Annotated in this window: 57 protein-coding genes and 1 riboswitch (2 of these 58 running past the window's edge); of the genes, 22 read left to right on the forward strand and 35 right to left on the reverse strand. The window is 72.2% G+C overall.

What is annotated here, in order from left to right:
• Positions 1-561, forward strand: the 3' portion of a protein-coding gene (locus DEJ02_RS03600; RefSeq protein WP_111032018.1) for a deoxyribodipyrimidine photo-lyase. 789 nt of this gene lie to the left of the window's left edge; 561 of the gene's 1,350 nt are visible here — the last part of the coding sequence; the start codon falls outside the window, past its left edge; the stop codon is at positions 559-561.
• Positions 558-2,030: a serine hydrolase gene (locus DEJ02_RS03605; protein ID WP_181440263.1), complete on the forward strand. Its 1,473-nt coding sequence runs from the start codon at positions 558-560 to the stop codon at positions 2,028-2,030. The genes DEJ02_RS03600 and DEJ02_RS03605 overlap by 4 nt, the downstream gene beginning before the upstream one ends.
• 56 nt (positions 2,031-2,086) lie before the next feature.
• Here DEJ02_RS03605 and DEJ02_RS03610 read toward each other — a convergent pair whose 3' ends face one another.
• Positions 2,087-3,058, reverse strand: a complete 972-nt coding sequence (locus DEJ02_RS03610) for a carbohydrate kinase family protein (protein ID WP_111032020.1) — start codon at positions 3,056-3,058, stop codon at positions 2,087-2,089.
• A 158-nt stretch (positions 3,059-3,216) separates the two neighbouring features.
• Here DEJ02_RS03610 and DEJ02_RS03615 point away from each other — a divergent pair, with 158 nt between their 5' ends.
• Positions 3,217-3,798, forward strand: a complete 582-nt coding sequence (locus DEJ02_RS03615; RefSeq protein WP_071406286.1) for a TetR/AcrR family transcriptional regulator — start codon at positions 3,217-3,219, stop codon at positions 3,796-3,798.
• Between the two features lie 179 nt (positions 3,799-3,977).
• Here DEJ02_RS03615 and DEJ02_RS03620 read toward each other — a convergent pair whose 3' ends face one another.
• From DEJ02_RS03620 to DEJ02_RS03640, 5 genes are all read right to left on the reverse strand, one after another.
• The gene (locus DEJ02_RS03620) at positions 3,978-4,592 is read right to left on the reverse strand and encodes a superoxide dismutase (protein ID WP_027466323.1); all 615 of its coding nucleotides are present in this window, start codon (positions 4,590-4,592) and stop codon (positions 3,978-3,980) included.
• A 44-nt stretch (positions 4,593-4,636) separates the two neighbouring features.
• Positions 4,637-5,146, reverse strand: a complete 510-nt coding sequence (locus tag DEJ02_RS03625) for a flavin reductase family protein (protein ID WP_027466322.1) — start codon at positions 5,144-5,146, stop codon at positions 4,637-4,639.
• A 236-nt stretch (positions 5,147-5,382) separates the two neighbouring features.
• Positions 5,383-6,906: an MFS transporter gene (locus DEJ02_RS03630; RefSeq protein WP_111022220.1), complete on the reverse strand. Its 1,524-nt coding sequence runs from the start codon at positions 6,904-6,906 to the stop codon at positions 5,383-5,385.
• Between the two features lie 213 nt (positions 6,907-7,119).
• Positions 7,120-8,127, reverse strand: a complete 1,008-nt coding sequence (locus DEJ02_RS03635; RefSeq protein WP_111032021.1) for a LacI family DNA-binding transcriptional regulator — start codon at positions 8,125-8,127, stop codon at positions 7,120-7,122.
• Positions 8,106-10,142: an aldo/keto reductase gene (locus DEJ02_RS03640; RefSeq protein ID WP_111032022.1), complete on the reverse strand. Its 2,037-nt coding sequence runs from the start codon at positions 10,140-10,142 to the stop codon at positions 8,106-8,108. The genes DEJ02_RS03635 and DEJ02_RS03640 overlap by 22 nt, the downstream gene beginning before the upstream one ends.
• A 155-nt stretch (positions 10,143-10,297) precedes the next feature.
• Here DEJ02_RS03640 and DEJ02_RS03645 point away from each other — a divergent pair, with 155 nt between their 5' ends.
• Complete coding sequence (locus tag DEJ02_RS03645) at positions 10,298-10,846, forward strand: TetR/AcrR family transcriptional regulator (protein WP_027466318.1); 549 nt, start codon at positions 10,298-10,300, stop codon at positions 10,844-10,846.
• 66 nt (positions 10,847-10,912) lie between these two features.
• Positions 10,913-11,083: a hypothetical protein gene (locus DEJ02_RS18405; protein WP_017888559.1), complete on the forward strand. Its 171-nt coding sequence runs from the start codon at positions 10,913-10,915 to the stop codon at positions 11,081-11,083.
• A 115-nt stretch (positions 11,084-11,198) separates the two neighbouring features.
• Here the strand turns inward: DEJ02_RS18405 and ribH are convergent, their stop codons facing one another.
• From ribH to DEJ02_RS03670, 5 genes are all read right to left on the reverse strand, one after another.
• Positions 11,199-11,678, reverse strand: coding sequence for a 6,7-dimethyl-8-ribityllumazine synthase (gene ribH, locus DEJ02_RS03650; protein WP_071406282.1), 480 nt, complete (start codon positions 11,676-11,678; stop codon positions 11,199-11,201).
• Positions 11,675-12,364: a 3,4-dihydroxy-2-butanone-4-phosphate synthase gene (gene ribB / locus DEJ02_RS03655; protein ID WP_084741376.1), complete on the reverse strand. Its 690-nt coding sequence runs from the start codon at positions 12,362-12,364 to the stop codon at positions 11,675-11,677. Before ribB ends, ribH begins: the two co-directional genes overlap by 4 nt.
• A complete protein-coding gene (locus DEJ02_RS03660) occupies positions 12,364-13,017 on the reverse strand; it encodes a riboflavin synthase (protein WP_111032023.1) in 654 nt (217 codons plus the stop codon). Before DEJ02_RS03660 ends, ribB begins: the two co-directional genes overlap by 1 nt.
• A gap of 94 nt (positions 13,018-13,111) precedes the next feature.
• A riboswitch (FMN riboswitch) is annotated at positions 13,112-13,246 on the reverse strand.
• A 300-nt stretch (positions 13,247-13,546) separates the two neighbouring features.
• A complete protein-coding gene (locus DEJ02_RS03665) occupies positions 13,547-15,412 on the reverse strand; it encodes a hypothetical protein (RefSeq protein ID WP_111032024.1) in 1,866 nt (621 codons plus the stop codon).
• Between the two features lie 87 nt (positions 15,413-15,499).
• The gene (locus DEJ02_RS03670; RefSeq protein ID WP_111032025.1) at positions 15,500-16,834 is read right to left on the reverse strand and encodes a hypothetical protein; all 1,335 of its coding nucleotides are present in this window, start codon (positions 16,832-16,834) and stop codon (positions 15,500-15,502) included.
• Between the two features lie 111 nt (positions 16,835-16,945).
• On the opposite strand from DEJ02_RS03670, the gene DEJ02_RS03675 reads away from it, so the two are divergent.
• On the forward strand, positions 16,946-17,377 hold the full coding sequence (locus DEJ02_RS03675) for a GNAT family N-acetyltransferase (protein WP_111032026.1): 432 nt from the start codon (positions 16,946-16,948) through the stop codon (positions 17,375-17,377).
• A gap of 15 nt (positions 17,378-17,392) precedes the next feature.
• Here the strand turns inward: DEJ02_RS03675 and DEJ02_RS03680 are convergent, their stop codons facing one another.
• Together DEJ02_RS03680 and DEJ02_RS03685 are read right to left on the reverse strand one after the other, a co-directional pair.
• The gene (locus DEJ02_RS03680) at positions 17,393-17,920 is read right to left on the reverse strand and encodes an Lrp/AsnC family transcriptional regulator (protein WP_027466312.1); all 528 of its coding nucleotides are present in this window, start codon (positions 17,918-17,920) and stop codon (positions 17,393-17,395) included.
• Between the two features lie 9 nt (positions 17,921-17,929).
• Positions 17,930-18,496 (reverse strand): TetR/AcrR family transcriptional regulator, encoded by a 567-nt coding sequence (locus DEJ02_RS03685; protein WP_111032027.1) that lies wholly within the window; start codon positions 18,494-18,496, stop codon positions 17,930-17,932.
• 119 nt (positions 18,497-18,615) lie between these two features.
• Here DEJ02_RS03685 and DEJ02_RS03690 point away from each other — a divergent pair, with 119 nt between their 5' ends.
• Together DEJ02_RS03690 and DEJ02_RS03695 are read left to right on the forward strand one after the other, a co-directional pair.
• Positions 18,616-20,091, forward strand: coding sequence for an MFS transporter (locus tag DEJ02_RS03690; protein ID WP_111032028.1), 1,476 nt, complete (start codon positions 18,616-18,618; stop codon positions 20,089-20,091).
• A 174-nt stretch (positions 20,092-20,265) separates the two neighbouring features.
• Complete coding sequence (locus tag DEJ02_RS03695; RefSeq protein ID WP_111032029.1) at positions 20,266-20,715, forward strand: phage holin family protein; 450 nt, start codon at positions 20,266-20,268, stop codon at positions 20,713-20,715.
• A 46-nt stretch (positions 20,716-20,761) separates the two neighbouring features.
• On the opposite strand, the gene DEJ02_RS03700 is transcribed toward DEJ02_RS03695, so the two are convergent.
• Positions 20,762-21,268 carry a hypothetical protein gene (locus tag DEJ02_RS03700; RefSeq protein ID WP_017888550.1) on the reverse strand — a complete coding sequence of 169 codons (507 nt, stop codon included), beginning with the start codon at positions 21,266-21,268 and terminating at the stop codon, positions 20,762-20,764.
• A gap of 40 nt (positions 21,269-21,308) precedes the next feature.
• Positions 21,309-21,698, reverse strand: coding sequence for a DUF5997 family protein (locus DEJ02_RS03705; protein WP_017888549.1), 390 nt, complete (start codon positions 21,696-21,698; stop codon positions 21,309-21,311).
• A 33-nt stretch (positions 21,699-21,731) separates the two neighbouring features.
• On the opposite strand from DEJ02_RS03705, the gene DEJ02_RS03710 reads away from it, so the two are divergent.
• A complete protein-coding gene (locus DEJ02_RS03710; RefSeq protein ID WP_220038359.1) occupies positions 21,732-22,553 on the forward strand; it encodes a LysR family transcriptional regulator substrate-binding protein in 822 nt (273 codons plus the stop codon).
• Positions 22,550-23,020 carry a GNAT family N-acetyltransferase gene (locus DEJ02_RS03715; protein ID WP_111032031.1) on the forward strand — a complete coding sequence of 157 codons (471 nt, stop codon included), beginning with the start codon at positions 22,550-22,552 and terminating at the stop codon, positions 23,018-23,020. Before DEJ02_RS03710 ends, DEJ02_RS03715 begins: the two co-directional genes overlap by 4 nt.
• 159 nt (positions 23,021-23,179) lie before the next feature.
• Here DEJ02_RS03715 and DEJ02_RS03720 read toward each other — a convergent pair whose 3' ends face one another.
• From DEJ02_RS03720 to DEJ02_RS03740, 5 genes are all read right to left on the reverse strand, one after another.
• Entirely contained in the window at positions 23,180-23,860 is a 681-nt protein-coding gene (locus DEJ02_RS03720) for a DJ-1/PfpI family protein (RefSeq protein WP_111032032.1), read from the reverse strand.
• A gap of 81 nt (positions 23,861-23,941) precedes the next feature.
• Positions 23,942-24,562, reverse strand: a complete 621-nt coding sequence (locus DEJ02_RS03725; protein ID WP_111032033.1) for a DNA-3-methyladenine glycosylase I — start codon at positions 24,560-24,562, stop codon at positions 23,942-23,944.
• A gap of 37 nt (positions 24,563-24,599) precedes the next feature.
• The gene (locus tag DEJ02_RS03730) at positions 24,600-25,016 is read right to left on the reverse strand and encodes a VOC family protein (RefSeq protein WP_111032034.1); all 417 of its coding nucleotides are present in this window, start codon (positions 25,014-25,016) and stop codon (positions 24,600-24,602) included.
• A gap of 389 nt (positions 25,017-25,405) precedes the next feature.
• Positions 25,406-25,741: a hypothetical protein gene (locus tag DEJ02_RS03735; protein ID WP_027466303.1), complete on the reverse strand. Its 336-nt coding sequence runs from the start codon at positions 25,739-25,741 to the stop codon at positions 25,406-25,408.
• A 22-nt stretch (positions 25,742-25,763) separates the two neighbouring features.
• The gene (locus DEJ02_RS03740; protein WP_071405106.1) at positions 25,764-27,434 is read right to left on the reverse strand and encodes a sodium:solute symporter family protein; all 1,671 of its coding nucleotides are present in this window, start codon (positions 27,432-27,434) and stop codon (positions 25,764-25,766) included.
• Positions 27,435-27,577: 143 nt separating this feature from the next.
• Here DEJ02_RS03740 and aroQ point away from each other — a divergent pair, with 143 nt between their 5' ends.
• A complete protein-coding gene (aroQ, locus tag DEJ02_RS03745; RefSeq protein ID WP_027466301.1) occupies positions 27,578-28,021 on the forward strand; it encodes a type II 3-dehydroquinate dehydratase in 444 nt (147 codons plus the stop codon).
• Between the two features lie 198 nt (positions 28,022-28,219).
• Here the strand turns inward: aroQ and DEJ02_RS03750 are convergent, their stop codons facing one another.
• A complete protein-coding gene (locus tag DEJ02_RS03750) occupies positions 28,220-28,816 on the reverse strand; it encodes an NAD(P)H-dependent oxidoreductase (RefSeq protein WP_042538253.1) in 597 nt (198 codons plus the stop codon).
• An 88-nt stretch (positions 28,817-28,904) separates the two neighbouring features.
• Between DEJ02_RS03750 and DEJ02_RS03755 the strand changes: the two genes are divergently transcribed.
• Complete coding sequence (locus tag DEJ02_RS03755; protein ID WP_111032035.1) at positions 28,905-29,372, forward strand: MSMEG_6728 family protein; 468 nt, start codon at positions 28,905-28,907, stop codon at positions 29,370-29,372.
• A gap of 22 nt (positions 29,373-29,394) precedes the next feature.
• On the opposite strand, the gene DEJ02_RS03760 is transcribed toward DEJ02_RS03755, so the two are convergent.
• From DEJ02_RS03760 to DEJ02_RS03790, 7 genes are all read right to left on the reverse strand, one after another.
• Positions 29,395-29,685 carry a hypothetical protein gene (locus DEJ02_RS03760; protein WP_110863438.1) on the reverse strand — a complete coding sequence of 97 codons (291 nt, stop codon included), beginning with the start codon at positions 29,683-29,685 and terminating at the stop codon, positions 29,395-29,397.
• A gap of 218 nt (positions 29,686-29,903) precedes the next feature.
• Positions 29,904-30,170 (reverse strand): hypothetical protein, encoded by a 267-nt coding sequence (locus DEJ02_RS03765; RefSeq protein ID WP_111233264.1) that lies wholly within the window; start codon positions 30,168-30,170, stop codon positions 29,904-29,906.
• A gap of 79 nt (positions 30,171-30,249) precedes the next feature.
• On the reverse strand, positions 30,250-31,389 hold the full coding sequence (locus DEJ02_RS03770; RefSeq protein WP_111032036.1) for a cysteine desulfurase family protein: 1,140 nt from the start codon (positions 31,387-31,389) through the stop codon (positions 30,250-30,252).
• A gap of 2 nt (positions 31,390-31,391) precedes the next feature.
• Complete coding sequence (nadC, locus tag DEJ02_RS03775; RefSeq protein ID WP_111032037.1) at positions 31,392-32,315, reverse strand: carboxylating nicotinate-nucleotide diphosphorylase; 924 nt, start codon at positions 32,313-32,315, stop codon at positions 31,392-31,394.
• Entirely contained in the window at positions 32,312-33,979 is a 1,668-nt protein-coding gene (nadB, locus tag DEJ02_RS03780; protein WP_111032038.1) for an L-aspartate oxidase, read from the reverse strand. Before nadB ends, nadC begins: the two co-directional genes overlap by 4 nt.
• A 32-nt stretch (positions 33,980-34,011) precedes the next feature.
• Positions 34,012-35,283, reverse strand: a complete 1,272-nt coding sequence (gene nadA / locus DEJ02_RS03785; RefSeq protein WP_111032039.1) for a quinolinate synthase NadA — start codon at positions 35,281-35,283, stop codon at positions 34,012-34,014.
• Between the two features lie 8 nt (positions 35,284-35,291).
• Positions 35,292-35,999, reverse strand: coding sequence for an NUDIX domain-containing protein (locus tag DEJ02_RS03790; RefSeq protein ID WP_035808830.1), 708 nt, complete (start codon positions 35,997-35,999; stop codon positions 35,292-35,294).
• Positions 36,000-36,143: 144 nt separating this feature from the next.
• Here DEJ02_RS03790 and DEJ02_RS03795 point away from each other — a divergent pair, with 144 nt between their 5' ends.
• The 3 genes from DEJ02_RS03795 (at position 36,144) to DEJ02_RS03805 (ending at position 39,430) form a co-directional block, all read left to right on the forward strand.
• Positions 36,144-36,425 (forward strand): acylphosphatase, encoded by a 282-nt coding sequence (locus DEJ02_RS03795; RefSeq protein ID WP_071247546.1) that lies wholly within the window; start codon positions 36,144-36,146, stop codon positions 36,423-36,425.
• A 167-nt stretch (positions 36,426-36,592) separates the two neighbouring features.
• Positions 36,593-38,074, forward strand: coding sequence for an MDR family MFS transporter (locus DEJ02_RS03800; protein ID WP_027466292.1), 1,482 nt, complete (start codon positions 36,593-36,595; stop codon positions 38,072-38,074).
• Between the two features lie 108 nt (positions 38,075-38,182).
• Positions 38,183-39,430 carry a D-arabinono-1,4-lactone oxidase gene (locus tag DEJ02_RS03805; RefSeq protein ID WP_111032040.1) on the forward strand — a complete coding sequence of 416 codons (1,248 nt, stop codon included), beginning with the start codon at positions 38,183-38,185 and terminating at the stop codon, positions 39,428-39,430.
• Positions 39,431-39,580: 150 nt separating this feature from the next.
• On the opposite strand, the gene DEJ02_RS03810 is transcribed toward DEJ02_RS03805, so the two are convergent.
• Positions 39,581-40,090, reverse strand: a complete 510-nt coding sequence (locus DEJ02_RS03810; RefSeq protein WP_111032041.1) for a 2'-5' RNA ligase family protein — start codon at positions 40,088-40,090, stop codon at positions 39,581-39,583.
• Positions 40,091-40,267: 177 nt separating this feature from the next.
• Here DEJ02_RS03810 and DEJ02_RS03815 point away from each other — a divergent pair, with 177 nt between their 5' ends.
• From DEJ02_RS03815 to DEJ02_RS03825, 3 genes are read left to right on the forward strand one after another with little or no spacing between them, the layout of a single operon-like run.
• A complete protein-coding gene (locus DEJ02_RS03815) occupies positions 40,268-41,218 on the forward strand; it encodes a MetQ/NlpA family ABC transporter substrate-binding protein (protein ID WP_111032042.1) in 951 nt (316 codons plus the stop codon).
• Positions 41,218-42,264, forward strand: a complete 1,047-nt coding sequence (locus tag DEJ02_RS03820) for a methionine ABC transporter ATP-binding protein (RefSeq protein ID WP_111032043.1) — start codon at positions 41,218-41,220, stop codon at positions 42,262-42,264. Before DEJ02_RS03815 ends, DEJ02_RS03820 begins: the two co-directional genes overlap by 1 nt.
• On the forward strand, positions 42,261-42,935 hold the full coding sequence (locus tag DEJ02_RS03825; protein WP_017888525.1) for a methionine ABC transporter permease: 675 nt from the start codon (positions 42,261-42,263) through the stop codon (positions 42,933-42,935). Before DEJ02_RS03820 ends, DEJ02_RS03825 begins: the two co-directional genes overlap by 4 nt.
• 835 nt (positions 42,936-43,770) lie before the next feature.
• On the opposite strand, the gene DEJ02_RS03830 is transcribed toward DEJ02_RS03825, so the two are convergent.
• Together DEJ02_RS03830 and DEJ02_RS03835 are read right to left on the reverse strand one after the other, a co-directional pair.
• Positions 43,771-44,547 carry an endonuclease/exonuclease/phosphatase family protein gene (locus DEJ02_RS03830; RefSeq protein ID WP_071405095.1) on the reverse strand — a complete coding sequence of 259 codons (777 nt, stop codon included), beginning with the start codon at positions 44,545-44,547 and terminating at the stop codon, positions 43,771-43,773.
• A gap of 133 nt (positions 44,548-44,680) precedes the next feature.
• The gene (locus DEJ02_RS03835; RefSeq protein WP_111032044.1) at positions 44,681-46,090 is read right to left on the reverse strand and encodes an MFS transporter; all 1,410 of its coding nucleotides are present in this window, start codon (positions 46,088-46,090) and stop codon (positions 44,681-44,683) included.
• Positions 46,091-46,327: 237 nt separating this feature from the next.
• On the opposite strand from DEJ02_RS03835, the gene DEJ02_RS03840 reads away from it, so the two are divergent.
• A complete protein-coding gene (locus DEJ02_RS03840) occupies positions 46,328-47,575 on the forward strand; it encodes a hypothetical protein (RefSeq protein ID WP_111032045.1) in 1,248 nt (415 codons plus the stop codon).
• A gap of 102 nt (positions 47,576-47,677) precedes the next feature.
• Here the strand turns inward: DEJ02_RS03840 and DEJ02_RS03845 are convergent, their stop codons facing one another.
• The 3 genes from DEJ02_RS03845 to DEJ02_RS03855 form a co-directional block, all read right to left on the reverse strand.
• Positions 47,678-48,169: a pyridoxamine 5'-phosphate oxidase family protein gene (locus tag DEJ02_RS03845; RefSeq protein WP_071405093.1), complete on the reverse strand. Its 492-nt coding sequence runs from the start codon at positions 48,167-48,169 to the stop codon at positions 47,678-47,680.
• A gap of 295 nt (positions 48,170-48,464) precedes the next feature.
• On the reverse strand, positions 48,465-49,127 hold the full coding sequence (locus tag DEJ02_RS03850) for a hypothetical protein (RefSeq protein WP_111032047.1): 663 nt from the start codon (positions 49,125-49,127) through the stop codon (positions 48,465-48,467).
• Positions 49,128-49,335: 208 nt separating this feature from the next.
• Positions 49,336-50,445, reverse strand: coding sequence for an LLM class flavin-dependent oxidoreductase (locus DEJ02_RS03855; RefSeq protein WP_111233255.1), 1,110 nt, complete (start codon positions 50,443-50,445; stop codon positions 49,336-49,338).
• Between the two features lie 145 nt (positions 50,446-50,590).
• On the opposite strand from DEJ02_RS03855, the gene DEJ02_RS03860 reads away from it, so the two are divergent.
• The gene (locus DEJ02_RS03860; RefSeq protein WP_111032048.1) at positions 50,591-51,529 is read left to right on the forward strand and encodes an SDR family oxidoreductase; all 939 of its coding nucleotides are present in this window, start codon (positions 50,591-50,593) and stop codon (positions 51,527-51,529) included.
• 184 nt (positions 51,530-51,713) lie between these two features.
• Here the strand turns inward: DEJ02_RS03860 and DEJ02_RS03865 are convergent, their stop codons facing one another.
• Positions 51,714-52,505, reverse strand: coding sequence for an NRDE family protein (locus DEJ02_RS03865; RefSeq protein ID WP_181440264.1), 792 nt, complete (start codon positions 52,503-52,505; stop codon positions 51,714-51,716).
• Between the two features lie 64 nt (positions 52,506-52,569).
• Between DEJ02_RS03865 and DEJ02_RS03870 the strand changes: the two genes are divergently transcribed.
• Positions 52,570-53,838: a phosphopantothenate--cysteine ligase family flavoprotein gene (locus tag DEJ02_RS03870; RefSeq protein ID WP_111032120.1), complete on the forward strand. Its 1,269-nt coding sequence runs from the start codon at positions 52,570-52,572 to the stop codon at positions 53,836-53,838.
• Between the two features lie 79 nt (positions 53,839-53,917).
• On the forward strand, positions 53,918-54,193 hold the 5' portion of the coding sequence (locus DEJ02_RS03875; protein WP_152376630.1) for a hypothetical protein. It continues 123 nt past the right edge of the window; the window shows 276 of its 399 coding nt (coding positions 1-276); its start codon is at positions 53,918-53,920; its stop codon lies beyond the right edge, outside the window.

The raw sequence follows: 54,193 nt of genomic DNA on the forward strand, positions 1-54,193 counted from the left end.
CAGCGCCAGAACGCCGCCGCGTTCCTCCGGCAGCTGGCGTGGCGCGAGTTCAACTGGAACGAGTACTTCCACTGCGACGACATCGCCACCGTCAACGTCCGTCGGAACTTCGACGCGTTCCCGTGGCGTGACCCGGAAGCAGCTGAGGTCAACCGCTGGCGGCAGGGTCTCACCGGCTTCGACCTGGTCGACGCGGGCATGCGCGAGCTCTGGCACAGCGGGGCCATGCACAACCGGGTGCGGCTGGCCGCCGGCAGCTTCCTCGTGAAGAACCTGCTCGTCGACTGGCGCGTCGGGGAGCAGTGGTTCTGGGACACCCTGGTCGACGCCGACCCCGCCAACAACGCGGCGAACTGGCAGTGGGTCGCGGGCTCCGGCTTCGACGCCGCCCCGTACTTCCGCGTCTTCAACCCCGATCGGCAACTCGAGCGCTTCGACCCGCACCGCGAGTACGTCCACCGCTGGGTCCCCGCCGACGAGCTGCGGCCCGAGCCGATGGTCGACCTGAAGGCGTCACGGCAGCGGGCGCTCGACGCCTACGAACGGATGCGGCGCTCGTGACCGGGTCGCACCCCGCGATCGCTGCGGTCGTCGACCAGGTCGACGAGCTGTTCCGTGCTCGCGTCGAACAGGGCATCGCGCCGAGCAGCGTGTGGGGCGTGTTCGACCGCTCCGGCCTCGTCGCGTCCGGCGGGCACGGCGACCGCGGTGACGGCCGGAGCCCGGACGCCGACACCGTGTACCGCATCGCCTCCTGCACCAAGAGCGTCACCGCCGCGACCCTGCTGACCCTCGTCGCCCGGGGTGCACTCGACCTCGACGCGCCGATCACCGACTTCGTGCCGGCCTTCGGCGCCGTCACCCTGCCGACCCCGGACTCCCCGGTCCCCACGGTGCGGATGCTGCTGACGATGTCGGCCGGGTTCCCCACCGACGACCCCTGGGCCGACCGGCAGGAGTCGATCTCGGACGCCGAGCTCGACGAGGTCCTGCGCGGCAGCCTGCTGTTCGACTCGCTGCCCGGCACCCGCTTCGCCTACTCGAACCTCGGCTACGCGCTGCTCGGCCGGGTCGTCGCCGCCGTGACGGGGCAGCCCTTCACCGCCGCCGCCAGTGAGATCGTGCTCCGTCCCCTCGGCCTCACCGACACGGTGTTCAGCGCCGCCGAGTCGACCGGCTTCGTGGTCACCGGTGTCCGCGGACACGAGGGCGACTGGGAACCCCTGCCGATGACCGGCCCCGGCGCCTTCTCGTCGATCGGCGGGCTCTTCTCGACCGTGCGTGACCTGGCGCGCTGGGCGACACACCTCGGTTCGGCGTTCTCCGCCGCACCGGAGCCCGGCCCGGTCTCCCCCGCAGACCGCCGCCTCATGCAGCAGGCGATGCGGGTCGTCCCGTCGTCAGTCGTCCCGGGTTCGGCCCGCGCGACGGCGTACGGCTTCGGGCTGTTCGTCGAGCAGGACGACCGTTTCGGCGAGCTCGTCTCGCACTCCGGCGGCTACCCGGGCTTCTCCGCGCACATGCGGTGGTCCGTGCGCGACGGTCTCGGGGTCGTCGCGTTCGAGAACGCCACGCAGGCCAAGGTCTCCGCGGCCGCGCAGCAGGCGCACGACCTCGTGCTCGACGCGGCGCTGACGGCTCGGACACCCGACCCGGCGGAAGCCGGCACCGACGTGGCCGGAGCGAGCACCGGGGTGGCCGCGACCACCCGCGCGACGCGAGCCGCCCAGGCCGCCGTGACGCGCCTCCTGGCCGGCTGGCGGGACGACCTGGCGGACGCGATCTGCACGCCCAACGTGGCGATGGACGTGCCGTACGACCGACGGCGCCGGGCGGTGGCGCAGGCCGTCGCGGACGTCGGTGCCGACCTCCGTGCCGCACCGGTGTCCGAGTACTCGGCGGCACCGTCGCACCTGCGCTGGTGGCTCCCCGGCACCTGCGGGCGACTGCGCGTCGAGATCCGGCTCGCGCCCGCCGCCGCGGGGCGCGTCCAGACCCTGAACGTCGTGGCCGAACCGTCGGAGCGCTGACCGAGCGCTGACCCGACGGAGCGCCGACCCGGGGGTCCGACCGAGAACCCGTCGGATCAGACCGGCGGTCGACCGCCCACGAAGCCGAGTGCCCGCGCGGCGACCCGGGTGCCCTCGCGGGCTGCCGCACCGACTCGGACCGGATCCGTCGCCCACGCACGGACGAACCCGGCGACGAAGGCGTCCCCCGCCCCGATGGTGTCGACGACGGTCGCCGGTGTCGCGGGCACCCGGTGGACGCTGCGGCCCCGGCGCCCGATGAGCGCGCCGTCGGCTCCGGCCGTGACGACGACCAGCGGGACGTGCTCGGTCAGCCGCCGCACCGCGGCGTCGAGGTCGTCACCCCCGGCGAGGGCGAGCGCCTCGTGCTGGTCGGGGAAGAGCACGTCGACGCCCCGCAGGGCTTCGAGGAACCGGTCGGCACCGATCGTCTCGATCACCGCCACCGACGAGGGGTCCACCGCCACGCGCGCCGGGCCGGTCCGGGCGCACGCCACGAGGTCGGCGAGCCGGTCGGCACCGCCGCCGAGCATGGCCGCGCCGGTCAGGTGCACGATGTCGGCGCGGGCGACCACCGACGGCGGGACGTCGGCGGCACTGATCTTCCCGCTCGCGGCGGGGTCGGACATCGCGGTGCGACCGTGGTCGTTGCGGACCGAGACGACGACCCCGGTGGACGTCATCGCGTCGTAGCGCAGGTGGGCGCGGACCCCGGCGTCCTCGAGCGCGCGCTCGTGGCGGTACACGTCGTCGACCCCGACCCGGGCGACGACGTCGACCTCGGCCCCGAGCCAGCCGAGCCACGTGGCCGTGTTGCCACCGGCACCGGTCGGCCGGTGGCGGATCTCCGCAGCGGGGTCGTGCACCCCGATCCGGTGTGCGGTGGTGTGCACGAGGACGCCGTCCAGGACGTCGCCGACGACCAGGAAGCGTTTTCCGGCGCCGCGACGACGGCCCGCGACCACCCGTCCGGCGCGGGTCCCCTCGGGCCGTGACGGCGGCAGAGCGCCCTCGTACGGCATGGACATCCGCAACAGTCTACCCGGAGCCGAGTTTTTCTCCGTTTCTATCGGTGAAAACGGAGGTTTCGCGGAGAGATCGCACACAACGACCAATGGTGTCACTGATATACCGGCTGCTAGTATGTGGGCGGTCGCGCGACCACCGCCCCGACGACGGAGATGCCATGCCCAGGAAGCCCGACCCCACCCGCAAACCCGCGATCCTCGAGAAGGTCGTCGACCACTTCGTCGAGACCAAGATCGAGGACGTCACGGTCCGGGGCCTCGGCCGCGTACTCGGCACGAGCGCCTATCCGGTCGTCTACCACTTCGGCTCCCGCGACGCCCTGATCGACTCCGTCGTCGAGCACCTCGCGACCTCGCACCGAGCGCCCGCACTCGACCCGGCCGCCGACACCGACGCCCTCGCCGACCACCTGGTCGCGACCTTCGGCGGGCTCGACGACCCGCACCGTGCGCTGGCCGCACGGCTCACCTTCGAACTCGGGTCGGTCGAGTCCCTCGACGGGCGTGACCGGCAGCGCCGCGCGCACCGCTGCCAGGTCGCCGCCGTCCGGGCCTGGTGCCGAGCACACGGCGCCGACCCCGTCCTCGCCGAACGCGCGGCCCAGCACACGGTCATGGCCGCCCGCGGAGCCCAGTGGGGCGCGCTCGTCGACGGCGCGCACACCGACGCCGACGCTGCACTGCGTCGCATCGCCCACGACCTGGCAGCCAGCACGGCCGCCGCAGACCGCGTGCGCTGAGCACACGCACCCACGCGATCGCGGACCGCTCGCGTACCCGGCGACGGGACACGGCGACGGGACACGGCGACCGCGCACGGCCCGGAACGGAACCCGGACCACGAACGGGAGGCACGGTGCCAGCTGGCACCGTGCCTCCCGTTCGTCAGGTGGTCACCGTGGTGACGCGCCGACGCGGATCAGAGCGTGACGAACCGCTGCGACTTCGCGTTCTCGAAACGAGCGGCGACGTTCTCCCAGTCGACGATGTTCCAGACAGCCTTGACGTAGTCCGCCTTGACGTTCAGGTAGTCGAGGTAGAAGGCGTGCTCCCACATGTCGAGCATGAAGATCGGGACGAGGCCGAACGGGATGTTGCCCTGCTGGTCGAAGAGCTGGAACGTGGTGAGCTTCTGGCCCACGGTGTCCCAGGCCAGCACGGACCAGCCGGAGCCCTGGATGCCGTTCGCGACGGCGGCGAACTGCGCCTGGAACTTCTCGAACGAACCGAAGAACTCGTCGATCGCCGCGGCGAGCTCGCCCTCGGGGACCTTCGTGTCCGGGCCGAGGTTGGTCCAGAAGATCGAGTGGTTCACGTGACCACCGAGGTGGAACGCGAGGTCCTTCTCGAGCTTGTTGATCGCGCCGAAGTTGCCGGACTCACGGGCCTCACCGAGCTGCTGCAGCGCGGTGTTGGCACCGGTCACGTAGGCCTGGTGGTGCTTGTCGTGGTGCAGCTGCATGATCTTGCCGCTGATGTGCGGCTCGAGCGCGGCGTAGTCGTACGGCAGTTCCGGCAGGGTGTACTCAGCCATGTGAGGTCCTTTCGATCAGTGGGTTGTGGACGCGGCTCCGCGGCTCACGAGAGCCGGGAACGATCGGTGAGGGAGTGGAATTCCCGGTTGTGGTAGACCAGCGGCTCGCCGCGGTCGGCGCCGACGATGATGTCGAGCACCTCGGCCACGACGACGGTCGAGCTGCCGATGGGCGTCGTCGACAGCGGTCGGCAGCGGAGCGCACTCGCCGCACTCGGCAGGTAGCGATCGCCGGACGGCAACGTGCCCCAGATCGGGTCGTCGGCGGCCGGGCTGCCGGTCGAGGCGAAGCGCTTCGCGAGTGCGACCCCGAGGGAGTCGACCAGGTGCACGACGAACAGCGGCGCACCGAGCACGACCCCGGCCGAGCCGGAGTTCGTCGAGAGCGAGAAGACGAGGACGGGCGGGTCGACGGCGACGCTCGCGACGCTCGAGGCGGTGAGGCCGGTCGGTCCGTCGGGGCCTTCGGCCGTGATGACGGCGACGCCGGCAGGGTGCCCGCGGAAGGCGGACTTGTACGCGTCGGCGATGGTTGCCGGTGCTTCGTCGGGCATGGTGATCGTGGTCGTTCCTTCGGGAGGGGCTGCCGTCACTCGGCGGCTGTCACCCAACGTATGACCTGAACCCTGGTTGAGGTCAACGATTCACAGGTTCGGGCGTGGCCGGGCGCGCCGTGGCGGGCACTTCGTGAGCAGGAATGGTCGGGTCACGCACGGGGACCCGACCATTCCTGCTCACGAAGCGCAGCGACGCTCGCGGCGCAGCGCGGCGCGCGCGGCCGCGCGGCCGCTCAGCGGCGCTTGAGCATGACGAGCGCACCCGCGGCCGCCACCACCATGAGCACCGCGGCGACACCCGCCGTGATCGTCACGCCGGAGTCGAAGGCCGCCCGCGCCGACTCGAGCAGCACCTGCCCGGCGCTGCCGCCGAGTTGCCCCGCCGCGGCGACCGCACCGCCGAGGGTCTCCTGCGCCGCGACGTGCGCCGCCGAGGACAACCCGTCGGGCACCACGACGTGCGCCCGGTAGGTCGTCGCCAGGATCGTGCCGAGGACCGCGGTGCCGAGCACGGCGCCGATCTCGTACGCCGTCTCGGACATCGCCGACGCCGCACCCGCCTTGTCCGCCGGTGCCGTCGAGATGATGAGGTCGTTCGTCACCGTCTCGGACGCGCCGATCCCGATGCCCAGCAGTACGAACGCGAACGCCAGGGCGGCGATGGAGGCGTGGTGTCCGAGGACCGCGACGAGGGCGTACGCCGCCGCCGAGAACAGCAGCGCGACCGACACGACCCAGCGCGGGGCGACACGCGCCACGATCGGCACGACCGCGAGCCCGGCGACGATGGTCAGGACCGACCCCGGGATGAGCACGATGCCGGACGCGAACGGGTCGAGCCCCGCCACGAGCTGCAGGTGCTGGGCGATGAAGAACAGGAACCCGGTGAGCGAGAACATCGCCGCCAGGTTCATCAGCACACTGCCGGTGAAGGCCGTGCTGCGGAACAGGCGCAGGTCGAGCATCGGCGTGCGGGACCGCAGCTGCCGACGGACGAACGCGATGCCGCAGACGACTCCGACCGCGAGCATGGCGATCGCGAGGCCGCGCTCCTCGGGGTGCACGACCGACTTGATGGCCCAGGCGATGGGTGCGAGCGCGCCGAGGGACAGGAACATGCTCGGCAGGTCGACCGGCCCGGGCATCGGGTCGCGGGACTCCGGCACGCAGAACGGCACGCCGACGAGCATGAGCACGAGGATCGGCACCGCCACCAGGAACACGCTGCCCCAGTGGAAGTGCGCGAGCAGCGCGCCGCCGACGAGCGGCCCGAGCGCGTTGCCGGCCGCGAACATCGTCGACCAGACGGCGAGCGCCATCCGCCGCTCCCCCGCGTCCACGAACACGTTGCGGATGATCGACAGCGTCGCGGGCATGAGCATCGCGCCGAAGACGCCCATCGCGATCCGGGCAGCGACGAGCATCCAGGCATCGGTCGCGAACGCCGCGGCCACCGAGAACAGTGCGAACCCGGTCGCCCCGATCACCAGGATCCGCCGGCGGCCGATGCGGTCACCGATGCTGCCCATCACGACGAGCAGGCCGGCGAGCACCAGCGGGTACGCGTCCACGATCCAGAGCTGCGTGGTCGCGTCCGGGTTCAGCGCGCGGCTGATCGACGGCAGCGCGAAGCTCAGGATGGTGTTGTCGACCGAGATGAGCAGGACCGGCAGCATGAGCACGGCGAGCGCGAGGAACCGTCGGGCGCGGCTCCCGGTGACGCGGGTGGCGACGGGGCTGGTGAGCAGTGCGGACACGGCGGACTCCTGGGACTTCGAGCCGGACCAGGTCGACGGCGGGTGGTACGTGGGGCAGACGAGACGGGACGCGGGATGGACACGCGCCCCGTCAGGACTCCGTTAGTGTACCGTCCGGACGGTTTTGGTTGCAAATGCAACTGACGACGGCCGGGAGGCCCGTGGCGGTCCGGCCACGGGCCTTGCGTCGGTCCACCGGTCGCGTCGTCGGGCCTACGCCGATTCGCGGAGCAACAACCGGTGTCGCACCGTGCGCTCCACGGCCGCGCCCGAGCGCGGCAGCTCGCCCGCGAGCATGCCGAGCGCCAGGTCGAGGGCCTGACCCGCGACCTCGTCGAGGTCAACGGCCAGCGTGGTGAGCGTCGGCGCGACGAGCGTGCCGAGCGGCAGGCCGTCGACGCCGACCACGCGGACGTCACCGGGGACGTCGACGCCGGCACGACGACAGGCCGACAGCACGCCGAGCGCCAGCACGTCGTTGAACGCCAGGACCGCGTCCACCCGGCGGTGCTCGGCGAGGATCCGTTCGGTCCGTTCGGCACCGGCCTCTGCGGTGGGCGCGGACGCGACGACGAGGTCGGGCAGGTACCCGCGACGCCGGAGTGCCGCGACCATGTGCTCTCCGCGCTGGCTCGGCACGCCGTCGGCAGCGGCGTCGAGCACGACGGGGTGCTTCACCCCGACGTCGACGAGGTGGTCGGCGAGGTCCTCGATCGCGGCGGTCGGGTCGATCCGGACCGCGGCGCGGGTCACCGGCCCCGAGGGGTCGAGCTCGACGACCGGGACCGAGCCGAGCCGTTCGATCCACTCCGGCGCACGGGACCCGAGGTAGCCGATCACGACGTCGGTCTGGGCACCGAGGGACTCCACCATCCGGTCCGAGTCGCTCGCGAGCCCGACGTCGGCGAGCATGACGTTCCACCCGCGGGCGGCGGCCAGGCCGAGCACCGCGGAGGCGAGTGCCGGTGCGTAGGGGTTCCGCAGGTCGTTGACGACGAGCCCGAGCTGGTGGTCGCCACCCGTGACGAGCCCGCGGCCGAACCGTGACGGACGGTAGTCGAGCGCAGCCGCGGCCTGGAGCACGCGGTCCTTGGTCGCCGCGCTGATGCCGGACATGCCGTTCATCGCGCGGGTGACGGTCTGCCGGGACACCCCGGCGGCCGCGGCGACGTCGATGATCGTCGCGCGGCCGCCCGGGGTCAGGCGCGGAGGTCCAGCCATGCCACCTGTTCCGGGGAGAGGTCGACGGAGAGGCCGGTCATGGACGACCGGGCCTCCGCGATCGTACGGGGTCCGAAGAGCGGGAACGTCGGGAACGGCTGGTTGAGCACGTACGCCAGGGCGATCGCCGTCGCGGGGACGCCGAACTGCTCGCCGAGCTCCCGCGCACGCCGGAGCCGCTCGAAGTTGTCGTCCGAGTAGTAGCAGCGGACGAGTTCGGCGTCGCTGGTGTCCTCGGGCGTCGCGCGGCCGGTGAAGAACCCGCGGGCCTGCGAGGACCACGGCAGCAGCGGGACCTGGCGTTCCTCCAGCCACGCCTTCGACGCCGCATCGGTCGCGTGTTCGCAGCCGTCCCACGGCACGTCGTACGCCTCGGCGAGACCGAAGTGGTTGCTGAGCACCTCGAACCCGTGCTTCCCGTTGGCCCGTGCGTAGGCGTTGGCCTCGTCGAAGCGTGCCGGCGTCCAGTTCGAGCCGCCGTACACGCGGATGCGCCCGGCTCGGCGGTGCTCGTCGAGCACGTCGACGAACTCCCCCACCGGGACGTCGGGGTTGTCGCGGTGCATCATGTAGATGTCCGCGTAGTCGGTGCCCTGGCGCTCGAGGCTCTCGAGCAGCTGCCGGGTGATCGACTCCGGGTCACAGTGCGGGGTGTGGGCGCCCTTCGTGATGACGACCACGTCCTCGCGGACCCCCCGGTTCTGGATCCACCTGCCGAGCCGTCCTTCGAGCACACCGCCGCCGTAGATGTACCCGGTGTCGAAGACGTTGCCGCCCTGCTCGACGAACAGGTCGAAGATCGCGCTGGCGTGTGCCAGGTCGGGCTGGTTGTCGACGCCCATCACCAGGCGGGACATCCGCTTGCCGACGCCCGGCACCTCGCCGTAGCGCATCGGGTTGCCGTCCTGCACGGTGAGCGGCCGGCCGGACACCGTCGGGATGTCGGCGGTCTCCGCCTCGAACGGGTAGCGCAGGCCGATCGCCGCGCGCCACCTGTCGAGCGTGCGGGCGGTGGCGAGGGTCTCGTCGATGGTCATCTGCGCCGCTTCGACCCGGCCGGCACGCAGGGCGTCGGTGGTGGCGTCGGCTTCTCGGGCGTAGGGGTGCTCACCCGCGAACGACAGCGAGCGAGGGGGTTCGTCGACGGTGTGGATCTCGATGGTGGGGTCGTCGCCCAGGGTCCACGGGTCGGTGAGCACGATGCGACCGCGCGAGCCGTACACCGACACGGCGTTGTCGTCCTGCACGAAGACGCCGGTCCGGACCGTCGCCGTGACCCCGCCCCGGTAGGTGAGCTGCGCGACCGTCCACTCGTCGACCCCGGTCGGCCCGAGCGTGCCCGTGGCGGTGAGGTCCACCGGTTCGGCGACGGCGACCCCGGTGGCGGCCTGCACGATCGCCGCGGCCATCGTCACCGGGTACCCGCCGACGTCGAGGATCCCGCCGCCGGCGGTGTCGACGTCGAACAGGCGACCGGTGCGCTCACCCGTCCGGAACGCGAACGAGGCGTCGACGTGGGTCACGTCGCCGATCACGCCGTCGCGGACCAGGTCGAGCAGTGCCGCGGTCTGCGGATGGAAGCGGTACATGAACGCCTCGACGAGCGGCAGGCCGGCCTGGCGCGCGGCGTCGGTGAGCGCCATCGCGGTGCCGTGGTTCACGGCGAGGGGCTTCTCGCACAGGACGGCCTTGCCGGCCTCGAGTGCGGCGAGCACGAGCCGGGCGTGACCGGTGTGCACGGTCGACACGTAGACGGCGTCCACCCGCGGGTCGGCGAGGACCTCGTCGTAGGTCCCGGCGGTCACGTCCGTGAACCCGAACCCGGCGGCCTCGTCGGCGAAGACCTGCGCCCGCTCGGCGGACGAACTGCCGGCCGCGACCAGGACACCCCCGCTGGCGGGCAACTGCGAGAGGAAGCGTCGGGCGATGCTGCCGGGGCCGAGGACGGCCCACCCGGGGCGGTCGGTGGTGGTCGAGGTCGGGGTGGTGGCGGTGTTCGCCGTCTGCGCTGACATGCGGATCCTTGTCGTCTCGTGAACCTTCACGGTCGGCTCGACGCTAGCGGGCGCCAGCGCGATCGGCAATGGTCCTGCGGCAATTCGTGAGCGTTCACGGCGGCGGCGGAGGAGCCGGCGTCCGCGACCCCCGGAACTGCTCCTAGACTCTCGGCATGGCCAGTGCCCGCGACCGCGTCCTCGACAGCTTCGTCGCCATCGTGTGCGAGGAAGGCGAGCGTCCCGCCACGCTCGACGCCGTCGCCGCGCGCGCCGGTGTCTCGAAGGGCGGCCTGCTCTACCACTTCGGGTCCAAGGCCGCGCTGGTCGAGGGGCTCTGCGAACGCCTGTCCGACCTGTCCGCGATCGACGTCGAGCGCATGCAGGAGGCCGAGGACGGTGCCGCGCGCTACTTCGTCCGCAACTGCCTGTTCGTCGGCAGCGAGCTGGACCTCGCCCTGCTCGCCGCGAGCCGCCTGCAGCAGGCCGGCTACGAAGAGGCCGGACGCACCCTCGACGACACCGAGAACGCCTGGCTCGCGACCCTCGTCGACGCCCTCGGCGACGAGCCGACCGCGCAGGCCGTCAAGCTCCTCGGCGACGGGCTGTACCACCAGGCCTCGCTCGGTGCCGCGAGCGAGGTGCGACCGAAGCGGGGCAGCGTCGACATGGAGACCCTGCTCACCGTCGTCGACCGTCTGATCGCGACGCGACCCGGAGCGTGAACCGGCACACCCCCGGCTGGGGATAGACTGGGGAACGATCCACTCGTCGACACCCGGAGGTATCCCGTGGGCCGCGTCATCGCCGCTGTTTTCTCGATCCTGCTGCTGCTGGTGTCGATGTACCTGTTCGGGTTCGCCTTCCAGGTCGAGTCGGGCCAGGCCTTCGTCTTCATGGCCGGCGTGCTCCTGATGAGCCTCTCCTTCTTCCTGCCGATCCACGTGTTCGGCAAGCGCTAGCCAGCAAGCACCGCCGCTGACCAGCAAGCACTGATCAGCAAGCACTGATCAGCACACACAGAACGGCCCCGCACCTCACCGATGCGGGGCCGTTCTGTGTGGCGTGTCCGGCGCCTCAGACCGGGAGGCGCAGGGACCGCAGCGTCACCGCGGTGCTGATCGCCGCGTGTGCGGCCTCGGCGCCCTTGTCCTCCTTGGAGTCGGGCAGCCCGGCGCGGTCGAGTCCCTGCTGCTCGTCGTCCAGCGTGAGCACGCCGAACCCGACGGGCTTGCCGGTGTCGATCGCGACCTGCGTCAGGCCGCTCGTCGCAGCACCCGAGACGTACTCGAAGTGCGGGGTGCCACCGCGGATGATGACGCCGAGCGCGACCGCCGCGTCGAAACCGGCCTCGAGCGCGGTCTTCGCGACCACGGGCAGCTCGAAGCTGCCGGGGACGGGGATGACCTCGGCCGTCGCCCCGAGCCGCTCGACCTCGCGCTGTGCGCCGGCCAGCAGGCCCGCGGCGATGGTGTCGTGCCACTGTCCGGCGATGACGGCCACCCGGATCCCGGTGCCGTCGACCTGGTCGCGGTCCGCCGCGCCTGCTCCGCTCATCGTGTCGTTCCTTCCGTGGGCGCTGCGGTCGCTGCCGCCGCCCGGTCTGCCGCGTCCAGCCACTCGGCGAGCGCGGCGATGGTGATGACGGGCACGCCCTCGCGTGCCCCGAGTGCGACGAGCGCCGGCAGCCGCATCATGCTGCCGTCCTCGTCGACGATCTCGCAGATCGCCGCAGCGGGCCGGAGCCCGGCTGCTGTGACGAGCTCGATCGCTGCTTCGGTGTGCCCGGCGCGCTCCCGGACCCCGCCCGGTCGTGCGCGCAGGGGCACCACGTGTCCGGGGCGGTGCAGGTCGTCGCGCACCGAGGTCGGGTCGGCGAGGACCCGCAGCGTACGGGCGCGGTCATGAGCGCTGATGCCGGTGGTCACACCGACGGCGGCGTCGACGGTGACCGTGTAGGCCGTGCCGCGGACGTCCTCGTTGTGCGCCACCATCGGCGGCAGGTCGAGGGCGTCGGCGATCTCGGTGCTGAGCGGCGCGCAGATGAACCCGGACGAGTGCGCGACGGTCCACGCGATCCACTCCGGCGAGGCGAGCTCGGCGGACAGGATGACGTCACCCTCGTTCTCACGGTCCTCGTCGTCGACGACGATCACCGGACGGCCGGCGGCGATCGACGCGATCGCGGCCTCGATGCTCGACAACCCGAGTGCCTGCGGGACGGCACCGGCCTCGGCGACCATCACCGGGCCTCCGATCCGACGGTCTCGAGCGACTGCGCCGCGGCGTCGAGCCGCAGCATGCGGCGGACGTGCCGTGCCAGGACGTCGGTCTCGACGTTCACCCGGTCACCCGGCAGGCGGAGCCCGAGCGTCGTGGCCTCGAGCGTCTCGGGGATCAGGCTCACCTCGAACCAGGCCGCGTCGGGCGCGGTGTCCTCGGGTGAGACCGCGCTGACCGTGAGCGAGACGCCGTCGAGTGCGATGGAACCCTTGTCGACCACGAGCGGGCTGAGTGCGGGCGCGAGCGAGAACCGCACGCGTCGCCAGCCGTCACCGTCGGCCGTCTCGAGCACCGTGGCGGTGCCGTCGATGTGGCCCTGCACGATGTGCCCGCCCAGGCGGTCACCCACCGAGGCGGCGCGCTCGAGGTTCAGGCGGTCCCCCACCCGGAGTGCACCGTGGGCGCTCATGTCGAGGGTCTGCTTCATGACGAAGGCGGTGAAGGTCTCGGGGGTCTGCTCGACGACGGTCAGGCAGACACCACTCGTCGCGATCGAGTCGCCGTGCCGGGCGTCCTGCACGACGACGGGGCCGTGGACGGTGAGCGCGACGGAGTCGCCCTGCTGCTCGACGGCGGTGACGGTGCCGAGTTCCTCGATGATGCCGGTGAACACTGGTGTCCTCTCAACGGGACTCCGGGGGCGTTCGACGATCGTCGGCATCGACGGACGGGTCGCACCCCACGGGTCGTGGGGTCGTCCTGTCCGCCCAGCGCGCCTCCCATCCGGACTTTCACCGTCGGTCCCGGAATCCCACCGGGTCAACCTCTGTCGGGTTCGCACCCGTCATCAGTTCGTGGACTGTCACCACCGGCTCGGAATTACACCGACCCCGGAGCGCTTGCGTAGTCGGAACGATACCCCAGGCCGCTGACGGCCGCGCCACGGTGGCAGCGCCGTCGTAACCGGGCGTCTCCCCCGGGCACGGTGAGCACGTGGCGCCCGAGGCGTCTGGCGTCCGCGTCCGGCGTCTGGCGTCTGGCGTCCGCACTGCGACGATGCACGAGTCGATCGACGAGCGGTCCGTCGGAACATGCACACGCATCCGATACGCCCACATGTTCCGACGCGCACGGCCCGTCAGCGACCCCCGGGCACGGTGACGAGGGGCGCCACGGTGTGACGCCCCTCGATCACCCGCCGGTCAGTGCCGACGACGGAGCACGAGTGCGCCCGCTCCGGCGAGGAGCAGCAGGAGCGCGAACCCGGCGGGCAGGACCGGTGAGCCGGCTCCCGTGTAGGCGAGCTCCGGCTGGCCGTCACCTGCCGCGGCTGCTGCCGCGACGGTCCCGGCGCTGGTGCGGACCCCGCTGGTGGCAGCGGTCGTGGTGGTCACCACACCCGCAGTGGAGGCCCGGGTCGGCTCGACGACGCCGACCACGCCCACCGGGATGGTCGCGGTGCCGGGCGTGGTGCCGGTGTCGGTGCCCGTCCCGTCGGTGGGGACGGTGCCCGGGTCGGTACCGGGGTCCGTACCGGGGTCGGTACCGGGGTCGGTACCGGGGTCCGTGCCCGGGTCGGTGCCGGGGTCCGTGCCCGGGTTGGTCCCGGGGTTCGTGCCGGTGCCGGGGGTGGTGCTGGTGCCGTCACCGACGATGCCGATCCCGTTGCCGCCGATCGTGATCGGCAGGCTGATCACCGGGGTGACCTGGGTGCCGGAGAGCAGGCCGCCGTCGCCGGAGGTCGAACCGCCGGTCGTCGGGGTCGTGGTGCCGGTGGCCGGAGCCGTGGCGCCACCGGTGCTCGTGCCGTCACCGAGGACGCCGATGCCGTTGCCACCGATCGTCACCGGGACGTCGACGACCGGGGACACCTGCGTGCCCGAAGCCGTGCCGTCCGAACCCGAGGTCGAACCACCGGCCGCCGGGGTCGTCGTGCCGGTGGCCGGAGCCGTCGTGCCGCCGGTGCTCGTCCCGCCACCGAGGACACCGATGCCGTTGCCACCGATCGTCACCGGGACGTCGACGACCGGGGACACCTGCGTACCCGAAGCCGTGCCGTTCGAACCCGAGGTGGTACCACCGGCCGCCGGAGCGGTCCCGGTGCCCGAGCCCGCAGCGGGCGCGGTGCCCGTCGCGGTGCCCGTCCCGAGCAGCCCGATGCCGTTGTCCGCCACCGTGACCGGGATCGAGACGACCGGGGACACCTGCGTACCCGAAGCCGTGCCGTCCGAACCCGAGGTCGAACCACCGACCGCCGGGGTCGTCGTGCCGGTTGCCGGAGCCGTCGTGCCACCGGTGCTCGTACCGTCACCGAGGACACCGATGCCGTTGCCACCGATCGTCACCGGGACGTCGACCAGACCGGCCACCTGGGTACCGGAGAGCAGTCCGTCGGTGCCCGAGGTGGTGGGCGCCGACGGGGCTTCGGCAGCCGGTGCCGGGGTCGTCGCCGCCGGGGCGGTCGACGTCGAGGTGCCGTCACCGAGGACGCCGATCCCGTTGCCGGAGACCGTCACGGGGACGGTCACGGCCGGGGCGACCTGGGTGCCGGAGGCCGTGCCGTCCTCGCCCGAGGTGCTCGGAGCGGGAGCGGCGGGCGCCGCAGCCGGAGCGGGAGCGGCAGGAGCCGGAGCGGGGGCAGCAGGCGCCGGAGCCGGAGCTGGCGCCGGAGCTGCCGCGGGTGCGGCGGCCGAGACCGCGTCACCGGCGACGGCAACGGCGTTGCCGCCGACCGTCACCGGTGCCGCGACGTCCGGCACCACCTGGGTGCCCGAGAGCGTGCCGTCCTCGCCCGAGGCACTGGGGGCAGGAGCGGTCGTGGCCGGAGCAGGTGCCGGGGCCGGAGCGGCGGGCGTGGACGCCGTCGCCGTGGACACCGCGTCGCCGAGCACGGCGATCGCGTTGCCGCCGAGGGACACCGGGGCGTCCACGGAAGGGGCCACCTGGGTGCCCGAGACGGTGCCGTCGGCACCGGATGTCGTGGCCGCGTTCGCCGCAGCCGTGCCGCCGAGCGTGAGCCCGCCGACGAAGAGGGCGAACCAGAGCCCTCTGGAGACGTACTTGTTCATGGTCGTACTCCCTGATCGAGATCGTCACCGACCGCGGACGCAGCCGGGATGTGTGCGTGCCTGCCGTGGCGGACAGGCGCACCGATCTCAGTCAGGGGCGACGTCGTGCTCGCCGACGACCGATGCGGGGACCGCATCGTCGGAGAGCGTGCCGCGAGACCCCGCGGCGAGGGAGACGATGTCGTCGGTCGAGCCGACGATGCCGACGGCTGCTGCGCCGCCGGAGGTCGAGGAGGCACTGCCGCCGAGCACGCCGGCGTCGGCTCCGTCGAACGGGAGCCCGTGGCCCTCGCCGTCCTCGGGGACGAGCAGCGCGTGTCCGCCGAGGGTCGCGTCCTGCACATCGACGGCCGTGACGACCGGGCCGACCGTGGCAGTCGTGACGGCTGGGGCGACCGACTCCGACGGGCGGAGTCCGGCTGCGCGGTCGCCCACGGCATCGGCCGTGTCGACGCGCGCGGATGCGGGTGCGGTGGGCACCGTGGCGCCCTGCGTGGCGACGGTTCCGGGCCGGACGGGTGCGTTCGCGACCGGCACCGACGGGACGGGCCCGGCGGACGGGTTCGAGCCGCCGCCCACCGGGAGCACGGGGACGTCGACGACGGGGTCCGTGCCTCCTGGCAGGGTGCCGCCGACGGACGGGACGACGCCCTCGACCACGTCGGGGACGGTGCCCACGGTCGTGCCGACCGAGCCGAGCGTGTCGTCGACCAGGCCCGTGACCGGGCCGGTGACGGTGCCGAGGGTGTCGTCGCCGAGCACGGTGCCGACCACCGGGACGCTGCCGACCACGTCGTCGACGGTGTCGACGACGGCGGTCACGGGGCGCGCGTCCGTGACGCGTTCCACGGTGCCGGTGACGGGGCGCAGGACGTTCGCGACGGTGTCGGTGACCGGCCGGGAGGCACTGGTCACCTGGTCGACGACCTGTCGCACCGGGCGCGTGGCCGGGGCGGCCGCAGGGGCGGTCGTGGTCGGTTGGGCAGCCGGTGTGGTCGCGACCGGAGCGGGGCTCGACGGCGCGGGGGCTGCGGGAGCCGGAGCGGGGACTGCGGGTGCCGGTGCGGGTGCTGCGGGCACCGGAGCAGGTGCGGGCGCGGGGGCAGGTGCGGGGGCCGGAGCGGGCGCGGCAGGTGCAGGTGCAGGTGCAGGTGCAGGTGCCACGGCCTTGCGGACGGGGTCCGTCACGCCGCCGACGACCTTGCCGACCTCACCCGTCACGCCCTGCACGGTGCCACCGACGCCGTCGACGACGCTGCCGACGAGTCCGCGCTGCTCGGTCGGTGCGGCGGAGGTCGTCGCGGCGGAGGCCGGTCGCGCGCCGAGGAGCAGGGACAGCAGCACGAGGGCGGCGAGGGTCCCGACGCCCAGCAGGACGATGCGGAGTGCGGCGCGCCAGGGTGCGCGCAACGGGTGGTCCATGCGCTCACCTCCTGATCTCGGCTGCGCACGTAGAGTGGTTGACCGGCAATGTACGCCGATCCGGTCCGGAACACACCCCGTTTCGGAAGAAATTCTCAGGAAGGGCCGTCCGTGGTCTCGATCTTCAACGCTCCGACCCGCAACCTGGACATCGTCACGCTGCACGAGATCCTGCGGCTCCGCCAGGACGTCTTCGTCGTCGAGCAGGAAGCCGCGTACGGTGACATCGACGGCCGTGACCTCGAGCCCGGCACCGTGCAGTTCTGGACCGGCAACGGTTCGGTGGACGCGACGCTCCGCCTGCTCCGCGAGCCCGACGGCACCGAGCGCATCGGCCGGGTCGCCACCGCGAAGCACGCCCGCGGCCAGGGACTCGGCGCGCAGCTCATGGAGGCCGCGATCGCCGAGTCCCGTTCGCCGAGCATCGCCCTCGGCGCCCAGTCGCACCTGGAGCAGTGGTACGGCCGGTTCGGCTTCGTGCGCTCGGGCGACGAGTACCTGGAGGACCGCATCCCGCACATCCCGATGACCCGGAAGCGCTGACCCGGGTTCCGCGCGTCAGGCCCGCCAGCGCCGCAGTTCGTCGAACGAGCGGCCCTGCGTGGCCCGGTCGGCGACGAGGCGTTCGAACACGATGTTCGTCTGCGTCGTCGCCACCGAGGGGTCGCCGCTGAGCTCGTCGGCGACGAAGTCCCGGAGCTGCTCGGTCGACTCGCACGCGATGTGGACGAGGAAGTCCTTGTCCCCCGCCAGGAACGACACGTCCTGCACGACGGGCACCCGCAACAGGCGCTTGGCGAAGTCCCGCAGTTCGTGGCGGGCCGCGGCGTGCACCCGGACGGACACCATCGCCTCGATCGAGAACCCGAGCCGGGCGACGTCCACCTCGGCCCGGTAGCCGCGGATCACGCCGGCGTCCTCGAGCGCACGGACCCGTGCCAGGCAGGTCGACGGCGCGATGCCGACGGCGGCCGCGAGCCGGTTGTTCGGGATCCGGGCATCGGCCGACAGGGTCCAGAGGATGCGCTCGTCGACCTCGTCGAGGCGCGGAGCGGGGTCGGGGCGACGTGCGGGACGGTCGGACACAGCTCGACGCTACCGCGGCGTCGCGAGCAGGGCGCGGAGGGCGTCCTCGAGCGCGGCCGACACGACGGCGTCGTCGGCGGAAGCCAGTGGTTCCACCGCGGTGGACTGCCGGAGCATCGACATCCCGAGCACCACCGCCAGCGCGATCTCGGCACGGACGAGCAGTTCCTCGGACCCGGCGCCGCCGACCGTGCCCGCGAGCCTTTCGGCGTACCGGCGCAGCGTCTCTCGGCGGATGGCATCGGCGCCGTCGTCGCCGGAGGACCGGAGCAGGAGCATCAGCTGCAGGGAGTCGTCGTCGGTCGGGGCGCGCACGATGTGCGTGATGATGCCCGTCAGCGCCCGTTCGAGGCCCTGCTCGCTCGTCTCCTCGGCCCCCAGGTCGCGGACGACCCGGTCGAGGCAGGCGCGGAAGAGCCCCTCCTTCGAACCGAAGTACCGGTTGATCAGGGCGACGTTCACCCCGGCGTCCCCGGCGATGTCGCGCACCGTCGTCGCGCGGTACCCGTCGAAGGCGAACCGACGCCGGGCGGCCTGCACGAGCAGGAGTCGGGTGGCCGCGGCGTCCTTGCTCATGGAGCGCAGCCTAGCGGTCCTCACAGGGATATAAGCAAGCGTTGACATGCTCCACCGAGCGCGTACGCTCGTCATGTCAGCAATTGTTTACATCGACGACCACGACGACACGGAGCACGATGACCGACACCATGCAGAGCCCACGGACCGGCTCGCACCCCACCACCGACGGGCGCCGTCCGAACAGCACGGCGATCATCGTCTACCTGTCCCTCGGCGGCCTGTCCTTCGCTGTCCTGCAGTCGCTGGTCGCCCCGGCACTGTCGACCATCGGGCAGGACCTCGGCGCCTCCACCAGTGCGACGAGCTGGGTGCTCACCGCGTACCTGCTCTCCGCCTCGGTGCTCACGCCGATCCTCGGTCGCCTCGGCGACATGATCGGCAAGCGCAAGGTCCTGATCGTCGTGCTGTCGATCCTGCTCGTCGGCGCCGTGCTCGCCGCCCTCGCACCGAACCTCGGCGTCCTGATCGTCGGGCGCGCGCTGCAGGGCGCCGCCGGAGCGGTGATGCCGCTGTCGATCGGCATCGTGCGTGACGAGCTGCCGAAGGAGAAGGTCAGCGTCACGATCGGTCTGCTGTCGGCGATCTTCGGCATCGGTGCCGGTGTCGGCATCGTCGCGGCCGGGCCCATCGTCGAGCACCTGTCGTGGCACTGGCTGTTCTGGCTCCCCGCCGTGCTCGTCGTCATCGCACTGCTCGGTGCGGTCTTCGGGATGCCGGAGTCCCCGGTCCGGAAGCCCGGTCGCCTGGACATGGCCGGCACGTTCGTCCTCGCGGTGTCGCTCGTCGCCATCCTGCTCGCCGTCAGCGAGGGCGAGACCTGGGGCTGGGGCGACGGCAAGACCATCGGCCTGCTGGCCCTCGGCGCCGTCGCACTGGTCGTGTTCGTCCTGGTCGAGCTCCGGGTCGCCGAGCCGCTCATCGACGTCCGGCTCTTCGCGGTCCGCGGCGTCTGGACCGCCCACGTCGTCGCACTCGTCTTCGGGTTCGCGATGTTCGGCACCTTCGTCCTCGTGCCGACGCTGCTGCAGCTCCCGACGGCGCTCGGCTACGGCTTCGGCAAGGACGTCACCCAGGCCGGTCTCTTCCTGCTGCCGACCGTCGTGATGATGGTCGTCGCCGGGCCGATCGCGGGCATCCTGGTACGCAAGGTCGGCCCGAAGCCGCCGATGCTCATCGGCGGGTTTGCCATCGTCGCCGCGTTCGTGCTGCCGGCGATCGCACACGCCGAGCTGTGGCAGGTGGTGGCCTCCGGCGTCCTGACCGGCATCGGCATCGGCATGGCCCTCGCCGCCTGCTCGAACGCGATCATCGAGAGCGTCCCCGCGAACCAGACCGGTGAGGCGATCAGCGCCAACACGGTCGTCCGCACCATCGGCTCGAGCGTCGGCACCGCCGTCATCGCAGCGCTGATCACCTCGCACAGCACGCCGCAGGGGCTGCCGACCGACGACGCCTTCACGATCGGGTTCTGGGCGTGCACCGGTGTGGCGGTCGTGGCCGTGCTCGCCGCCGTCGCCGCGCCGTCGATGCGCGCTCGCCGCGCAGCGGCCGCCGCCCGTGGGATCGACGACCTCGAGGAGGTCGCCGAGTAGGGCCGTGGGCCCGACCACCCGGGAGGCCCGTCCAGCGTCGACGACGCGGGGCGGGCCTCCCGTCCGTTGCGCAACCTGGGAACGCACCGGGCGCACGCGAGTCAGCGTGACGATCATCGGACCGGTCGCGTCCTGTCAGGGGACGCGGACCGCCGCGCCCGGACAGGAGACCCCATGAGCAGCACCGACCACGACGACACCACCACTCCCGGACGGCCGTCGTTCCGCGACACCGTGACCGCCGGACTCGTGCAGAAGGCCCTCGAGCCGGTGCTGCGCGCCGTGCGCGAGGAGGTCGCCTCGGCGCGGCGCGAGATCGGCGAGCGCGCGAGCGGTGCGAAGACCGGGCTGGTGCTCACCGGTGTCGCTGTCGGGTTCGCCCTGACGACCCTCGTCGCGCTGGCCGGCTTCGCGGTGGTGCTGCTCGCCCTCGCGCTGCCGCTGTGGGCGGCGACCGGGATCACCTTCGTCGTGTTCGCGATCGTGACCGCGATCCTGTTCGTCGTCGGCCTGCGCGGGATCCGGCGGGGTGTGCCGCCGGTGCCGAAGGACACGATCCAGGCGGCGAAGCAGCGGGTGACGCACGCGGCGGACGCCCCGACGGACAGCGCCGCGCGCGACTGACGGACCCGACGGACCGGCTGCGTGACTGACGGAGCAGGCGGCTCCGCTACATCGCCAGGGTCATGCCGACCACGGCGACGGTCATCGCGAAGACCTCGCCGCTGCGGACGGCCCGCCGGTCCTCGCGGCCCCACTCGTACCGGAGCAGCCAGCCGCTGAACGCGCAGTAGCCGATCACGCCGGCGCCGAGCACCGCGGACAGTGCGATACCGTGCCCCGCGTGGTCGCCGGCGACACCCGAGGCGTGGCCCATCAGCAGCATCCCCGCCATCACGACGGCGGACAGCGCGCGGTGGACGTCCATCGGCTCCGCGCGGCGACCGTCGGCGCGGCGGCGACGCATCACGGGCAACGGCGCGAGCAGGAGCAGGAGGGTCGCGGCGAACAGGGTCCACACCGCTCCGGCGTCGACGACGGGCATGAGCATCGCGACGAGCATCACGCCCGCCGGCACGATCACGCCCGGGCGCGGTCGGTAGCGGTCACCGACGATGCAGCACACGGACGCGAACTGCGGCACGACTAGCATGGCGTCGGCGACGGTCTCGTGCACGTGGGGCGTCCTCGGTGCGGCGGAGTGGTGCGGGGTGGGGTCAGTCCTCGGCGCGGGCAGCGGCCTTGGCGGCACGCTCCTGCTTCACGCGGGCGTTCTCGGCGTGCACGGCGGCCTGCGTCGCACGCTCACGGACGAGCCACTCGGGCTTCTGCTCGAGCAGCGTCTTGATGTCCGCCGTCGTCAGGGCGTCGTCGATCCCCGCACGGCTCAGGCCGGAGATGGAGATGCCGAGCTTCTGCGCGACGACCGGTCGCGGGTGCGGGCCGTCGCGTCGGAGGTCCTCGAGCCAGGTCGGGGGTTCGGTGCGGAGCTCGTCGAAGGCGGTCCGCGTGAGGGGAGCGCTCTGGAAGGACTCCGGAGCCGCCGTCAGCAAGATGCCGAGCTTCTTCGCAGCCGTCTCGGGCTTCATGGTCTGTTCCTGCGCCATGAGGACAAGGGTACGGCCCCTATGCTCGTCTGCATGACCGCGGCTCTCACCATCGCCTTCGTGCCGGGGGTCTCCCCCGCAAAGTGGGCCCGTGTCTGGCGGGAACGCTTCCCCTCCATCGAGCTCCGGCTGCGGCCGATCGGCGCCGATGACGTCGACGACACGCTGGCCGGCGAGGCCGACATGGTCTTCGCACGTATGCCCGTGTCCGAGCAGCACAACGCCATCCCGCTCTGGACCGAGACGGCCGTCGTCGCGATGCCCAAGGACTCCCCCCTCGCCGAACTCGCCGAGGTCGACCTCGCCGACGCCGAGGTCCACGTGATCGACGCCGGCCCGGTGCCGGCCGACATCGACGGATCGCTCGACCTGGTCGAGGCGAACGTCGGCGTCGTCGTGCTCCCCCAGTCACTGTTCCGCGCCGCCAGCCGCAAGGACCTGGTCGGTCGTCCGCTCATGGACGCCGAGGGCACCCGCATCGCGCTGGTCTGGCGGGACGAGGACGCCACCGAGACCACCGAGGAGTTCATCGGCGTGGTGCGCGGGCGGACCGCCAACAGTTCGCGCCAGCCAGGAGGCCCGGATCGCGACGCCGACGACGACTCGCGTCCGGCTCGTGCCGGCACCAAGGCCGGGTCGGGTGCCAAGGGTTCGTCCAGCGGGTCGGGTGGGTCCGGCGGGTCGGGTGCGTCGGGGTCCAAGGGCGCCGGTGGCGCCGGCGGCAAGGCCAAGGCCAAGTCGCCCGGCAGCGGTAAGTCCGGCGCCGGCAAGAAGTCGAACACCGGCAAGGGGCCGACACCCGGACGCGGCAAGATGCGCGGCAAGCCGAGCCGGGGTTCCAAGGGCAACCGATGACGGACACGCGGCTGGCACTGATGCCGGCCACGCGCCTCCCGGCCTGGCTCCAGCGCACGATGGCCGAGTACGTCGAGTCGCGGATACAGGCGGGCGAGACCCGCGAGCAGGCCGAGGCGAACGAGCAGCAGTCACGGGACCGCTGGTTCCCGGGCGGGTCCCCCGCTGACGGGCACCTCGTGTGGGACGTCACCGACCAGGACGACACCGTCATCGGGTACCTGTGGATCGGACCGCTCACGCCGGGGAGCACCGACTGGTGGGTGTTCAACGTCGAGATCGACGAGGCACACCGGCGCCGCGGGCACGCACGGCGGGCGCTCGAGCTCGGGCACCGCGCCGCTGCGGAACACGGTGCGACGAGCATCGGGCTGAACGTGTTCGGCTACAACACCGGGGCGCAGGAGCTCTACGCGGCGCTCGGGTACCAGGTGACGTCGGCGCAGATGCGGAAGCCGCTGGTCTAGCGGGGCTCGGGCGCGGGGGCTCGGGTCACTGCCCGGTCACAACACCCCGCGTGCATGGCCCCGAGCGGTCACGAAGTGTCGACTGGCCGCGCCCGGAACGACGTGTCGTGACCACTCGGCGGAGACCAGCGGGGATTCGTGACCGAGTGAAGGTCCGCGTCAGCGCAGGACGGCTGCGGCGGCGCGGGTCACCCTCGCGCCGCGCGATTCCTCGGCTGCCGCGCGGGCCCGCGTGACGACGACGGCGTCGGCGCGCTCGGCCGATCCGTGGTCGAACGGCGGTTGCGGGTCGTACTCGATCTGCAACTGGATCGCTTCGGCAGCGGGCCGTCCAGCGAGCTCGGCGGCGAGCCACAGCGCCATGTCGATGCCCGCGCTCACCCCGGCGGCGGTGACGACGGCACCGTCCCGGACGATCCGGGCGTCCACCGGCTGCGCGCCGAAGGCCTCGAGCATCGGCTTCGAGGCCCAGTGGGTGGTCGCGCGTCTGCCGGCGAGCAGCCCCGCGGCGCCGAGCACGAAGGCACCGGTGCACACCGAGGTGATCCACGTCGCGTGCTCGGCCTGGCGCCGCACGAAGGCCACGACGTCCGGGTCGAGCATCGCGTCGAAGGCACCGTCACCACCGGGCACCACGAGGACGTCAGCGGGGCCTGCATCCCCGATCGTCACGGTGGGGACGAGCGCGAGGCCGCAGTCGCTTGGCACCGGGTCGAGCGTCGCCGCGACGTACTCGACGCGTGCGCCGGGCACGCGGCTGAGGACCTGCGCCGGACCGGTCAGGTCGAGCTGGGTCAGGTGCGGGAACAGCAGGAACGCGATCCGGATGTCGTCGGCCATGTCGTGACCATAGTCCCGGCGTTCTCGTTCTCGTGCCTGCTCGTGTCCCTGGGCTGGGCTTGGCTGGGCTGGGCTCGCCTGTCAGTTCCAGACGCCGGAGGTCCCGCGCCGGTGGCTGCCCACCAGGTGGGTGTCGACGATGCCGAGCGCTTCCATCAGGGCGTACATCGTGGTCGGTCCGACGAAGGCGAAGCCGCGCTTCCGCAGCGCCTTCGACAGGGCGAGGGATTCGTCCGACTTCGTCGGGACCTCGGCGTACGACCGTGGCTCGGGGGTGGTCGCCGGCCGGAACGACCACACGAAGTCGGCGAGCCCGCCGTCCTGCCGCAGGGCGATGGTGGCGTTCGCGTTGGTGATCGTCGCGAGGATCTTCGCGCGGTTCCGGACGATCCCGGCGTCGGCCATCAGCCGTGCGACGTCGTCCTCGCCGAAGGCCGCGACGGTGTCGGCGTCGAAGTCTGCGAAGGCGGCCCGGAACGCCGGTCGTTTCGCGAGGATCGTGCGCCACGACAGACCGGACTGGAACGCCTCGAGCGAGAGCCGCTCGAACACCCCGCGTTCGTCGCGGACGGGCATGCCCCACTCGGTGTCGTAGTACTCGCGCAGGAGCTCGTCCGACGACGCCCAGACCGGCCGGGCGAGGCCGTCGTCGCCGTTGACGGGGTCGGGCACGGGCGGGGCGTCGACGGGCTCGGTGCTCATGCGACCATCCTGGCGGGCGCCGCCGACAGCCGATCACTCACTCGGCGGGCGGGCCGTCCTGCGTCGCCTGCTCGTCCATCCACACGTACTCCCAGCGGTGTCCGTCCGGGTCGGTGAAGCTCCGCTGGTACATGAAGCCGAGGTCCATCTCCGGGCGGTCTTCGATGCCGCCGGCGGCGACCGCGGCGTCGACGATGCGGTGGACGTCCTCCTTCGACGGGGCACTGAGCGAGTTGATGACCTCGATCGTGTCGGTGTCGGCGATCGTCTTGTCCGTGAACTCGGCGAACTTCGCCGTCGTCAGGATCATGACGGAGATCGTGTCGGACACCACCACGCACGCCGCGGTGTCGTCGCTGAACGCCGGGTTAATCGAGTACCCGAGCGCCTCGTAGAACGCCTTCGAGCGCTCGAGGTCCGTGACGGGCAGGTTGATGAAGACCATCGTGTCCATGGCGGTTCCTTTCGTCACGCTCAACCTGGACCCACCCGGACCAGCGCGCAACCGTTTCGTGGGGGAACCAACCGGTACACAATATGCTGGTCGGATGCGGGTGTACGTGGACGAGTCAGAACCCGGTGGTGGACGGGACCAACCGACGAGCCCGATCCTGGTCTCCTGACGGAAGCCCCCGAAAGCGCAAATCCTCGGGCCCGCGCTGGCTGCAGGACATCCGAGGATCACTTTCGACCGAGCAGCATCCGATCGACATATCAATGCTACCCGCAACGCTCGGCACGGGTCAAGGCGCGGCCGCCGCGGCCGGAAACGACGAAGTCGCTGTCGTCCGACAGCGACTTCGTCGTTCCGCGTCAGGCCGGGGACGCCCGACCCAGCCGGCCTCAGGCCAGCTCGCGCCCCTCGCCCGCGGCACGCTGGTGCGACTCGGCCTCGGCCTGGCCGATGATGTCCTCGGCGGGCACCGGGTTCAGGCGGTCCCAGAGGAAGAACAGGCCGCCGCCGACGAGCAGCGAGATCCCGACCCACAGGTTGATGTGGATCCCGCCGGTCTTCTCGGGGTCGGTGTTCCAGTGCACGATCCCGACGATGGTCGTGATCACGCCGTACAGGACGAACAGGCCGCCGAGGATGCGGCGCAGGTCGAGTCGGCGGGTGGAACGGACGAGGGCTGCCTTCTGCTCCTCGGTCATCGCGCCGGGGGTGGTGGTGTCACTCATGAGAAGTGGTCTCCTTCGCGGATCAGAGGAACGGGAGGTAGAGGACGACGCACAGGACGAGCGCGACGGTGCCGAGCAGGGCGGGCGAGCGGTACCAGGCGGTGTCCGTCGCGACCGAGTCGCCGTGCAGGTCGATCTTGCCCACGCCGTAGACGAGTCCACCGAGCTCCTTCTCGTCCTTCGGCTTGGTGAGCATCGAGACGACGAAGCCGACGACCAGCACGGTGACGAACGAGATGATCGCGCCGTACAGGGTCTCCGCGGTCGCGGTGGCGAACAGGTCCGGGTTCACCAGGTAGGCGATCCAGGTGATCGTCGGGGTCACGATGCCGAGGACGTACCCCCAGAGCGCACCCTGCGTCGTCATGCGCTTCCACAGCAGGCCGAGGATGAACACGGCGAACAGCGGTGCGTTGAAGAACGAGAACAGCGTCTGCATGTACGTCATGATGTTCGACGCCTGGGCCGCGATGAACGCGGTCGCGATGCCGACCACGACGCCGACGACGGTGACCCAGCGGCCGGTCTTCAGGTAGTGCAGGTCGGGCATGTTCGGGCGGATGTAGCGCTGCCAGATGTCGTACGTGAAGACGGTGTTGAACGACGAGACGTTCGCCGCCATGCCGGCCATGAACGACGCCAGCAGGCCGGTCACCGCGATGCCGAGCACACCGGTCGGCAGGTACATCTGGATGAGCTTCGGGATCGCGTCGTTGTAGGTCAGCGTGCCGTCGGCGAACTGGTTGCCCACGACGGCCGCGGCGATGAGGCCCGGGATCACGACGATGGCCGGGATGAAGAGCTTCGGGATCGCGGCGATGAGCGGGGTGCGGCGGGCCGCGGACATGTTCTTCGCCGAGAACGCGCGCTGCACCTCGGTGAAGTTCGTGGTCCAGTAGCCGAAGCCGAGCACGAAGCCCAGGCCGAGCACGATGGCGAGCCAGTTGGCGCCGATCGGGTTGGTGACGTCACCGAAGCCGGTGCCGGCCCAGGCCTGCAGGTGCTGCACGCCCTGGGTCTCGGTGATGGCCTTCGACAGGCCGTCCCAGCCGCCGACGCGGTGCAGACCGACGATCGTCAGCGGGATGAGCCCGGCGATGATCACGAAGAACTGCATGACCTCGTTGTAGATCGCGCTCGAGAGCCCGCCGAGGGTGATGTAGACGAGCACGAAGCCTGCGGAGACGATGATCGCCAGCCACTCCGGCCAGCCGAGCATGGCCTCGATGACGATGGCCATCGCGTACAGGTTGATGCCCGCGATGAGCACGTTCGACACCGCGAACGCGATCGCGTTCACCAGGTGCGGCGCCTTGCCGAAGCGGCGCAGCATGAACTCCGGCACGGAGCGGACCTTCGAGCCGTAGTAGAACGGCATCATCACGAGGCCGAGGAACACCATCGCGGGCACGGCGCCGACGAGGTAGTAGTGCAGGGTGGCCATGCCGATCTGGGCACCGTTGGCCGCCATGCCGAGGATCTCGGTGGCACCGAGGTTCGCGGACACGAACGCCAGGCCCGTGATCCACGCCGGCATCGAGCGGCCTGACAGGAAGAAGTCCATGCTCGTCCGGACCTGCTTGCGGGCGGTGAACCCGATCCCGATGACGACCGCGAAGTACACGATGATCATCAGGTAGTCGACCCAGCCCAAGTCGAGCCGGATCCCTTCGTTCGCTGCAGCGAGAACCATTCACATCTCCACGTCAGTGTGTTGCAGTCGACAACTCTGCCGACCCGGACGGAGACGTTACACCGATTTGTGACCGTTCACATAGCCAGCACATGCATCGTCCGAGCCGCGCACCGCTCCCCCCGGTTCGCTACGCTCGGCCCATGACCGACGCGTCGCGCATCCTCGTCCTCAACGGCCCGAACCTCGACATCCTCGGGCGCCGCGACCCGGAGCAGTACGGCACCGTGACGCTCGCCGAGATCGAGGCGATCGTGCACACCGAGGCGGCCGTGCACGGGCTCGAGGCCGACTTCCGCCAGACGAACCGCGAGGGCGAGCTGGTCGAGTGGCTGCACGAGGCCCTCGACGACTTCGCCGCGGTCGTCATCAACCCCGCCGCCTACGCGCACACCTCGGTCGCGCTGCACGACGCGGTGGAGGCCCTGTGGGTCCCCGTCGTCGAGGTGCACCTGTCGAACACGTGGAAGCGCGAGCCGTTCCGCCACGTCGACCACGTCGCCACCGCCGCGACGGCGGTCATCGCCGGCGCGGGCGCCGACGGCTACCGCCTGGCGGTCGCGCACGTCGCGTCCCTGCTCGGCTGAGCCAACGACCGAAAGGGAGGCCCGTGGCGGCGTCGCCACGGGCCTCCCGTCCGCCTGCTGGTCACGCTGGGTCGCGCCCGTTCCTTCCCATGGCACGCGCGATGCCTGGTGGTTCCGGGCATACCTGGTGAGAACTTTCGACCAGGGACGCCCGGAACCACCAGGGACGCCCGGAAGAGCCGGTCGCGCGCACGCGGATCAGAACTCGGCGGGGCGCCGCACGTCGTTCAGGCCGGCGGTGGCGAAGCCGCCGCGGATGAGCGGCACGGCCCGGCGCACGGCCTGGTCGATGCGGAGCTCGAGATCGACGCTCGCGATGTCGTAGCCACCCTCGCGCTTGGTGAAGTCCCGCTCGTTGCCGAACACCCCGAGCGGCAGGGTCGTGGACTGGAAGAACCCGAACAGCGGGCGCATCTGGTGCTCGACGAGCAGGGCATGCCGGTCGCTGCCGCCGGTGGCGGTCAGGAGCACCGGGGTGTCGACGAGGTCGTACTGCCCGACCCAGTCGAAGAAGAGCTTGAAGGCGCCGGAGTAGGCCGCCCGGAAGGCTGGGCTGCCGACGACGAGCACGTCCGCGGCCTCCACCGTCTCGAGGGCCCGGCGGGTGCGGTCGGACATCGTCTCGCGGCCCGACGCCGCTCCGAGGTCGGCCAGCAGCGGGCCGATCTCGATCGTCTCGGTCCGGGCACCGTCGATCTCCTCGGCCAACCGGGCCACCGTCGCCGCGACCAGGGTCGAGGTCCGCGAGGGGTCCGATGGGCTGCCACTGACGCCGACGACCAGTTCTCCGCTCATGCGGTCGATGCTCACACGCTGCCGGGGCGGGCGGCACGTTCGTGACGACATGTGTCGGGTGCCAGTCGGTCGGGGTAGCGTCCGCGCCATGCAGACGTTCCTGCCGTACGCCGACTTCCGGGCCTCCGCCGAGGTCCTCGACGACCGGCGGCTCGGCAAACAGCGCGTCGAGACCCTGCAGGTGATGCGCGCACTGACGCTCCCCGACTACGGCTGGCAGCACCACCCGGTGACGGCGATGTGGCGCGGCTACCGCCCGGCGCTGATGGCCTACCAGGAGGCCACGTGCCGCGTCTGGGCGGAGCGCGGGTACGCCGACACCTGTCTCGAGAAGACCCTGCTCGACCTGGGCCGCGTGCCGGAGGACCTGGCGGCGTACGAGCGCGGCGACGTGCCCATCCCGCCGTGGAACGACGACGCGGCCCTGCACGTCTCGCACCGGTCGAAGCTCGTGCAGAAGGCGCCGGAGCACTACCGGGAGCTGTTCCCGGACGTGCCGGACGACCTGGACTACGTCTGGCCGGGCACACCCGAACCGGCGACGCACAGCGCCTGACCGTCAGGCGACCGCCCGGCTCTCAAGCGACCGGGATCCAGCGACCACCCTCGCGCCGGGTGACGACGTCGGAGCGGATCTCGACCACGTCCCGCAGCCCGTCGACGGCGGCGTCGCGGACGGCCGCGGCGGCACGGTCGTCCTCGGCCTCGAAGCGCACGACGGCACAGGGGACTCCACGGAGCAGCCGGACGTCCTCGGCCTCGACCACGGCGTGTTCGCGCACGAGGGCGGCCGCGGCGGGCAGGACGGCGTCCGGGGCGGTGCCGGGCGCGAGGGCACCGATCGCCAGGGTCGCACGGTACGAGGGCATGCGACGACGCTACCGGGGAACCGGATCCCGCCGTGGGCTGCAGGGGAACCGACGCCGCTCAGGGGTGCGGACGTCGACCCACGGCGGGATCGCGGTGTACGGCGGGACACGACGACAGGGGGAACGTCGCGCCCCGCGCCGGACGTCGATCAGGGGGTCGACATCCGGTCTGAGTCCACCGCGCGGCTCGGTTCAGGGGAACCGCACGGTGGTGGACCTCAAGGGTGTTCGGTGTCCTCTCGGTACCGGTCCGTCTCGGTCGGTGCGGGCATCGACCGGTGGGCGGCGGCTGGCCGGACCATCGGGAGCAGGGCACTCCCGGCGGTCGCGAGCGCTCCGACCACGGCGATGATCCCGAGCGGGGCCGTGCCGAGGTCGTGCTGCGCTGCCAGGGCGAGCGCGACGAGGGTGGCCGGCGCCGGCAGGAGCTGCACCGCTCGGAAGCGGTCGTCCCGTCGTGTCCGGGTCATCATCGCGTTTGCCATGACGACACTCTGACGCAGATCGGTTGTCCGCAGAAGGGGGGACACGTACCCAGAGATGGAGTAGAACGTCTAGTACACCTCAGCCGAGGGCGCGAACGGTCGCCACGGCGTCGGCCACGGCCCCGACGACGACCGGGACGTCGTCGGCCGTGAGCGCCGCGTCGAACGTCAGACGGAGCGCGGTGCGCGCAACGTCCTCGGGGATCCCGAGCGCCGTGAGCACGTGGGAGGCCTCGGTGCTGCCCGCAGCACAGGCGCTGCCCGACGACGACACCACGTCGCGCTGCTCGAGCTCGAGCAGGACGGTCTCGCCGTTGACGCCCGGGAAGCAGAACGACGCGTGCCCGGGCAGTCGGTGCTCCCGCGACCCGGTGACGAACGCGCCGGGGACCGCGGCGAGCACGCCGTCGAGCACCGCGTCGCGCACGGTGGTCGCCGTGCCCTCCCCCGACCGCGCCGTCTCCGCCGCCAGCCCGAGGGCTGTCCCCACCGCCACGGCGCCGGCGACGTCCTCGGTGCCGGACCGCCGTCCCCGTTCCTGTCCCCCGCCGTGCAGCAGCGGCTCGAGCGGGACGCCGGAGCGCACGGCGAGCACGCCGGTGCCCTTCGGGGCGCCGAGCTTGTGCCCCGACAACGACAGCGCGTCGACGCCCAGGGCCCCGAGACCGATCGGCAGCCAGGGCGCGGACTGCACGGCGTCGGTGTGGAACCGCGCCCCGACCTCGTGCGCCACCGCCGCGAGCGCGGGGACGTCCTGCACGGTGCCGATCTCGTTGTCGGCGTGCGCGATCGAGACGAGCGTGGTGTCCGGGCGGAGTGCCGCGCGCAGCACCGCGGGGTCGACGCGGCCGTCCGGGCCGACGGGCAGCACGGTGACGTCGAAGTCGTGGAAGCGGGCGAGGTACGCGCAGCTCTCCAGGACGGCCTCGTGGTCGATGGCGCTCGTGACGACGTGCCGACCGCGGGGTGTGGCGAGGGTGATCCCCTTGATCGCGGTGTTCGCTCCCTCGGTGCCGCCGGTGGTGAAGACGACCTCGGCGGGTCGGCACCTGAGCACCCCGGCGACGGCGGACCGTGCGGCGGCGAGTCCCCGCGCGGCCTCGTCCCCGACCCCGTGCGTCGACGAGGGGTTGCCGAACACCCCCGTCAGGTAGGGCCACATCGCCTCGAGCACCTCGCGGCGGACCGGGGTGGTGGCGGCGCGGTCCAGGTAGAACACGACTAGTCCCGCACGGGCACCGCGACGTGCTCCGTCGGCACCGCGACGTGCTCGGGCACCGCGACGTCGATGTCGAGTCCGAGGTCGAGCGCCCGCGCCGAGTGGGTCAGCGCCCCGACCGAGATGACGTCGACGCCGGTCGCCGCGATCGCCGCGACGGTGTCGAGCGACACGCCTCCCGAGGCCTCGACGAGCGCGCGTCCGGCGACGATGCCGACCCCGGTCACGAGTTCGTCCGGGGTGAAGTTGTCGAGCATGATCGTGTCGACCCCGGCCGCGACGACGGGTTCGATCTGGTCGATCCGGTCCACCTCGACCTCCACGTGCACGGTGTGCCCGAGCCGCTGACGGGCCTGGGCGATCGCGTCGCCGATGCCGATCCCGCCGGCCAGGAGCACCGCCAGGTGGTTGTCCTTGGCGAGCACGGCGTCGGACAGCGAGGTGCGGTGGTTGTGTCCGCCGCCGCACCGGACGGCGTACCGCTCGAGTGCTCGGAGGCCCGGCGTCGTCTTCCGGGTGTCGACGATCCGCGCCGAGGTGCCAGCGGCGGCCGCGACGTGCGCCGCGGTGGTCGTCGCGATGCCCGACATCCGCTGCACCAGGTTGAGGGCGACCCGTTCGGCCCGGAGCACGGCCCGCGCCGACCCGGTCACGGTCGCGAGGACGTCGCCCGCGACGAAGCGCGTCCCGTCGGCGACGTGCACGACGGCGTGGATCGACGGGTCGACGGCGTGCATCACGGCGACGAACACCGCGCCGCCACTCAGCACGCCGGGCTCGCGCGCGCCGAGGGTCGCGGTCGCAGTCGCCTCGGCGGGGATGAGGGTCTCGCTGGTGACGTCGCCCCAGGGCGCGTCCTCCTCGAGCGCGGTCTCGATCACGCGACGGAGCGCGTGCGGCGGGATGGTGCCGGGGTCGGTGGTCATGCGGGTACCTCCTGCGGGACGGCTGCGGAGCCGTCCGTGCGTTCATCCGTGTGCTCGTCGGGGTGTGCGTCGGTGGGGTCGGCGACCCAGGCGTACGAGGCCGGGGCGGTGGAGTCGGTGCCGGGGTGGTCGGTGCGGGCGTGCGCCCCGCGGGACTCGGTGCGGGCCTCGGCGGCGAGCGCGACGAGTCGCGCCAGGTCGAGGAGCGCACGGTCCTCGTGCTCGCGCACGCCGCCGCCGGTCGGCGCGGTCAGCGCGTCGAGCTCGCGGCGCGCGCTGGCCAGCCCGACGGCGTCACGGAGCAGCCCGACGCGGTCCGTCATGACGGACTGGACCACCTGTCGGACGGCACCGACGTCGTCGAGGTGGGTCGCGCCTCCAGGCGGGGTCGGACGGGAGGAACGGATCGCGTCGGCCGCTCGGGGCACGCTGGTGACGTGGAGACCGGCGTCCCCGCGCAGGCGGAGCAGGCCGGGTCGCGGTGCGGCGACCGCGTCTGCTGCGCGGACCGCGAAGACGAGTCCCTCGAGCAGGGAGTTCGAGGCGAGCCGGTTGGCGCCGTGGACCCCGGTGCAGGCGGCTTCACCGACGGCGAGGAGTCCGGGCAGGCTGGTGCGGCCCTCGGCGTCGGTGGCGATGCCGCCCATCGAGTAGTGCGCGGCCGGTGCGACCGGGACGCCCTCGCGGGTCCAGTCGAAGCCGGCGGCGCGGGTGGCCCGGGTGAGTCCGGGGAACCGCGTGACCAGGAACCCGGCGTCGAGGCCGGTGGCGTCGAGGAGCACGGGCGCGCCGCCCTGGTCGCGCACCGCGGCGGCGATCCCCCGGGCGACGACGTCACGCGGGGCGAGCTCGGCGTCCGGGTGCACGTCGGTCATGAAGCGGTGCCCGGCGGCGTCGCGGAGGACGGCGCCCTCACCGCGGACGGCTTCGGACACCAGGCCGCCACCGGGGACGGCCAGCCGTGTCGGGTGGAACTGGACGAACTCCAGGTCGGCGAGGACGGCGCCCGCGCGCCAGGCGGCGGCGACCCCGTCACCGGTCGCGACCAGGGGGTTCGTCGTCTCGCGGTACAGGTGTCCGGCTCCCCCGGACGCGATGACGACGGCGTCCGCGTCGAGCCGGCGGGGTTCCCCGAGCAGGTCGAGGACGTCGACGCCGACGACCACGCCGCCGCGGACGACGAGGTCGGTCAGGCTCGTGCGCTCGAGGATCGTGACGTGCCGTCGGTGCAGTGCCGCGATGAGGGTGCGTTCGATGGCGGCTCCGGTCGCGTCACCGTCGGCGTGCACGACGCGCCACCGGCCGTGCGCGGCTTCACGACCGCGTGCGAGGTCGTCGCCGTACCGGTCGAGGGTCGCCGGGTCCGACGACCGGTCGAAGGGCACCCCGAGGGCGAGCAGGTCGCGGACGCGGGCCGGGCCGTCGGTGCACAGGACCTCGACGGCCCGGGCGTCGGCGCTGCCCGCCGCGGCGACGTGGGTGTCGGCCTGGTGCAGTGCCGCGGAGTCGTCGGCACCGAGCGCCACCGCGATGCCGCCCTGGGCGTACGCGGTGGCGCTGTCGGCGAGCGCCCCCTTCGTCACCAGGGTGACGTCGTGCAGGGCACTGGCGCGGATCGCTGCGGTTAGCCCGGCGATGCCGGACCCGACGATGACGACGTGCACGGTGGTCTCCCTCGTTCGGTCGGGTCCGCGTCTCAGCCGCGGGGCTTGGCCGCGAGCATGCGCTCGAGCGCGACCTTGGCGTCGGCCTGCACGTCGGCGGGGACGACGATCTCGTTGAGGACCTCGCCGCGGACGAGTGCTTCGAGCACCCAGGCGAGGTAGCCCGGGTGGATCCGGTACATCGTCGAGCAGGGGCAGACGACCGGGTCGAGGCAGAAGATCGTGTGCTGCGGGTACTCGGCTGCGAGGCGGTTCACCATGTTGATCTCGGTGCCGATCGCGAACGTCGTCGGCTCGGTGGCCGCAGCGACGGTCTTCCGGATCAGGTCGGTGCTGCCGGCGTGGTCGGCGGCGTCGACGACGGCCATCGGGCACTCCGGGTGCACGATGACCTGCACGCCCGGGTGCTCGCGGCGGGCCTGGTCGATCTGGTCGACGGTGAAGCGGCGGTGCACCGAGCAGAAGCCGTGCCAGAGGATGACCTTCGCCGCTTCGAGGTCGCTCGTCTCGTTGCCGCCGAGGGGCTTCCGGGGGTTCCACATCGGCATCAGGTCGGTGCTGATGCCCATCGCCTTCGCGGTGTTGCGGCCGAGGTGCTGGTCGGGGAAGAACAGGACGCGCTGCCCACGCTCGAAGGCCCACTCGAGCACGGTCGCGGCGTTCGACGAGGTGCACACGATGCCGCCGTTGCGACCGCAGAAGGCCTTGAGGTCGGCGGCGGAGTTCATGTAGGTGACCGGGATCACGGGGACGCGGCCGTCGGCGTCGGGCTCGGTGCCGTACACCGCGGTCAGCTCCGCCCACGCGGCCTCGACGCTGTCGATGTCGGCCATGTCGGCCATCGAGCAGCCGGCGGCCAGGTTCGGCAGGATCACGCGCTGGTCGTTGCGCGCCAGGATGTCGGCCGTCTCGGCCATGAAGTGCACGCCGCAGAACACGATCGCCTCGGCGTCGGGTTTCGTCAGGGCGGCGTTCGCGAGCTGGAACGAGTCGCCGAGGAAGTCCGCGTGCCGGACGACCTCGTCGCGCTGGTAGAAGTGCCCGAGGACGACGACCCGGTCGCCGAGGGTGGCCTTCGCCCGCTCGATGCGCTCGTGGAGCTCGTCGGTCGGGGCCGTCTTGTACTCGTCGGGCAGGACACCCTGGCGCGGGGCACTCGTCGGGATGACGTCGGACATCGACGACCCAGGGCCGTACCCGGGGCGGGAGTCGAAGTCCCACGTCGGCATCGCGAGGTCGGGTGTGCAGGTGCTGCCGCCGGCCTTGCCGTTGGAGATGAGTTCGATCGTCGTGGCGATGGACACGGGGTTTCCTATCGGTTCCGCTGCTGGTGCTGATCGGCCCCGGTCTGCAGCGGGCCGTTGTCCGCGTAGGCCAGGTCGGGGTTCGAGCGGTACAGGCGGGCCGGACGGTGCCGGCCCCCGCTCGTGGTCTCGTCGGTCGGCAGGACCGCGTCGGTCTTCTCGACCTGCCGACGGAAGTTCGCGGGGTCGAGTGCTCGGCCGAGCACCGCCTCGTACACGCCGCGGAGTTCGGCGAGGGTGAAGCGGTCACCGAGGAACGCCTGCGCGATCCGCGAGTACGACATCTTGTTGCGCAGCCGCCACAGGGCGTACTCGACGATGCGGTCGTGGTCGAAGGCGAGGGGCGGGTGCTCGTCGGCCAGGAACCACCGGACGTTCCAGTCGTCGGGCACGACGTTCGCCTCGTCCGGGTGCACGAGTGCCCAGTACACGATCGACACCACGCGGCTCGGGGAGCGTCCGACGTCACCGAACGCGTAGAGCTGCTCGAGGTACCGCGGCTGGACGTTCGTCGTCTCGCGCAGTCGGGCGGCCGCGGAGTCCTCGAGCCCCTCGTCGTCGCCGACCCAGCCGCCGGGGAGCGCCCAGGAACCCTCGAACGGTTCGGCGACGCGACGGACGAGCGGCATCCACAGCGCCGGGGCCCCGGTGTCGGGGTGCGGGCGCAGTGCGACGATCACGGTGGAGACCGCGACGCGGATGCCTGCTTCGTCCATGGTAGAGATAGTGTCAATCTGACTCGAAGTGTTCGGGTTGGGATGACACTATCACTGCCGACGCGGCGCGCTCGTCACGAGCCGGAAACAGATCGTCACGGGGCCGAAAACTCCCGAGGGGCCGCCGCGGTTAGCGTGGAGGACATGACGACGGTGACGAGGGTGCATGCCGTGGTGTCGGGGACGGTCCAGGGGGTCGGCTTCCGGTACTGGACCGCTCGGAAGGCGGACGGGCTCGACCTCGTCGGCTACGCGAGGAACCTCTGGGACGGCACGGTGGAGGTCGAGGCCGAGGGACCCTCCGTCGCCGTCGACTCGTTGGTCGAGTGCCTGCGCACCGGGCCACCGTCGGCAACCGTGACCGACGTCAGCCTGCGGTCGGTCGTGCCGCACGGCGACGCCGACGGGTTCGCGATCCTGCACTGAGCCGATGTGCACGGGAGCTGCGCCGACGACCGGCGTGCTCGGCACCGATCGTTCACCTGCGGATGTCGGAGCGAAGCGGAATAATCGCATCCACTCAGGGAGTTGGCCTGTCTGCGCGTCCTGCGCCACACCCGTTCCACCCGTCGTGACCCACCAGGAGCACCCGCATGACCCAGGCCGTCGATTCCGCCCCCCGCACGGGAAGCGTCTCGCAGCCGTCCGCTGCCGAGACCCGACTCGTGATCGGGCTGCTGCTCGTCTCCGCGTTCGTCGTCATCCTCAACGAGACCATCATGGGCGTGGCCCTGCCCCGGCTCATGGACGACCTGGACATCAGCGCCGCGACCGGCCAGTGGCTGACCACCGGATTCCTGCTCACCATGGCGGTCGTCATCCCGATCACCGGGTTCCTGCTGCAGCGCTTCAACACCCGACCGGTGTTCGTCTGGGCGATGGGCCTGTTCTCGGTCGGCACGCTGATCGCCCTGCTCGCGCCGGGCTTCACCGTCCTGCTCGTCGGCCGCATCGTGCAGGCCAGCGGCACCGCGATCATGATGCCGCTGCTGATGACGACGGTCCTGACCCTGGTCGACCCCGCGCACCGTGGCCGCATCATGGGCAACATCTCGATCGTCATCTCGGTTGCTCCGGCCATCGGCCCGACGATCTCCGGCCTGATCCTCAACGCGTTCTCGTGGCGCTGGCTGTTCGGCTTCGTGCTGCCCATCGCGATCGCGGCGCTCATCCTCGGCATGGTCAAGGTGCAGAACGTCTCGACGCCGCGCAAGGCACCGATCGACGTCGTCTCGGTCGTGCTCTCCGCCTTCGCGTTCGGCGGCATCGTCTACGGCCTGTCCAGCATCGGCGAAGCCGGCACGACCGGCCCGCTCGTCCCGGTGACCGCCCTGGTCGTCGGTGCCGTCGCCCTCGCGGTGTTCATCGTCCGGCAGACGCGCCTGCAGCGCACCGACAGCGCCCTGCTCGACCTGCGCACCTTCCGCACCCGTGGCTTCACGGTGCCGATCGTCGCGATGGGCCTGAGCTTCATGGCGATGTTCGGCACGCTCATCCTGCTGCCGATCTACCTGGAGCGCGTCCTCGGCCTCGAGGTCCTGCAGGTCGGCCTGCTGCTGCTCCCCGGTGGCCTGCTGATGGGCCTGCTCTCCCCCATCGTCGGGCGCATCTACGACCGCCGTGGCCCGCGCGTGCTGCTCATCCCCGGATCGATCATCGTCAGCGCCGTGCTCTGGGCGCTCTCCACCGTGGGCGTCGACACCAGCGTGTGGTTCGTCCTCGGTGCACACGTGGTGCTGAGCATCGGCCTGGCCCTGACCTTCACGCCGCTGTTCACCGCGGCGCTCGGCGGGCTGCCCCCGAAGCTGTACTCGCACGGCAGCGCGGTGCTCGGCACGGCGCAGCAGCTCGCCGGTGCGGCGGGCACGGCCCTGTTCGTCACGCTGCTGACGATCGGTGCGGCCACCGCCGTCGAGGGCTCCGGTGCCCGCGGGGTCCAGGTGGCCACCGCGTCGGGCGTCGGCACCGCCTTCATGGTCGGCGCGATCATCTCGCTGTTCGGCATCCTCGCGTCGGTGTTCGTCCGCCGGCCCGAGGTGCCCGAAGGCGCGCCGACGCCCCCGCCCGTGCACTGACCGACGAGCCTCGCGCACCGACCGACGAGCCGGGCCGGACGCCGAACCCGTGACGGGACCGGCGCCCGGCCCGCGCCCGTCTCCGGACCGCGTGGCAGGGTGGGCGCCATGCGGTCGACGACGAGCGAGCTCAACTGGTCCGGCACGGTCACGTACACGGCCGAACGGGTCGTCCGTCCGTCGTCGATCGACCAGGCCGCCCAGGTCGTGGCCGACGCCGATCGGGTGCACGGCCTCGGTACCCGGCACTCGTTCAACGACGTCGCCGACACCCCGGGCACCCTGCTCGACCTGACCGGCATCCCCACCGACCTGGTCGTCGACGCCGAGCACCGCACCGTGACGCTCGGGGCAGGCACCCGGTACGGCGACGTCGCAGCCGACATCGACCGTGCCGGGTTCGCCCTGCACAACACGGGGTCCCTGCCACACATCTCCGTCGGGGGTGCGGTCGCGACCGGCACCCACGGTTCCGGCACGGCACTGGGCTCGCTCGCCACCGCGGTGCGCGCGTTCGAGGTGCTCGGTCCGGACGGCTCCGCCCGGACGATCGACCGGACGGACCCCGCGTTCGACGGTGCCGTGCTGCACCTCGGACTGCTCGGCATCGTGACCCGGGTGACCCTCGACGTGGAACCTGCCTACCGGATGCGTCAGGACGTCTACGGCGCGATCCCCTGGGACACCTTCACGGCGAACGTCGCCGAGGTGCACGCCACCGCGTACTCGGTGTGCGCCTACACGGTGTTCGGCGACGCGATCACCGAGGTCCTGGTGAAGTCGCGCGTCCCCGAGGGCGCCGAGGACGTGCCGGTCCCGGAGACCCTGGCCGGCGCACGGCGCCTGCCCGGCACCCCCGGCGACGACCACCGGACCGCGCGCGACGGCTCGGTCGGCCCGTGGTGGGACCGCCTGCCGCACTTCCCGATCGGGTCCGTCCCGAGCCACGGGTCCGAGGTGCAGAGCGAGCACTTCGTCCCGCTCCGGCACGCGGCGGCCGCCCTCGACGCGCTACGGGGGCTCGCCGACCGGATCCAGCCGCACCTGCACGTCTGCGAACTCCGGACGATGGCGGCGGACGACCTCTGGCTCAGCCCGACCCAGGGCGAGGACGTGCTCTGCATCGCGTTCACCTGGAAGAAGCACCCGACCGAGGTCGCCGCGCTCCTGTCCGACCTGGAGGCCCGGCTCGAGGCCTTCGACGGCCGACCGCACTGGGGCAAGATGAGCTCCCTCGACCACGCGGCGATCGCCGGGCTGTACCCGCGGCTGGCGGACTTCCGCGACCTCGTCGCCCGGGCCGACCCGGAGCGGACGTTCGCATCCGCGTTCGGCGAGCGCGTGCTCGGGACCTGACCCGGGCCTCCCGGCCGCGCCCCGCGCCCCGCGCCCCGCGCCCACGCGTCGGAACCAGGTTCCGGACACGGAACCGCGGGACGGCGCGGTGCGGTGTCCGGAACCTGGTTCCCGGTGCGGGAACGCGCCCGACGCGACCACCTCCAGCGGTCAGGGCGTCGTGAACGCGAGCGGCGTGATCGTCCGCGTCTCGCCGTCCCAGTGCCGCACGCCGCCGACGTCGAGCGTCTCCGGCAGCGGCACGGCGCGCAGCGCAGCGACGGCGCGCGGCAGGTCCTCGTCACGCACCCGGCGGGCCAGCGTGACGTGCGGCGACCAGTGCCCGGGCACCGACGTCTCGACGCCGCCGGCGGCGACCGCGTGCACCTCGCCGTGGAAGGTCGTGAGCGCCGCGTCGAGGACCACCGCGCGCACCAGGACCGACCGACCGGCACCCGCGGGGAAGAGCAGCAGCCCGCCGAGCCGGATCGCGGTCGGGACCGACGTGCGGAACCCGGCCGGCACGGGCAGCGTGTCCCCGGCGGCCAGGGTGACGTGCGGGGCGTTCGACGGCGACGGGTGCCGACCGAGGCTCGGCAGGTCGGCGTCGATCAGGGCCTGCCAGGCGGACCGCACGGCGGCGTCCGACTCCGGGCCGAGGACGAGTTCGATGCTGCGCACGATCCGAGTCAACCAAGTCGTGTCGGGACGCGTGCTCCCACGCAGGCGGCACGAGTCGAGTGCTGCGTAACACGACGGAACGGAACTCGCACCGGGGGTGTACCGCACGTCACACTCGTCTCCACGCCGCGGACCACCGCGGCTCCCCCACACGCACGGCCCACGAGGAGCACCAGCATGTCCGCAGCCCCCGCACTGCCCGAGAAGCCGAAGGGCAAGCGCCCGATCGGCTGGATCGTCGCCGCCGCGATCGTCGTCGTGGCGATCGTCGTCGCCGTCGTCGTGGGCGCCCTCCGCTCCGGGAGCAACGACGCCGGTGCCGCCGGTGACGCCGCCCCGAAGACCGTCACGATCGGTGTCGCGGACAAGTCGCTCGGCTACTGGAGCACGTACACGAAGCTCGCGAAGGACAAGCTCAACGTCACCGTGAAGCTGACGAACTTCTCGGACTACTCGCTGCCGAACCCCGCCCTCAAGGACGGCCAGCTGGACATCAACCAGTTCCAGCACATCCAGTACCTGGCGGACTACAACGTCACCTCGAACGACGACCTGCAGCCGATCGGCTCGACCGCCGTCTACCCGCTGCCGCTCTACGCGACGAAGTACGACAAGCCGTCCGAGCTGCCCGCGAACGCCAAGGTCGCGATCCCGAACGACTCGATCAACCAGGCCCGTGCGCTCCTGATCCTGCAGGCTGCCGACCTGATCACCCTGAAGGACGGCGGCTCGGCGTTCTCCACCGCCGACGACATCGAGACGAAGAAGGTCGACGTCCAGCCCCTCGACGCCTCGCAGACCGCGAACGCGCTGCAGCAGGGCTCCGTCGCCGCCGCCGTCGTGAACAACAACTTCGCCACCGCCGCCGGCCTGCCGATCTCGGACGCGATCTACCAGGACGACCCCTCGAGCGCGAGCGCCGCCCCGTACGTGAACGTGTTCGCCGTCCGCGACGAGGACAAGGGCAACAAGACCTACCTCGACCTGGCCGAGCTGTTCCAGGACGAGGCCGTGCAGAAGGCCTTCGCGAAGGACCTGCCCGAGGCCGTCGCCCGCGACGAGAGCGCCTCGAAGCTGCAGGACGAGCTCACCCAGGTCGAGCAGGACGCGAAGGCGGCCAAGCAGTAGTGCCGGTCCTCGTCGAACTCCGCGGCGTCTCGAAGCACTACCGCCGCGCCGACACCGGCGAGACCGTGGTGGCCGTCGAGGACGTCTCCCTGGACGTGCACCAGGGAGAGGTCCTCGGCGTCATCGGGTACTCCGGTGCCGGCAAGTCCACCCTGGTCCGCCTGGTCAACGCGCTGGAGCTGCCGAGCTCCGGCACGGTGACCGTCGCGGGCCGCGAACTGACGGCGATCCCCGAGCGGGACCGCCGTCTGGCGCGTCGCAACATCGGGATGATCTTCCAGCAGTTCAACCTGTTCCGGTCCCGCACGATCGCCGGCAACGTCGCGTACCCGCTCAAGGTCGCCGGTGTGCCGAAGGCCGAGCGGAACCGTCGCGTCGCCGAGCTGCTCGACTTCGTCGGTCTGCTCGAACGCGCCCACGCCTACCCGGAGCAGCTGTCCGGCGGCCAGAAGCAGCGGGTCGGCATCGCCCGCGCCCTCGCCGCGTCGCCCGACCTGCTGCTCGCCGACGAGGCGACCAGCGCCCTCGACCCGGAGACCACCTCCGAGGTGCTCGCGCTGCTCCGCCGGGTCAACCGGGAGCTCGGCGTCACCATCATCGTCATCACGCACGAGATGGACGCCGTCCGGCAGATCGCCGACCGGGTCGCCGTGATGGAGCAGGGGCGGGTCGTCGAGGTCGGGGACGTCTACGACGTGTTCTCGACCCCGAAGACCGGTGCCGCGCAGCGCTTCGTCCGCACCGCGCTGCACGACCGGCCCTCCCCCGAGACGCTCCGGCGCCTGCGGGACCGGCACCCGGGTCGGCTCGTCACGGTGCAGATCACCGACGAGGCCGGGCTGCAGAACCGCATCGACGCCGCGTTCCGCGCCGCCGGGGTCACCGCCGAACTCGTCTACGGCGGGGTCGGCGAGATCCGGGAGCGTCGGATCGGGTCGCTCACCTACGAGCTGAGCGCGCCCGGCGCCGAGCCCGACGCCATCGACGCCGCCATCGCCGCGCTGCGCGCCGACGGCGTCACGACCGACGAGGAGGCCGCCGCGTGAACAACAACTCGTTCCAGAGCGTGATCGACACGTTCGACGTCTTCCTCGCCGCCATCCGCGACACCATCGTGATGTCGCTGATCTCGCTGGTCATCGCCGGGGTCATCGGCCTCGCGCTCGGCCTGCTGCTCTACGCGACCCGGCCGGGCAACGTCCTCGGCAACCGCACCGCGTACACGGTGCTCAACGTGTTCGTGAACCTGATCCGCCCGATCCCGTTCGTGATCTTCCTCGCCGCGATCGCGCCGCTGTCGCGGGTCGTCGTGCAGACCACGATCGGCGTCCCCGCGGTGACCTTCGCGATCTCGTTGGCCGCGGCCTTCGCGGTGTCCCGGATCGTCGAGCAGAACCTGCTGTCGGTCGACCCGGGCGTCGTCGAGGCGGCTCGGGCCTCGGGTGCGCACCCGGTCTCGATCCTGCTGACCGTGCTCATCCCCGAGGGCCTCGGCCCCCTGATCCTCGGCTACACGTTCATCTACATCGGCATCGTCGACATGACGGCGCAGGGTGCGCTGATCGGTGGTGGCGGGCTCGGCGAGTACGCGATCACCTACGGCTCGCAGCGCTACGACTGGTGGGTGGTCTACGTCTCGGTGGCGGCGATCGTCGTCATCGTGCAGCTCGGCCAGTTCATCGGCAACCGCTTGGCGCGGGCGACGCTGCGTCGCTGACGCTTGCTCGCGGGCTCTGAGGGCAACCGCCTGGAGGCCCGGTGCCGGTCCACGAGACCGGCACCGGGCCTCCAGTGCGTCGCCGCCCCGACGGACGCGCCCAGCGTCGTCCGCCGAGCGGTCACGACTCCCCGCTCACGCCCGGCGAGGTCGCACGAACCGTCGCCCGACGCCCCCGCAACCGACAGTTTGCGGCCACTCGGCGATGCGCACGCGGCATGTCGTGCGACCTCGGCACGAGCCCGCCGACGCGCCAGAAGGCCCCCTGCCGAGCGGTCACGACTCCCCGCTCATCTCCGCCGAGGTCGCACGAACCGTGGTTTACCGGGCCCGCAACCGACAGTTCCCGACCACTCGGCGCCACACCCGCGGCACGTCGAGCGGCCTCGGCCCGGGCTGCTGAGCGGTCACCACTCCCCGCTCACCTCCGCCGAAGTCGCACGAACTGTCGACTGGAGTCTCCGCAACCGACAGTTTGCGACCACTCGGCGATGCGCACGCGACATGTCGTGCGACCTCGGCACGCACCGCCGACGCGCCCGAAGGCCCCCTGCCGAGCGGTCACGACTCCCCGCTCATCTCCGCCGAGGACGCACGAAGTGTCGGCTGGTGTCTCACCAACCGACAGTTTGCGACCACTCGGCGGCGCGCACGCGGCATGTCGAGCGACCTCGGCACGGGTTGCCGAGCGGTCACGACTCCCCGCTCACTTCCGCCGAGGTCGCACGAACCGTCGCCCGACGCCCCCGCAACCGACAGTTCCCGACCGCTCGGCGATGCGCACGCGGCATGTCGTGCAACCTGGGCGGCCGACACAAGCGGCCGCCGACGCGGGTCAGGCGGCGGGAGCCTCGACGGTGGTGACGGCGCCGGTCTCGCCGGGGTGCTCGTAGTGGGCACGGACCAGGATCGGGCGGTGGTCGGAGATGCCGGCCGGCAGGGTCTCGACGCCCGCGATGTGCAGGCCGACACTCGTCGCGAAGTCGAAGTGGCCCGTGAACTTGCGGTAGCGCAGGTACGTCGGCTGGTCGGACAGCGACAGCGCGAACCCGCCCTGCTCGATCTTGCGGCGCAGGTTCGTCTGGAACCACGGGTAGTTGAAGTCGCCGACCATGACCGCGGGGACGTCCTTCGCCAGCTCGCGCAGGAACTGGTGCGCGGCCTCGATCTGCTTGCGGCGCAGGGAGTTCGTCGCGGTCAGGGGCGAGGCGTGGAACGACGCGACGACGACCTCGGCGTCGGCCTCGGTGTCGCGCAGGTGCATCGCGATGAGCCGTTCGTGCGCGGGTGCGAGGACCCGGTCGTGCAGTGACTTCTGCAGCGAGTGGATGCTGAAGTCCTGCACCTCGAAGCGGTCGTCGCGCTTGTAGATCGCGAGCCCGAGTCGGTTGGTGCGGGTCGACGCGGCGAGCGAGAGGCCGCCGATCGACGGTGCGAGGTCGTTGCTGTCGCACTCCTGCACGCACAGGACGTCGGCGTCGGACGCCTCGGCGAGTGCGGCGAGCTCGCTGTTCGCGGTGTGCTCGCGGAGGTTGTAACTGACGACACGGAGCTGCGTGGGCTGCACGGTCTGCTCTGATGCGATCGTGCTCTGCTGCTCTGGCGCGGCCATGCTGCCTTCCTGTCCGGGTGTTCCGGTCACCCTGCCGCGGTCACCGTACTCGGGTACCGCGGACGGTTGCTGAGACTGTAACGCCTGCCGGGTTTCCACCGTGTGACCGTGACGGAAACGGACAGCGGCGGGATCAGGCGCGGACACGGCGGACCGGGCGGACGGTGTCGCCCGCTGTGCGACTCATCAGGATGCCCTCCACGCAGGCGACCACGAGCAGGGCGGCGATGACCCAGAACGCGGCCGCGTACGGTCCGTCGCCGCCCAGCCCGGAGGCCGCGCGGATGACCACGGCGGCGACGGCGACACCGAAGCCCGCGGCGGTCTGCTGCAGCGTCGACGACAGCGTGTTCGCGGGGGTCATGTCGGCCTGCTCGACGTCGGCGAAGGCGATGGTGTTGTACGCCGTGAAGCCCACGGAGCGGGCGGCACCGCTGACGACGAGCAGCACGGCGAGCAGCCAGAACGGGGTGTCCTCGGTCATGAACGCCATCGCGACCACGGTCAGCGCGGCGACGGCCGACGACACGATGATCACCGGGCGGTAGCCGAACCAGCGGAGGAACGGGGTGGTCATCGGCTTGATGCCGAGGTTGCCGACGAACACCCACAGCACGGCGGACCCGGCGAGCACGGCGCTCCAGCCCCAGGCGTCCTGGAACAGCAGCGGGAGCACGAACGGCACCGCGGACACCGCCAGGCGGAACAGGCTGCCGCCGGCGTGCGACACCCGGAAGGTCTCGAGTCGGAACGCGTCGAGCCCCATGATCGGGTGCGGAGCCCGGCGGAAGTGCCGGATCGCGAGCCAGCAGCACACCGCACCGAGGACGCCGGAGACGACGACCGCGGTGACCGGCACGACGTCGAGCGCGAGCAGCGAGGCCATGACCACGAGCGAACCGAGCCCGACGCAGGCGAGCAGCGACCCGAACCAGTCGAACGGCACCCGCTGCGCCGCACGCTCCTGTGGTACGAGCACCAGGGCGGCGACGAAGGCGATGACGCCGAGCGGGATGTTGATGAGGAAGATCCAGTGCCACGTCAGCGTCTCGACGAGGACCCCGCCGATGAACGGCGCGATGATCGGTGCGGCGAGGGCCGGCCAGGTCAGGATGGCGATGGCGGTGACGAGTTGTTCGCGCCCGGCGCTCCGGAGCACGACGAGCCGGCCGACGGGCACCATGAGCGCCCCACCGAGGCCCTGCAGGATGCGCCACAGCGTCAGCTCGACCAGCCCGGTGGACAGCGCGCACAGGGCGGACGCGATCGTGAACAGCGCGATGGCCCCGGCGAAGACGGTCCGGGAACCGATCCGGTCGGTGAGCCAGCCGGACACCGGGATGAACACCGCGAGGGTCACGAGGTACGCGGTGATCGCGACGCCCACCGCGGCGGAGTCGACCCCGAGGTCACGCCCCATGGCCGGGGCGGCGGTCGCCAGGATCGTGCCGTCCAGGAGCTCCATGAAGAAGGTCCCGGCCACCAGCACGGCGACCGCCGTGCTGCCCGTCCGTCGTCTGGGTGTCGTCGCCGTCGTCGTCATCGCCCACCGAGACTATGCCCGCCGACGTCCGCCCCGTCACGGACGGGCCGCCCACCGGACGCGACACCGGGCGCGGCACCGCCCACGCCGGACGTCGCACCGGCCACGGGACGGGCGCGAGACAGCGCGCACGACGCGGGTCGGGCCTCCAGGCGCAGTTCCGTGCGATCCTCACGCTCGGGCCGACTAACCTGTCCGGGTGCCGACCCGACCACACGAACGCCGAGGAACTCGCGCGTGAGCCGCACCGACAGTGCCGGCGTGGTCGCCGCGGGCACGTCCAGCGGTCGACGACGTGTCCTGGACACCGTGGCTTCCCTGCCGGCGTGGGCGGCGGTCCTGCTCGTCTGGACGGGCGGCCGGGTCCTGTCGACCCTGTGGCTCGCGCTCGCGTACCCGCTCATCGGTCGCGCGCTTCCGGGCAACGCGATCTGGGGCAACGAGCACGGCTTCGGTGCCTTCCTGGTGGCCTGGGACGGGCAGTACTACGAGCAGATCTCGCTGCACGGGTACCCCGACGCGTTGCCGCTCGACGCCGCCGGCAACGTCGCGCAGAACGCCTGGGCCTTCCTGCCGGCGTTCCCCTTCACGATCCGGGCGCTGACCGCCTCGACCGGGGTGCCGTTCGAACTCGGTGCCCCGCTCGTCGCGATCGTCGCCGGGCTGCTCGCCACCTACCTGCTGCACCGCCTGGTGCGGGACCGCGCCGGACACGCCGCGGCGATGTGGGCGGTCTTCTTCTTCAGCTGCGGTCCGCTGTCGTTCCTGCTGCAGGTCGGGTACGCGGAGAGCATGTTCCTCGCGCTGTCGTTCGGGGCGCTGCTCGCGCTGGAGCGTCGGCGCTACGGGCTCCTGACGGCACTCGGCGTCGCCGCGGCCTTCACCCGCCCCGGCGCCCTGGCGATCCCGCTCGTGCTCGGCGTCGTCGCACTCGTGCGGTGGGTCCGTGCGCGGCGCGAGACCGGTCGGGTGTTCGAGAGCTTCCCGCTCCGCGAGCAGGCCCGGGTCGTCGCCGCGGGGCTGACCATGGTCCTCGCGGGGCTCGCCTGGCCGGTGATCGCCTCGCACGCCACCGGGACACCGAACGCCTACCTGGAGACCGAGATGTCCTGGTGGGTGAACTTCATCGGCCGGGTGGACTTCGTGCCGCTGACGCCGTGGTTCCTCATCGCGGGTCGCTGGCTCGGCGTGGGCGGGATCCTGATCGTGGTGTTCCTGCTCGTCACGTACCCGATCTGGCTGCTCCGCCGTTCGACGCTGCGACTCGGTCCCACGACGGTGCTGTACTCGGCCGCGTACGCGCTGTACATCTTCGCGGTGTCGCTGCCGATGGCCTCGACCCCGCGGCTGCTCATGCCGCTCGCCCCGTTGTTCGGGTCGCCCGAGCTGGTCGCGAAGCCCTGGATGCGGTGGACCTTCGTGACGGCCGCGTTGGCCGGGCAGCCGGTCCTGGTCGCGGTGCTGTGGCTGCTCGGCCCTCCGTGAGCGGCTGACGCGCAGCTCTCGGAGGCACGCGTCCCGACATGACGCGACGCCGCCGTCCGGACAGGACGACGGCGTCGTGCGTCAGGCGTCAGGCGTCGCGCCTCAGAGCTCGACCGTGCCGTGGTCGCCGGTGTCCGGCTGGCTCTGCTTGCCGAGCGCCGCCTTGAACATCTGTACCAGGCTGCCGACCGGCCCGGTGTCCTGGGTCCAGTACTCGACCGAGACCCCCTCGACCGTCAGCAGCCGGATCGACGGGTCCTGGCGGCCCTCCGGGAACCAGGCCTCGGCGAACGGGGACCACAGCTCGTCGACGACCGAGTCGTCCTGGGTCACGGTCGCGGTCCCGGCGATGGACAGGTACCCGCCCTGCGACTCGATCGAGACGTTGACGTGCGGGTTCCGCGCGATGTCCTCGACCTTCTCGCTGCCGTCCTGCACCAGGAACCGCAGGGTCCCGTGGAACGTCTTGTCCTGCACCGCGAGGGGCCTGGCGTGCAGGTTCCCGTCCTCGCTCACCGTGGTGAGCAGTGCCGTGTGGGCGCCGTGGACGATGTCCGAGATGGCGGCGCGCTGGTCCGTCTGTGTGTCGGTCATGGTGCTCCTTTGCGTCATGCGCCCCGCTCCGCCGACGTGCGACCGTCGGTGCACGGGGCCGTACCGTTCCGACCAGTGTGCCCCTCCGGCGCTGGACGCGTCAGCCCGGCGCGTCGACGTGGTCCGGTCACGGTCGGCCTGGAGGCCCGGCGCACGCCCGCCACGCCGCTCCCGCCCGGCGCGCGCGCCGTCCACGACGTCGGGATCGTGAGCACACGATGTCGCGTCCGCACCGGCGAACCGACCGTTCCTGCTCACGAAGTGGGGCGGGGGTCGGGCGCGGGGTGGGCGCGGGTCAGGCGGGTTCGCGGATCGTGGTCTCGACGTCGACGACCTGCGGGATCTTCGGCATCGAGGCGAAGCCGAACGCCACGGGCGGGTCGAGCGGCGCCAGGGCCCCGAGCGGCTCCCCCGCCCAGGTCCCCCGCACGCCGGTGACGTCGTGCGCCCCGGTCACGCCGTAGTACTCGCGGCGGCCGTTGCCCGCCGAACCCGCCGTGCCGGACCCCGGCGCGAGCAGGCGTGCCACCGGGTCGATCGCGGCGAGCCAGCGCGGATCGCGGGCGATCGGCTTCGGGACGATGCGCAGGATCCGGCCGAGCGGCGAGATGCCGCCGACGTCGATCGAGGCCTGCAGCGCCCCGGCGGACAGTTCGAGCCCGCGCGCGGTGCGGCGAGCGCGGACGTCGACGACCGAGACGGTGTCGAAGCGGTAGGTGCCGGAGACGTACGCGGCGACGATCTCGTCGGGCGCGAGCAGCACACTGGTGCCGTCGGGGAGTTCGAGGAACACGTCCGTGAACGGCCCGAACGGCGAGCGGTCCCACATGCCGACGACCATCCGGACGCCCGAGGTGGTGCCGACGCCCATGATCCGGCCGCGGAACCGGCGTTCGACGACGGAGTCGGAGGCGTGACCAGCAGCGGGACCGGAGGCGTGGTCGGGGCGTGACGACATGCCCTGGACCGTACCCGCGGCCCCCGTGAGCCGATCTCGGCGGCCGCCCCGGGCCTCCCGGCCGTCACCCGCGCGCCCGCTGCCCGCCGGAACCTGGACGCAAAACACCGGTGTCCACGCTCCGAACACCCGCGAAGGGGGGTGTGGAGCGCGAACACCGGTGTTTTGCGGACCGAACCGGACCGGACCCCGGACGGGCCAGCGGCCGTCAGGCGACGGGGACGGGCTGCGCCAGCAGCTCGCGCACGCGGGGTGCGACCTCGGTGCCGTAGAGCTCGATCGAGCGCATCATGTCGGCGTGCGGCAGGCGACCCGTCGCGTACCGCATGTCGAAGCGCGAGGCGCCGAGGATCCGCATGTTGCGCGCGACCTTCCGGGCGACGGTCTCCGGCGAGCCGACGTAGAGCGAGCCGCCGGCCGACAGGCTCGCGCGGTACCCGGCGACGTCGAGGGGCGGCCAGCCGCGCTCCCGGCCGAGCTGGTCGGTGACGGCCTTGTGGTACGGCCAGTAGCGCTCGGCGGCCTCTTCGTCGGTGGCGGCCACGAAGCCCGGCGAGTGCATCGCGATGGGCTGCTGCGGCAGGTCGAGCTGCGCGAGGGCCTGGCGGTACAGGCGCGAGAACGGGGCGAACTGGGCGGGCTGCCCGCCGATGATGGCGAGGAACAGCGGCAGGCCGTACGACGCGGCACGGATGACCGACTGCGGGGAGCCGCCGACACCGATCCACGTCGGGATGGCGCCGTGCTCGAGCTTCGGGAAGACGTCCTGGTCGACCAGGCCCGCGCGCTTCGTGCCGGACCAGGTGACGGCGTCGCCGCCGCGCAGGGCCGCCCAGAGCTGGAGCTTCTCCTCGAACAGGACCTCGTAGTCGCTCAGCTCGTAGCCGAACAGCGGGAACGACTCGGTGAAGGAGCCACGGCCCAGGATGACCTCGGCGCGGCCGTTCGACAGGGCGTCGACGGTGGCGAAGCGCTCGTACACGCGGACGGGGTCGTCGGAGGACAGCACCGTGACCGCGGAGCCCATCCGGATGCGCTCGGTGCTGGCGGCGATCGCGGCGAGGACGACCTCGGGGGCGCTCACGACGAAGTCGGCTCGGTGGTGCTCCCCGACGCCGATGAAGTCGACGCCGACCTGGTCGGCGAGGACGGCCTGGTCGACGACGTCGCGGATGCTCTGCGCGTCGGACTGCAGGCTGCCGTCGGCGCGCTCGGTGACGTCACCGAAGGTGTCGAGGCCGAGCTGCAGCGGTCCGATCCGGTCGGGTGCGGGCGGCGGGACGTCCGAGGGACGGTCGGTGCCGAATGCGTTGCTCATGGTGTCCTCCTGGTCGCACTTCCATGCGTTTGCATCAACATAGCACGGCGGCGGCGTGCGCGCACGGGGTCGGCGACCGGGTCGGCACGGGCCCGGGCCGGGCCCGGACCGGGGTCGGCCAGCCCGGACGAGTACGGTCACCCGCATGCCGAACCTCCCCGACCAGACCGGACGCCGCATCGTCGTCACCGGATCCAACAGCGGCACCGGACAGGAGGCCGCCCTGCGCCTCGCCGGAGCCGGCGCCAGCGTCGTGCTCGCCGTCCGCAGCGCCGAGAAGGGCGAGACCGCCGGCGCCGGCATCCGCGCCGCCCACCCCGCAGCCGACGTGGAGGTCCGCGAACTCGACCTCGCCGACCTGGCGAGCGTCCGCCGCTTCGCCAGCGGCATCGTCGACGAGGAACGTCCGATCGACGTCCTGGTCAACAACGCCGGCGTGATGGCCCCGCCGGAGCGCTTCGAGACCGTCGACGGCTTCGAGCTGCAGTTCGGCACGAACTTCCTCGGCCCCTTCGCCCTGACGAACCTGCTGCTGCCGTCGCTGCTGCGTGCGCGCACGCCCCTCGCCGACGGTCCCCTGGCCGAGGCACCCCGGGTCGTCACGATGTCGAGCCTCGCCGCGATCCCCGGCCGGATCCGCTTCGCCGACCTGCAGTGGGAGCGCGGCTACAACGGCTGGCGCGCCTACGCGCAGTCGAAGCTCGCCGACCTGCTGCTCGCGCTGCACCTGCACCGCCTGACCGTCGAGGCCGACGTGCCCCTGGTCAGCACCGCCGCCCACCCCGGCTACACCCGGACGAACCTGCAGGCCGCGGGACGCTCACTCGGGCGGTCGAAGCCGGTGCGGTCGAGCAACCGCGCCCTGCCGTTCACCCAGGCCGTCGAGCAGGGCACCGAGCCACTGCTGTACGCGGCGGTCGGGCCGAACGCCGTGGGCGGCGCGTACTACGGCCCCTCGGGTCCGTTCGGCATGACCGGTCCGACCACCACCGTGTCGATCCCCGGATCCGCGCGGAGTGCCGACCTCGCCCGCTCGCTCTGGGCCGTCGCCGAGGACCTCACCGGGACGCGCCCGCCGCTCTAGCCTCGCACCGTGCGAGGGGCGCCGCGGCCCGTGCGAGGTTCCGGACGTGGTGCGAGGGGGCGTGGGTCGCACCGAGGACGCAACCTCGCACCACTCGGACGTCGTGCGCGTTGGGGCGCGGGCGCGGGGCCTGCGCGCGGGGCGCGGCCGGGAGGCCCGGGGCGGGTCCGGCACGCCGCCAGCGTCAGGCGCGGTGCAGCTCCACCGACCCGTCCAGCTTCCCGGGTTCGGTCAAGCGGGCGTGCTGCAGGACGGTGCGGCCCGGCGCGATCGCCGCGGCGACGATCGACAGGGTCGTCATGTGCCCCTCGGCCTCGTGCACGTCGCGGAGGATCGCGTCGGGGTGGTCGCTCGGCAACGCTGAGGACTCCGCCAGCACGCCGAACCAGTCACCCCAGCCGTCCCCGGCGTCGCCACCGGAGTCCACGGTGCGGAGTTCGTCGAACGGGCCGAGCACCGGCGGGCCGGCCGGGGCGTCGACGGCGCGGAAGGCCTCGAGCCACCGACCGATGCGCGGCGCCGCGGGGTCGTCGGCCGCACCGTGCGTGACCATGTGGACGCCGGGGCCGAGGTCGGTGGTGCGGACCTGTTCGCCGTCCCAGGTCAGCACCGAGGCACCCTCGGCCGTGGCGCGCACCAGGTTGAAGGCCCGCGTGGTCGGCAGCGTGCCGTCGTGTCCGGGCAGCAGGTCGTCGGCGACGGCGTCCACCGGCACCACGCCGCGGGTCGTCCACGTGCCGTCGACGCTCGTCACGGGTTCGGCGCGGTTGAGCACCACGGCCAGGCCGGCACGGTCGGACGCCGCGAGCCACGCACCACCGGCGGAGCGGTCACGGACACCTCGGAGGTCCGGGTCCCGGTCCGGCCACCAGGCAGCGGGCGGGTCCCACGGGCGCTCGGGCGACTCGTCCCGCAGGGCGAGCACGGTGACGGGCCACGCGGACCCGGGGTCGACGCGGACGACGACGGTGCACATGCCGTCGATCCTCGCACGTGGCCCCGGTAGCGTGAGCCAGGTGAACGCAGCAGCAGAGCGCGCCCTGACCGTCATCGTGGGGATCACCGGGGGCATCGCCGCCTACAAGGCCGTCGGGGTCGTCCGCGACCTCGTCAAGCGCGGCCACGACGTGCACGTCGTCCCGACCGAGGGCGCCCTGCGCTTCGTCGGGCTGCCGACGCTCGAGGCCCTCAGCCGCAACCCCGTCACCACGAGCGTGTGGGACGACGTCGCCGAGGTGCGCCACGTCGCGCTCGGTCGCCGGGCCGACCTGGTCGTGATCGCACCAGCCACCGCCGACTCGTTGGCGCGGATGGCGCACGGCCTGGCGAGCGACCTGCTCGGCACGACGCTGCTCGCGACCGAGGCACCCGTCGTCGTCGCCCCGGCGATGCACCCGCAGATGTGGGAGCACCCCGCGACCCGTGCGAACGTCGCCACGCTGCGTGACCGCGGCGTCCACCTGGTCGGCCCGGTCGTCGGCGCGCTCACCGGCGACGACGCGGGCATCGGTCGGATGGCGGAGCCCGAGGACATCGTCGCCGCTGCGCTCGCCGTGCTCGACCAGCACCCCGCCCCGGCCGGCCGCCGCAGCGCGGACACGGGCACCGCGGCCAGCACCGGGGCACGTGGTGAGCAGGGCGACCTTGCGGGCGTCCGTGTCGTCGTCAGCGCGGGCGGCACCCGCGAGCCGTTCGACCCGGTGCGGTTCGTCGGCAACCGCTCGAGCGGCCGCCAGGGCATCGCGATCGCCGCCGATGCCGTCCGTCGTGGCGCGTCCGTGACCCTCGTCGCCGCGAACGTCGAGGGCTCGCTGACCGCCGGACTGGACGCGACCATGGTGCCCGTCGGGTCCGCGCTCGAACTCGCCGAGGCCGTGCACGCCGCCGCCACCGAAGCGGACGTCGTCGTGATGACCGCCGCCGTCGCCGACTACCGACCTGCCGAGGTGCGCACCGAGAAGCTCAAGAAGGACGCGCAGGGCGAGCGCATGACGCTCGAGCTGGTGCGGAACCCGGACGTGCTCGCCGACCTCGTGGCGGCGCGGCGGACCGGGCAGATCATCGTCGGGTTCGCTGCCGAGACCGAGCCCGACCGCGACGCGCGGATCGAGCTCGGGCGCGCGAAGATCAGCCGGAAGCCCGCGGACCTGCTCGTCGTGAACCACGTCGGCTGGTCGGCCGGCTTCGAGCGCGAGGAGAACGCGATCGAGGTCCTGGTGCCCGGTGGCGAGGTGGTCCGCGAGACGTCCGGCACGAAGGCCGAGGTGGCGACGGCGGTCCTCGACCTCGTCGCGACCGCACTGACGTGAATGCGCACTGACGTGGATGTGCACTGACGTGAGCAGCGTCTCCGGCTGCTTCCGAGGACGAGCGGGCACGATGGGGCACATGCGACGACGTGAGCGGATCCGACGTGCCAACCGCACGGCCACCATCCTGGCGGTGGCCCTCGGCGCGGCGGGCACCATGCACTTCCTGCGCCCGACCCACTTCGACCGGATCGTGCCGGAGGCCCTGCCCCCGCGGCTGACCACGCTGGCCTCCGGGGTGGCCGAGCTGGGCATCGCCGCCGGGCTCGCGTTCCCCGCCACCCGCCGTGCCTCGGGCTGGGCGGCGGCTGCGCTGTTCGCGGCGGTGTTCCCGGCGAACCTCAAGATGGCGAAC

The sequence above is a fragment of the Curtobacterium sp. MCLR17_042 genome (genome assembly GCF_003234695.1).
In the GTDB taxonomy this organism is placed as follows: domain Bacteria; phylum Actinomycetota; class Actinomycetes; order Actinomycetales; family Microbacteriaceae; genus Curtobacterium; species Curtobacterium flaccumfaciens.

Bases quoted from the DNA above. Each gene is read 5' to 3' on its own strand.
- DEJ02_RS03705 (WP_017888549.1), bottom strand. From the start codon at position 21,698: ATGGCGCAGGAACAGACCATGAAGCCCGAGACGGCTGCGAAGAAGCTC.
- DEJ02_RS03620 (WP_027466323.1), bottom strand. From the start codon at position 4,592: ATGGCTGAGTACACCCTGCCGGAACTGCCGTACGACTACGCCGCGCTC.
- DEJ02_RS03615 (WP_071406286.1), top strand. From the start codon at position 3,217: ATGCCCAGGAAGCCCGACCCCACCCGCAAACCCGCGATCCTCGAGAAG.
- DEJ02_RS03760 (WP_110863438.1), bottom strand. From the start codon at position 29,685: ATGCCCTCGTACCGTGCGACCCTGGCGATCGGTGCCCTCGCGCCCGGC.
- DEJ02_RS03640 (WP_111032022.1), bottom strand. From the start codon at position 10,142: ATGTCAGCGCAGACGGCGAACACCGCCACCACCCCGACCTCGACCACC.
- DEJ02_RS03625 (WP_027466322.1), bottom strand. From the start codon at position 5,146: ATGCCCGACGAAGCACCGGCAACCATCGCCGACGCGTACAAGTCCGCC.
- DEJ02_RS03710 (WP_220038359.1), top strand. From the start codon at position 21,732: ATGACCGCGGCTCTCACCATCGCCTTCGTGCCGGGGGTCTCCCCCGCA.
- DEJ02_RS03735 (WP_027466303.1), bottom strand. From the start codon at position 25,741: ATGAGTGACACCACCACCCCCGGCGCGATGACCGAGGAGCAGAAGGCA.
- aroQ (WP_027466301.1), top strand. From the start codon at position 27,578: ATGACCGACGCGTCGCGCATCCTCGTCCTCAACGGCCCGAACCTCGAC.
- DEJ02_RS03690 (WP_111032028.1), top strand. From the start codon at position 18,616: ATGACCGACACCATGCAGAGCCCACGGACCGGCTCGCACCCCACCACC.
- DEJ02_RS03830 (WP_071405095.1), bottom strand. From the start codon at position 44,547: ATGGCCGCGCCAGAGCAGCAGAGCACGATCGCATCAGAGCAGACCGTG.
- DEJ02_RS03865 (WP_181440264.1), bottom strand. From the start codon at position 52,505: ATGTGCACCGTCGTCGTCCGCGTCGACCCCGGGTCCGCGTGGCCCGTC.
- DEJ02_RS03695 (WP_111032029.1), top strand. From the start codon at position 20,266: ATGAGCAGCACCGACCACGACGACACCACCACTCCCGGACGGCCGTCG.
- DEJ02_RS03855 (WP_111233255.1), bottom strand. From the start codon at position 50,445: ATGAGCAACGCATTCGGCACCGACCGTCCCTCGGACGTCCCGCCGCCC.
- ribH (WP_071406282.1), bottom strand. From the start codon at position 11,678: ATGAGCGGAGCAGGCGCGGCGGACCGCGACCAGGTCGACGGCACCGGG.
- DEJ02_RS03815 (WP_111032042.1), top strand. From the start codon at position 40,268: ATGTCCGCAGCCCCCGCACTGCCCGAGAAGCCGAAGGGCAAGCGCCCG.
- ribB (WP_084741376.1), bottom strand. From the start codon at position 12,364: ATGGTCGCCGAGGCCGGTGCCGTCCCGCAGGCACTCGGGTTGTCGAGC.
- DEJ02_RS03635 (WP_111032021.1), bottom strand. From the start codon at position 8,127: ATGGCTGGACCTCCGCGCCTGACCCCGGGCGGCCGCGCGACGATCATC.
- DEJ02_RS03850 (WP_111032047.1), bottom strand. From the start codon at position 49,127: ATGTCGTCACGCCCCGACCACGCCTCCGGTCCCGCTGCTGGTCACGCC.
- DEJ02_RS03795 (WP_071247546.1), top strand. From the start codon at position 36,144: ATGACGACGGTGACGAGGGTGCATGCCGTGGTGTCGGGGACGGTCCAG.
- DEJ02_RS03750 (WP_042538253.1), bottom strand. From the start codon at position 28,816: ATGAGCGGAGAACTGGTCGTCGGCGTCAGTGGCAGCCCATCGGACCCC.
- DEJ02_RS03835 (WP_111032044.1), bottom strand. From the start codon at position 46,090: ATGACGACGACGGCGACGACACCCAGACGACGGACGGGCAGCACGGCG.
- DEJ02_RS03800 (WP_027466292.1), top strand. From the start codon at position 36,593: ATGACCCAGGCCGTCGATTCCGCCCCCCGCACGGGAAGCGTCTCGCAG.
- DEJ02_RS03725 (WP_111032033.1), bottom strand. From the start codon at position 24,562: ATGAGCACCGAGCCCGTCGACGCCCCGCCCGTGCCCGACCCCGTCAAC.
- DEJ02_RS03755 (WP_111032035.1), top strand. From the start codon at position 28,905: ATGCAGACGTTCCTGCCGTACGCCGACTTCCGGGCCTCCGCCGAGGTC.
- DEJ02_RS03685 (WP_111032027.1), bottom strand. From the start codon at position 18,496: ATGAGCAAGGACGCCGCGGCCACCCGACTCCTGCTCGTGCAGGCCGCC.
- DEJ02_RS03765 (WP_111233264.1), bottom strand. From the start codon at position 30,170: ATGGCAAACGCGATGATGACCCGGACACGACGGGACGACCGCTTCCGA.
- DEJ02_RS03610 (WP_111032020.1), bottom strand. From the start codon at position 3,058: ATGTCCATGCCGTACGAGGGCGCTCTGCCGCCGTCACGGCCCGAGGGG.
- DEJ02_RS03665 (WP_111032024.1), bottom strand. From the start codon at position 15,412: ATGAACAAGTACGTCTCCAGAGGGCTCTGGTTCGCCCTCTTCGTCGGC.
- DEJ02_RS03860 (WP_111032048.1), top strand. From the start codon at position 50,591: ATGCCGAACCTCCCCGACCAGACCGGACGCCGCATCGTCGTCACCGGA.
- DEJ02_RS03845 (WP_071405093.1), bottom strand. From the start codon at position 48,169: ATGACCGACACACAGACGGACCAGCGCGCCGCCATCTCGGACATCGTC.
- DEJ02_RS03805 (WP_111032040.1), top strand. From the start codon at position 38,183: ATGCGGTCGACGACGAGCGAGCTCAACTGGTCCGGCACGGTCACGTAC.
- DEJ02_RS03730 (WP_111032034.1), bottom strand. From the start codon at position 25,016: ATGGACACGATGGTCTTCATCAACCTGCCCGTCACGGACCTCGAGCGC.
- nadC (WP_111032037.1), bottom strand. From the start codon at position 32,315: ATGACCACCGACCCCGGCACCATCCCGCCGCACGCGCTCCGTCGCGTG.
- DEJ02_RS03715 (WP_111032031.1), top strand. From the start codon at position 22,550: ATGACGGACACGCGGCTGGCACTGATGCCGGCCACGCGCCTCCCGGCC.
- DEJ02_RS03645 (WP_027466318.1), top strand. From the start codon at position 10,298: ATGGCCAGTGCCCGCGACCGCGTCCTCGACAGCTTCGTCGCCATCGTG.
- DEJ02_RS03720 (WP_111032032.1), bottom strand. From the start codon at position 23,860: ATGGCCGACGACATCCGGATCGCGTTCCTGCTGTTCCCGCACCTGACC.
- DEJ02_RS03670 (WP_111032025.1), bottom strand. From the start codon at position 16,834: ATGGACCACCCGTTGCGCGCACCCTGGCGCGCCGCACTCCGCATCGTC.
- DEJ02_RS03790 (WP_035808830.1), bottom strand. From the start codon at position 35,999: ATGGACGAAGCAGGCATCCGCGTCGCGGTCTCCACCGTGATCGTCGCA.
- DEJ02_RS03740 (WP_071405106.1), bottom strand. From the start codon at position 27,434: ATGGTTCTCGCTGCAGCGAACGAAGGGATCCGGCTCGACTTGGGCTGG.